At 44.7% G+C, this 57,671-nt stretch carries 60 protein-coding genes, 2 tRNA genes, 3 rRNA genes, 1 other RNA gene, 1 pseudogene and 1 riboswitch (2 of these 68 running past the window's edge); of the genes and pseudogenes, 24 read left to right on the plus strand and 43 right to left on the minus strand.

Annotated elements, in window-relative coordinates:
• From QUE24_RS15785 to rsmI, 10 genes are all read right to left on the minus strand, one after another.
• Positions 1-24, minus strand: the 5' portion of a protein-coding gene (locus QUE24_RS15785; protein ID WP_350226604.1) for a Mur ligase family protein. The gene continues 405 nt to the left of window position 1, outside the view; only the first 24 of its 429 coding nucleotides appear in the window; it begins with the start codon at positions 22-24; its stop codon lies off the left edge, out of view.
• A gap of 8 nt (positions 25-32) precedes the next feature.
• On the minus strand, positions 33-1,115 hold the full coding sequence (gene mraY / locus QUE24_RS04660) for a phospho-N-acetylmuramoyl-pentapeptide-transferase (RefSeq protein ID WP_286305480.1): 1,083 nt from the start codon (positions 1,113-1,115) through the stop codon (positions 33-35).
• Positions 1,115-2,467, minus strand: coding sequence for a UDP-N-acetylmuramoyl-tripeptide--D-alanyl-D-alanine ligase (locus tag QUE24_RS04665; RefSeq protein ID WP_286305481.1), 1,353 nt, complete (start codon positions 2,465-2,467; stop codon positions 1,115-1,117). The genes mraY and QUE24_RS04665 overlap by 1 nt, the downstream gene beginning before the upstream one ends.
• On the minus strand, positions 2,467-4,011 hold the full coding sequence (locus QUE24_RS04670; RefSeq protein ID WP_286305482.1) for a UDP-N-acetylmuramoyl-L-alanyl-D-glutamate--2,6-diaminopimelate ligase: 1,545 nt from the start codon (positions 4,009-4,011) through the stop codon (positions 2,467-2,469). The genes QUE24_RS04665 and QUE24_RS04670 overlap by 1 nt, the downstream gene beginning before the upstream one ends.
• Positions 4,008-5,711, minus strand: coding sequence for a peptidoglycan D,D-transpeptidase FtsI family protein (locus QUE24_RS04675; protein ID WP_286305483.1), 1,704 nt, complete (start codon positions 5,709-5,711; stop codon positions 4,008-4,010). Before QUE24_RS04675 ends, QUE24_RS04670 begins: the two co-directional genes overlap by 4 nt.
• Positions 5,708-6,001, minus strand: coding sequence for a cell division protein FtsL (gene ftsL, locus QUE24_RS04680; RefSeq protein WP_286305484.1), 294 nt, complete (start codon positions 5,999-6,001; stop codon positions 5,708-5,710). Before ftsL ends, QUE24_RS04675 begins: the two co-directional genes overlap by 4 nt.
• Positions 5,998-6,936, minus strand: a complete 939-nt coding sequence (gene rsmH, locus QUE24_RS04685; protein ID WP_286305485.1) for a 16S rRNA (cytosine(1402)-N(4))-methyltransferase RsmH — start codon at positions 6,934-6,936, stop codon at positions 5,998-6,000. Before rsmH ends, ftsL begins: the two co-directional genes overlap by 4 nt.
• Before the next feature lie 9 nt (positions 6,937-6,945).
• Positions 6,946-7,398, minus strand: coding sequence for a division/cell wall cluster transcriptional repressor MraZ (mraZ, locus tag QUE24_RS04690; protein WP_286305486.1), 453 nt, complete (start codon positions 7,396-7,398; stop codon positions 6,946-6,948).
• 309 nt (positions 7,399-7,707) lie between these two features.
• Positions 7,708-8,062, minus strand: an RNA gene (gene rnpB, locus QUE24_RS04695) — RNase P RNA component class A.
• Between the two features lie 21 nt (positions 8,063-8,083).
• Positions 8,084-8,935 carry a 16S rRNA (cytidine(1402)-2'-O)-methyltransferase gene (rsmI, locus tag QUE24_RS04700; RefSeq protein WP_286305487.1) on the minus strand — a complete coding sequence of 284 codons (852 nt, stop codon included), beginning with the start codon at positions 8,933-8,935 and terminating at the stop codon, positions 8,084-8,086.
• A gap of 90 nt (positions 8,936-9,025) precedes the next feature.
• Between rsmI and QUE24_RS04705 the strand changes: the two genes are divergently transcribed.
• The 3 genes from QUE24_RS04705 to QUE24_RS04715 are packed head-to-tail and all read left to right on the plus strand — an operon-like array spanning position 9,026 to position 11,872.
• A complete protein-coding gene (locus tag QUE24_RS04705; protein WP_286305488.1) occupies positions 9,026-10,879 on the plus strand; it encodes a penicillin-binding protein activator in 1,854 nt (617 codons plus the stop codon).
• Between the two features lie 2 nt (positions 10,880-10,881).
• Positions 10,882-11,241 carry a YraN family protein gene (locus QUE24_RS04710; RefSeq protein ID WP_286305489.1) on the plus strand — a complete coding sequence of 120 codons (360 nt, stop codon included), beginning with the start codon at positions 10,882-10,884 and terminating at the stop codon, positions 11,239-11,241.
• A 43-nt stretch (positions 11,242-11,284) separates the two neighbouring features.
• The gene (locus QUE24_RS04715) at positions 11,285-11,872 is read left to right on the plus strand and encodes a BON domain-containing protein (protein ID WP_286305490.1); all 588 of its coding nucleotides are present in this window, start codon (positions 11,285-11,287) and stop codon (positions 11,870-11,872) included.
• A 48-nt stretch (positions 11,873-11,920) separates the two neighbouring features.
• On the opposite strand, the gene hemJ is transcribed toward QUE24_RS04715, so the two are convergent.
• Positions 11,921-12,346 carry a protoporphyrinogen oxidase HemJ gene (gene hemJ, locus QUE24_RS04720; RefSeq protein ID WP_286305491.1) on the minus strand — a complete coding sequence of 142 codons (426 nt, stop codon included), beginning with the start codon at positions 12,344-12,346 and terminating at the stop codon, positions 11,921-11,923.
• A gap of 57 nt (positions 12,347-12,403) precedes the next feature.
• Here hemJ and QUE24_RS04725 point away from each other — a divergent pair, with 57 nt between their 5' ends.
• Positions 12,404-12,787, plus strand: coding sequence for a PilZ domain-containing protein (locus tag QUE24_RS04725; protein WP_286305492.1), 384 nt, complete (start codon positions 12,404-12,406; stop codon positions 12,785-12,787).
• Here QUE24_RS04725 and radA read toward each other — a convergent pair.
• The 9 genes from radA to QUE24_RS04770 form a co-directional block, all read right to left on the minus strand.
• The gene (gene radA / locus QUE24_RS04730) at positions 12,784-14,178 is read right to left on the minus strand and encodes a DNA repair protein RadA (protein ID WP_286305493.1); all 1,395 of its coding nucleotides are present in this window, start codon (positions 14,176-14,178) and stop codon (positions 12,784-12,786) included. The two genes, QUE24_RS04725 and radA, sit on opposite strands and share 4 nt — an antisense overlap.
• Entirely contained in the window at positions 14,171-15,256 is a 1,086-nt protein-coding gene (alr, locus tag QUE24_RS04735) for an alanine racemase (RefSeq protein ID WP_286305494.1), read from the minus strand. The genes radA and alr overlap by 8 nt, the downstream gene beginning before the upstream one ends.
• A gap of 2 nt (positions 15,257-15,258) precedes the next feature.
• Positions 15,259-16,680, minus strand: coding sequence for a replicative DNA helicase (dnaB, locus tag QUE24_RS04740; protein WP_286305495.1), 1,422 nt, complete (start codon positions 16,678-16,680; stop codon positions 15,259-15,261).
• Positions 16,681-16,782: 102 nt separating this feature from the next.
• Positions 16,783-17,331 carry a 50S ribosomal protein L9 gene (rplI, locus tag QUE24_RS04745; protein WP_343749465.1) on the minus strand — a complete coding sequence of 183 codons (549 nt, stop codon included), beginning with the start codon at positions 17,329-17,331 and terminating at the stop codon, positions 16,783-16,785.
• A gap of 36 nt (positions 17,332-17,367) precedes the next feature.
• Entirely contained in the window at positions 17,368-18,294 is a 927-nt protein-coding gene (locus QUE24_RS04750) for a YybS family protein (RefSeq protein ID WP_286305496.1), read from the minus strand.
• A gap of 33 nt (positions 18,295-18,327) precedes the next feature.
• Positions 18,328-18,555, minus strand: a complete 228-nt coding sequence (gene rpsR, locus QUE24_RS04755; RefSeq protein WP_007146026.1) for a 30S ribosomal protein S18 — start codon at positions 18,553-18,555, stop codon at positions 18,328-18,330.
• Between the two features lie 30 nt (positions 18,556-18,585).
• Positions 18,586-18,924: a 30S ribosomal protein S6 gene (gene rpsF, locus QUE24_RS04760; protein WP_286305497.1), complete on the minus strand. Its 339-nt coding sequence runs from the start codon at positions 18,922-18,924 to the stop codon at positions 18,586-18,588.
• 116 nt (positions 18,925-19,040) lie between these two features.
• Positions 19,041-19,781 (minus strand): 23S rRNA (guanosine(2251)-2'-O)-methyltransferase RlmB, encoded by a 741-nt coding sequence (rlmB, locus tag QUE24_RS04765; RefSeq protein WP_286306071.1) that lies wholly within the window; start codon positions 19,779-19,781, stop codon positions 19,041-19,043.
• Positions 19,782-19,806: 25 nt separating this feature from the next.
• The gene (locus QUE24_RS04770; protein WP_286305498.1) at positions 19,807-20,481 is read right to left on the minus strand and encodes a YiaD family glycine zipper/OmpA-like lipoprotein; all 675 of its coding nucleotides are present in this window, start codon (positions 20,479-20,481) and stop codon (positions 19,807-19,809) included.
• Between the two features lie 94 nt (positions 20,482-20,575).
• Between QUE24_RS04770 and moaB the strand changes: the two genes are divergently transcribed.
• The 6 genes from moaB (at position 20,576) to QUE24_RS04800 (ending at position 24,372) form a co-directional block, all read left to right on the plus strand.
• On the plus strand, positions 20,576-21,091 hold the full coding sequence (gene moaB, locus QUE24_RS04775) for a molybdenum cofactor biosynthesis protein B (RefSeq protein WP_286305499.1): 516 nt from the start codon (positions 20,576-20,578) through the stop codon (positions 21,089-21,091).
• Positions 21,091-21,342: a glutaredoxin family protein gene (locus QUE24_RS04780; RefSeq protein ID WP_286305500.1), complete on the plus strand. Its 252-nt coding sequence runs from the start codon at positions 21,091-21,093 to the stop codon at positions 21,340-21,342. The genes moaB and QUE24_RS04780 overlap by 1 nt, the downstream gene beginning before the upstream one ends.
• 51 nt (positions 21,343-21,393) lie before the next feature.
• Positions 21,394-22,281 (plus strand): alpha/beta fold hydrolase, encoded by an 888-nt coding sequence (locus QUE24_RS04785; RefSeq protein WP_286305501.1) that lies wholly within the window; start codon positions 21,394-21,396, stop codon positions 22,279-22,281.
• 43 nt (positions 22,282-22,324) lie between these two features.
• Entirely contained in the window at positions 22,325-23,116 is a 792-nt protein-coding gene (gene rnd, locus QUE24_RS04790) for a ribonuclease D (RefSeq protein ID WP_286305502.1), read from the plus strand.
• Between the two features lie 86 nt (positions 23,117-23,202).
• Positions 23,203-23,469 (plus strand): hypothetical protein, encoded by a 267-nt coding sequence (locus QUE24_RS04795; protein ID WP_286305503.1) that lies wholly within the window; start codon positions 23,203-23,205, stop codon positions 23,467-23,469.
• A gap of 3 nt (positions 23,470-23,472) precedes the next feature.
• Positions 23,473-24,372 (plus strand): carbohydrate kinase family protein, encoded by a 900-nt coding sequence (locus QUE24_RS04800; RefSeq protein WP_286305504.1) that lies wholly within the window; start codon positions 23,473-23,475, stop codon positions 24,370-24,372.
• A gap of 25 nt (positions 24,373-24,397) precedes the next feature.
• Here QUE24_RS04800 and QUE24_RS04805 read toward each other — a convergent pair whose 3' ends face one another.
• The 6 genes from QUE24_RS04805 to QUE24_RS04830 all read right to left on the minus strand — a co-directional run bounded on the left by QUE24_RS04805 (position 24,398) and on the right by QUE24_RS04830 (position 29,619).
• Entirely contained in the window at positions 24,398-24,883 is a 486-nt protein-coding gene (locus tag QUE24_RS04805) for a phosphatidylglycerophosphatase A family protein (RefSeq protein WP_286305505.1), read from the minus strand.
• Positions 24,867-25,835, minus strand: a complete 969-nt coding sequence (gene thiL / locus QUE24_RS04810; RefSeq protein ID WP_286305506.1) for a thiamine-phosphate kinase — start codon at positions 25,833-25,835, stop codon at positions 24,867-24,869. Before thiL ends, QUE24_RS04805 begins: the two co-directional genes overlap by 17 nt.
• A 54-nt stretch (positions 25,836-25,889) precedes the next feature.
• Entirely contained in the window at positions 25,890-26,342 is a 453-nt protein-coding gene (gene nusB / locus QUE24_RS04815; RefSeq protein ID WP_286305507.1) for a transcription antitermination factor NusB, read from the minus strand.
• A gap of 270 nt (positions 26,343-26,612) precedes the next feature.
• On the minus strand, positions 26,613-27,482 hold the full coding sequence (locus tag QUE24_RS04820; protein ID WP_286305508.1) for a symmetrical bis(5'-nucleosyl)-tetraphosphatase: 870 nt from the start codon (positions 27,480-27,482) through the stop codon (positions 26,613-26,615).
• Positions 27,483-27,500: 18 nt separating this feature from the next.
• Entirely contained in the window at positions 27,501-27,980 is a 480-nt protein-coding gene (locus tag QUE24_RS04825; protein WP_286305509.1) for a DUF934 domain-containing protein, read from the minus strand.
• The gene (locus QUE24_RS04830) at positions 27,967-29,619 is read right to left on the minus strand and encodes a nitrite/sulfite reductase (protein ID WP_286305510.1); all 1,653 of its coding nucleotides are present in this window, start codon (positions 29,617-29,619) and stop codon (positions 27,967-27,969) included. Before QUE24_RS04830 ends, QUE24_RS04825 begins: the two co-directional genes overlap by 14 nt.
• A gap of 316 nt (positions 29,620-29,935) precedes the next feature.
• On the opposite strand from QUE24_RS04830, the gene QUE24_RS04835 reads away from it, so the two are divergent.
• Both QUE24_RS04835 and QUE24_RS04840 read left to right on the plus strand, forming a co-directional pair.
• Entirely contained in the window at positions 29,936-30,379 is a 444-nt protein-coding gene (locus tag QUE24_RS04835) for a DUF3465 domain-containing protein (RefSeq protein WP_286305511.1), read from the plus strand.
• Positions 30,379-30,915, plus strand: coding sequence for a DNA-deoxyinosine glycosylase (locus QUE24_RS04840; RefSeq protein ID WP_286305512.1), 537 nt, complete (start codon positions 30,379-30,381; stop codon positions 30,913-30,915). The genes QUE24_RS04835 and QUE24_RS04840 overlap by 1 nt, the downstream gene beginning before the upstream one ends.
• 40 nt (positions 30,916-30,955) lie before the next feature.
• On the opposite strand, the gene QUE24_RS04845 is transcribed toward QUE24_RS04840, so the two are convergent.
• The 7 genes from QUE24_RS04845 to QUE24_RS04875 form a co-directional block, all read right to left on the minus strand.
• Positions 30,956-32,404, minus strand: a complete 1,449-nt coding sequence (locus tag QUE24_RS04845; protein WP_286305513.1) for a catalase — start codon at positions 32,402-32,404, stop codon at positions 30,956-30,958.
• Positions 32,405-32,632: 228 nt separating this feature from the next.
• Positions 32,633-34,078 (minus strand): sulfate adenylyltransferase subunit CysN, encoded by a 1,446-nt coding sequence (cysN, locus tag QUE24_RS04850; protein ID WP_286305514.1) that lies wholly within the window; start codon positions 34,076-34,078, stop codon positions 32,633-32,635.
• Positions 34,079-34,981 (minus strand): sulfate adenylyltransferase subunit CysD, encoded by a 903-nt coding sequence (gene cysD / locus QUE24_RS04855; RefSeq protein ID WP_286305515.1) that lies wholly within the window; start codon positions 34,979-34,981, stop codon positions 34,079-34,081.
• Between the two features lie 12 nt (positions 34,982-34,993).
• Entirely contained in the window at positions 34,994-35,200 is a 207-nt protein-coding gene (locus QUE24_RS04860; protein ID WP_350226605.1) for a phosphoadenosine phosphosulfate reductase domain-containing protein, read from the minus strand.
• The gene (locus tag QUE24_RS04865; RefSeq protein WP_286305516.1) at positions 35,197-35,691 is read right to left on the minus strand and encodes a phosphoadenylyl-sulfate reductase; all 495 of its coding nucleotides are present in this window, start codon (positions 35,689-35,691) and stop codon (positions 35,197-35,199) included. The genes QUE24_RS04860 and QUE24_RS04865 overlap by 4 nt, the downstream gene beginning before the upstream one ends.
• On the minus strand, positions 35,688-35,918 hold the full coding sequence (locus tag QUE24_RS04870; RefSeq protein WP_283649004.1) for a sulfurtransferase TusA family protein: 231 nt from the start codon (positions 35,916-35,918) through the stop codon (positions 35,688-35,690). Before QUE24_RS04870 ends, QUE24_RS04865 begins: the two co-directional genes overlap by 4 nt.
• Positions 35,906-36,706, minus strand: a complete 801-nt coding sequence (locus QUE24_RS04875; RefSeq protein WP_286305518.1) for a sulfite exporter TauE/SafE family protein — start codon at positions 36,704-36,706, stop codon at positions 35,906-35,908. The genes QUE24_RS04870 and QUE24_RS04875 overlap by 13 nt, the downstream gene beginning before the upstream one ends.
• A 104-nt stretch (positions 36,707-36,810) precedes the next feature.
• On the opposite strand from QUE24_RS04875, the gene cysB reads away from it, so the two are divergent.
• The 8 genes from cysB to QUE24_RS04915 all read left to right on the plus strand — a co-directional run bounded on the left by cysB (position 36,811) and on the right by QUE24_RS04915 (position 42,765).
• A complete protein-coding gene (gene cysB, locus QUE24_RS04880; RefSeq protein WP_286305519.1) occupies positions 36,811-37,737 on the plus strand; it encodes an HTH-type transcriptional regulator CysB in 927 nt (308 codons plus the stop codon).
• A 93-nt stretch (positions 37,738-37,830) separates the two neighbouring features.
• On the plus strand, positions 37,831-38,400 hold the full coding sequence (locus tag QUE24_RS04885; protein ID WP_286305520.1) for an SRPBCC family protein: 570 nt from the start codon (positions 37,831-37,833) through the stop codon (positions 38,398-38,400).
• 91 nt (positions 38,401-38,491) lie between these two features.
• Positions 38,492-38,806: a hypothetical protein gene (locus tag QUE24_RS04890; RefSeq protein WP_286305521.1), complete on the plus strand. Its 315-nt coding sequence runs from the start codon at positions 38,492-38,494 to the stop codon at positions 38,804-38,806.
• Between the two features lie 73 nt (positions 38,807-38,879).
• Positions 38,880-38,983, plus strand: a riboswitch (TPP riboswitch).
• Between the two features lie 66 nt (positions 38,984-39,049).
• Positions 39,050-40,522 carry a TonB-dependent receptor gene (locus QUE24_RS04895; RefSeq protein WP_286305522.1) on the plus strand — a complete coding sequence of 491 codons (1,473 nt, stop codon included), beginning with the start codon at positions 39,050-39,052 and terminating at the stop codon, positions 40,520-40,522.
• Positions 40,474-41,169, plus strand: a complete 696-nt coding sequence (locus tag QUE24_RS04900; protein ID WP_286306073.1) for a TonB-dependent receptor domain-containing protein — start codon at positions 40,474-40,476, stop codon at positions 41,167-41,169. Before QUE24_RS04895 ends, QUE24_RS04900 begins: the two co-directional genes overlap by 49 nt.
• Before the next feature lie 51 nt (positions 41,170-41,220).
• A complete protein-coding gene (locus tag QUE24_RS04905; protein WP_286305523.1) occupies positions 41,221-41,478 on the plus strand; it encodes a YkoF family thiamine/hydroxymethylpyrimidine-binding protein in 258 nt (85 codons plus the stop codon).
• A 12-nt stretch (positions 41,479-41,490) separates the two neighbouring features.
• Positions 41,491-42,102 (plus strand): nicotinamide riboside transporter PnuC, encoded by a 612-nt coding sequence (gene pnuC, locus QUE24_RS04910; RefSeq protein ID WP_286305524.1) that lies wholly within the window; start codon positions 41,491-41,493, stop codon positions 42,100-42,102.
• Positions 42,103-42,765 (plus strand): HAD family hydrolase, encoded by a 663-nt coding sequence (locus QUE24_RS04915; RefSeq protein WP_286305525.1) that lies wholly within the window; start codon positions 42,103-42,105, stop codon positions 42,763-42,765.
• Here QUE24_RS04915 and QUE24_RS04920 read toward each other — a convergent pair.
• From QUE24_RS04920 to mtnA, 3 genes are read right to left on the minus strand one after another with little or no spacing between them, the layout of a single operon-like run.
• Positions 42,758-43,666, minus strand: coding sequence for a hypothetical protein (locus QUE24_RS04920; RefSeq protein ID WP_286305526.1), 909 nt, complete (start codon positions 43,664-43,666; stop codon positions 42,758-42,760). The genes QUE24_RS04915 and QUE24_RS04920 overlap by 8 nt on opposite strands.
• A 14-nt stretch (positions 43,667-43,680) precedes the next feature.
• Complete coding sequence (locus QUE24_RS04925) at positions 43,681-44,355, minus strand: SDR family oxidoreductase (RefSeq protein WP_286305527.1); 675 nt, start codon at positions 44,353-44,355, stop codon at positions 43,681-43,683.
• Positions 44,355-45,410 (minus strand): S-methyl-5-thioribose-1-phosphate isomerase, encoded by a 1,056-nt coding sequence (gene mtnA, locus QUE24_RS04930; protein ID WP_286305528.1) that lies wholly within the window; start codon positions 45,408-45,410, stop codon positions 44,355-44,357. The genes QUE24_RS04925 and mtnA overlap by 1 nt, the downstream gene beginning before the upstream one ends.
• Before the next feature lie 102 nt (positions 45,411-45,512).
• Between mtnA and QUE24_RS04935 the strand changes: the two genes are divergently transcribed.
• The 4 genes from QUE24_RS04935 to hpnC are packed head-to-tail and all read left to right on the plus strand — an operon-like array spanning position 45,513 to position 49,083.
• Positions 45,513-46,835, plus strand: coding sequence for a TRZ/ATZ family hydrolase (locus tag QUE24_RS04935; RefSeq protein ID WP_286305529.1), 1,323 nt, complete (start codon positions 45,513-45,515; stop codon positions 46,833-46,835).
• Positions 46,832-47,539, plus strand: coding sequence for a bifunctional 2-polyprenyl-6-hydroxyphenol methylase/3-demethylubiquinol 3-O-methyltransferase UbiG (ubiG, locus tag QUE24_RS04940; RefSeq protein ID WP_286305530.1), 708 nt, complete (start codon positions 46,832-46,834; stop codon positions 47,537-47,539). The genes QUE24_RS04935 and ubiG overlap by 4 nt, the downstream gene beginning before the upstream one ends.
• Position 47,540: 1 nt before the next feature.
• Complete coding sequence (locus QUE24_RS04945; RefSeq protein WP_286305531.1) at positions 47,541-48,194, plus strand: HAD family hydrolase; 654 nt, start codon at positions 47,541-47,543, stop codon at positions 48,192-48,194.
• A gap of 10 nt (positions 48,195-48,204) precedes the next feature.
• Positions 48,205-49,083, plus strand: a complete 879-nt coding sequence (gene hpnC, locus QUE24_RS04950) for a squalene synthase HpnC (RefSeq protein ID WP_286305532.1) — start codon at positions 48,205-48,207, stop codon at positions 49,081-49,083.
• Between the two features lie 8 nt (positions 49,084-49,091).
• Here hpnC and QUE24_RS15790 read toward each other — a convergent pair.
• The 7 genes and pseudogenes from QUE24_RS15790 to rplQ form a co-directional block, all read right to left on the minus strand.
• Positions 49,092-51,432: pseudogene (locus QUE24_RS15790) on the minus strand (fatty acid cis/trans isomerase).
• Positions 51,433-52,039: 607 nt separating this feature from the next.
• A 5S ribosomal RNA gene (rrf, locus tag QUE24_RS04970) occupies positions 52,040-52,154 on the minus strand.
• A 96-nt stretch (positions 52,155-52,250) separates the two neighbouring features.
• A 23S ribosomal RNA gene (locus QUE24_RS04975) occupies positions 52,251-55,145 on the minus strand.
• 203 nt (positions 55,146-55,348) lie between these two features.
• Positions 55,349-55,424: transfer RNA gene (locus tag QUE24_RS04980), tRNA-Ala, on the minus strand.
• A 128-nt stretch (positions 55,425-55,552) separates the two neighbouring features.
• Positions 55,553-55,629: transfer RNA gene (locus QUE24_RS04985), tRNA-Ile, on the minus strand.
• A 60-nt stretch (positions 55,630-55,689) separates the two neighbouring features.
• A 16S ribosomal RNA gene (locus tag QUE24_RS04990) occupies positions 55,690-57,225 on the minus strand.
• The 16S, 23S and 5S rRNA genes sit together here with 2 tRNA genes alongside, the layout of an rRNA operon.
• 404 nt (positions 57,226-57,629) lie before the next feature.
• Positions 57,630-57,671: the final stretch of a 50S ribosomal protein L17 gene (rplQ, locus tag QUE24_RS04995; RefSeq protein WP_286305534.1), read on the minus strand. It continues 342 nt past the right edge of the window; only the last 42 of its 384 coding nucleotides appear in the window; its start codon lies beyond the right edge, outside the window; the stop codon is at positions 57,630-57,632.

A 57,671-nucleotide genomic window follows, 5' to 3' on the forward strand; every position in this document is an offset into this window, starting at 1 on the left:
ATTTTTATGTGAAAGACTATTCATGCCGTATGTCATCGTATTTTCAACGTTGCTAGACCAATCAATACCAGAAAGACTGTCACAATCCAGAACCGGACGATGATCCGTGGTTCTGGCCAGCCTTTGAGCTCATAATGATGGTGAATCGGTGCCATAAGAAATACACGTTTACCGCGCAGCTTGTATGAGCCCACTTGAATCATGACCGACAGTGTTTCAATCACAAACACGCCTCCCATGATCAGTAAAACCAACTCTTGTCTGACTAATACGGCTACTGTACCCAGTGCGGCACCCAGTGCCAGGGCACCCACATCCCCCATAAAGACTTGTGCGGGATAGGTATTGAACCAAAGAAAACCGAGTCCAGCTCCCACCATAGCCGCACAGAAAACAACGAGTTCGCCGGCACTTGGAATAAAGGGAATTTGTAAATAGCTTGCAAACTCAAAGTGTCCAGCGACATAACTGAATAAGCCTAATGCAGCCGCGACCATCACCGTAGGCATAATGGCTAGGCCGTCCAGGCCATCGGTCAAATTCACTGCATTGCTGCTACCCACAATCACCAAATAAGTCAGCAGCATGTACCAACCACCCAAAGGAATCACAATCTCTTTAAAAAACGGCACGATCAATTGCGTTTCAGCCGGCACAGTGACCGTCATAAATAAAAAGATAGCTGCTCCGGCACCAAAGACAGATTGCCAAAAATATTTATATCGGCTCAGCAAACCACGAGGGTCTTGACGAACTAATTTGATGTAGTCATCTACAAATCCAATCAGCCCAAAAGCTAATGTAATAATCAAAACTACCCAGACATAACGGTTGGTCAGGTCAGCCCAAAGTAGTGTGCTGACAGCAATTGCCACCAATATCAGAGCGCCACCCATGGTGGGTGTGCCTTTCTTGCTGAAATGAGATTCTGGACCATCTTGTCTGACAACCTGACCAATCTGTCTAAAACTCAAATGACGGATCATGGTCGGTCCGATAATCAATGCAATACCCAAGGCCGTCATGACCCCAAGAATGGCTCTCAGTGTCAGGTACTGAAACACGTTAAAGCCACTGTAGTATTGGCTCATATAATCACTCAATAACAGCAGCATTACTGTGCCTCCGAGGCTAGCGCATCGGCTAATTTATCCAATTGCATAAAACGTGATCCTTTAATCAAACAGGTCACATCTGCTGTTAAGGTGTTTTGCAAAAGCTGTTGCAATGTTTGTATGTCCTCAAAATGAATGGCGTTATCACCAAACTCAGCAGCTGCGAGCTGGCTCTTCTCTCCCACCGTAAATAGCGATGTCACGCCTGCGGCTTTTGCTTGTAAGCCCATGCTCTGATGAATGGCATCACACTCACCACCTAACTCACCAAAATCTCCCAGAACCAACCAACGAGGTTCATCAAAACCAGACAAGGTTTCCAATGCCCGCAGGTAGGAGCCGGGATTAGCGTTGTAGGTATCGTCAATCAAGCGACTCCCTGACAAACCTTTACGCATTTGTAAGCGGTGAGGTACGGCTTGTAGTGTGTTCAGCCCGCGAACCATTGCATCAACAGGAATATTCAGCGCCACACATATGGCTATGGCCGCCAACGCGTTGTTCACATTATGTAAGCCGGGCAAAGGTATAGTCATATGGTGGTTAATACCATCAATATGAACAAGGAAATGACTTGCCGCAGGCTCTGGCTGGATATAGTCGGCGAAGATATCCACTTTTGTTTGCAATCCAAAACGGATAGTTTTTCTACCCGCAATCAAGGGTTGCCATATCGATTCGTATGGCATATCGGCATTTACCACTGCAATGCCGTTCTTTTTCAATCCTTGATAAATACTGCCTTTTTCTTTAGCTATACTCTCTTCGCTACCTAAACCTTCGATATGGGCAGACGCAATATTATTAATCACTGAAACATCGGGTGATACGATACTCATCAGATAAGCAATTTCGCCCGGATGGTTTGTGCCCATCTCAATCACCGCATAGTCATCCGATTTGTCAATACGACAAATGGTTAAAGGCACGCCCAGATCGTTATTTAAATTGCCTTGTGTTGCAGTGACTGTGCCCACTTCAGACAAAATAGCTTTGACCATTTCTTTTAGGCTGGTTTTACCATTACTGCCAGTGATGGCGATAACTTTTGCATGGCATTCTGCTAACCAGGCTTTTGCAATTTGTCCAAAAGCTATTCGAACATCATCTACCTTGATCTGTGGTAATTCATCATCTTGATATTCACTAACTAATGCCGCGACAGCACCATTTTCTCTGGCTTTTGCTAAGTAGGTATGACCATCGACATGTTCCCCTTTAAAGGCAATGAATAAATCACCTGGTGTCACTTTACGTGAATCAATGACAGCACCTGTTACCACAACATCAGCAACGTCATTCTGGGCTGAGACAATCTCAGCAATCTGTGTAAGCGTTAGCTGAAGCCCCATCAATGACCTCCCACCACGTTTTTTATGCCCGTTGAGTATGAGTCGAACACGGCTTTAACCACAGCCGCATCACTAAACGGATAGCGAACATGATTGATTTCCTGATAGGACTCATGCCCCTTACCTGCAATCAGCACAATATCTTCTTGCTTGGCATGATTGATGGCATAGCTAATAGCTAGCTTACGATCGAGTTCAACGCGAATTTTCTGCGGTTCATCACACCCCGCCAGGATATCTTCAATAATCAGCAGATGGTCTTCGGTGCGAGGATTATCATCCGTAATAATGACCTGATTAGCTTCTCTTTCTGCGACTTTACCCATAAGTGGGCGCTTACCACGGTCTCTATCCCCGCCACATCCAAATACACACCAGAGCTGCCCCGTTTTGGGTAAGTGAACTTGCAAGGTCTTCAGTGCCTGATGTAATGCGTCAGGTGTGTGAGCATAGTCGATGACCACTGTGGATTGACCCGGCTGAGTATATGTTTGCATGCGCCCACTTACTGCCTGACATTGATTAATAGCTTCAGCGCATTGTTGTTGGTCTAGTCCCAGTGCTGTAAGCACACCTATCGCAGCCAGTATATTGTCAACATTGAACTCACCCAGTACTGGCAAGCTTACAGGCAGTTTATTTGCATTAACCTGCGCTTCAAAGGACACACCATCTGCTTTGTATGCGATCTGCTCTGCACGAATATTCACCTGATTTTGTGCACCGCCGTATGTCAGTAAGTTCACACCAGATTTCAGTTTCGAGATGACATCTGTACCAAAGGCATCATCTGCATTAATCACGGCGTATTCCACACTCTCCATATCAAACAAGCGTTTTTTTGCTGCAGCGTAGTTGGCCATGGTTTTGTGATAATCAAGGTGATCCCGGCTGAGGTTGGTCAGCACGGCCACATTGATATCAACACTATTTAATCGGCCTTGGGCTAGGGCGTGGGATGAAGCCTCCAATGCCACGTATTCACAGCCTTCACGCTTAAACTTCGCCAACAGCTTCTGCATGGTAACGGGGTCAGGCGTTGTCATCCCGGTCATTTCCAGATCACACAAACGCCCTGCTCCCATGGTGCCAATCACACCACATGGTTTGTTTATTGACTCCAATGCTTGGGCGATAAATTGACTGACTGAGGTCTTACCATTGGTCCCGGTGACAGCAATCACAGTCATGCCCTTGGACGGGTGGTCGTAAAAACGTGCCGCTATAAATCCAGCTTTTTCAGCTAGATTTTCAACTGAGTAAGCCATAACCACTGCTTCAGTGAGCATTTGAAGCTCAGTCTCAGTTAAGGGTTGTTGCTCATCAATCAGGACAGCAAAAATATCCTTTTCCAATGCTTGTCGAAGGTGCTTTTCTCTATCCAACGTATTTTTAGCTAAAGCCAGAAACAGACCACCGGCAGCAACCCGTCGGCTGTCCATACTGATATCGCTCAATGTACATTCTTGTAAGGTGGATTTATCCACAACAAGATCACTGAGTAATGCCATCAACGACTGAGATTTTACAATTGAAGTCATCATTTGTGAGCCACCTGCATCTGGGTCATCGGTAAATCGTCAGGGGCAATATTCAACAAGCGCATTGCACCCGCCATCACTTCTGCAAACACAGGCGCAGCAACTGCGCCACCGTAATATTCACCTTGTGGCTCATCAATCATCACGACCATAGCTAAACGTGGAGCTGATGCGGGGATGATGCCAGCAAAGACAGATTGATAACGATCATCAGCATAACCACCGCTGATCGCTTTTTTCGCGGTTCCGGTTTTTCCAGCTACATGATAATTCGCCACAGCAGCACGTGTGGCGGTTCCGCCTGGTTCAATGACCTTCACCATCATCTGCACGACATCACGCATGATGTCTGCTGAGAATTCTCGTCGTCCTTTTGGCACTTTATCTGTTTTAATGAAGGTGACAGGTTTGAGAATGCCACCATCAGCTAAAACGGTGTAGGCTCTGGCAAGTTGCATCGCACTGGTCGATAAACCGTAACCATATCCCATGGTGGCGATATCCAATGTGCGCCATGACTGAGGATCCGGCATGGTTCCCATCGCCTCACCTGGAAAATAAGCACCCGTTGCCTCGCCCAAGCCGAAACTGGCAAAGTCATGCCACAGTTCAGCAGGATCAAGAGCCAACGCAATCTTACTGGCACCGACATTACTTGATTTCTGGATAAGGGTCGTCAAGTCGATTTCACCATAGTCTCTGAAATCTTTTATGGGGTGGCCACTTACTCGATAATAGCCAGGGTGTGTATTAATGATGGTGCTTTGATCAAACTCACCCGATTTAATACCACTGACGACCGTAAATGGCTTGACCGTTGAGCCCGGTTCAAACAAATCAGTAACAGCGCGGTTTCTGAGATCACTTGGTTTGAGGCCGGCTCTATTGTTTGGGTTATATGAGGGCTGATTAGCCATCGCCAGCACTTCACCCGTACGCGTATCAAGAATGACAGCAGTACCTGATTTTGCCTGATGTTCAGCAACGGTTTTCTTCAAGGCTTGGTAAGTTAAATATTGCAGTCTGAGATCAATGCTCAACTGCACATTTTCGCCGGATTTAGCCGGACGAATCAGCTCACCACCTTCAACGTAGTTACCACGGCTGTCACGCACCATACGCTTCAATCCAGGGCGACCAGTCAGCACTGCATCGTAAGTCAGCTCAAGTCCTTCCTGACCGATATCATCAATATTGGTAAAACCCACAATATGTGAAGCAACTTCACCAGCTGGATAATAACGTTTGTATTCACGTTGAAGCGCCACACCCTGTATGCCCAGCGCTTTTACTTTTGCTGATAATTCCGGTGTGATACGACGTTTCAGATACACAAATTCTCGGGACTGATTCTCTTCAATCTTATTTTTAATTTTTTGGACGGATAAACCCAGTAACTGTGCCAGTTGTGGTATGCGGGGATCACTCGCTAATACATCCTGAGGATTTAACCAGACAGAATGTACAGGTGTACTTATTGCCAATGGTTCACCATGGCGATCCACAATCATGCCGCGATGAGCAACGATAGGCACTTGACGAAGATGGCGGGCATCACCTTGATGACGCAAAAACTCAGGATTTAAGACCTGGATATCAGCCAAACGCCAGCATAATCCAGCCACCATCAATACGAACATGATGCGAACCAGGTTGAGGCGCCAAGCGCCAACTTGTTGCACTTTCTGACCGCGCTGCTTCATGGTTTTATCACCACTGTCATATCAGATTTAGGCACAGTCATATCCAGACGTCGTTTCGCTTCTTGCTCTACACGACTTGGGCTTGCCCAAGTGCTTTCTTCCAACAATAAACGTCCCCACTCTTCGTTCAGAGCATCACGTTGTTTTTCTAATTGTTGCAGTTGCACAAATTCATTTCGGCTCATGTGTTTTGTGTAAATCACAGACACAGCAGAAACCAAAACGACAAAAGCCATTACGAATAATGGCGTATCAATCTTGATGGTTTCTAACAGTGCTTTTAAATTCATGCCAGCTTCTCCGCTATACGAAGCACGGCACTACGAGCGCGTGGATTGAGTTTGATTTCTTCTTCTGATGCTTTGATAGCTTTGCCAATCACTTTCAGACGAGGATTTAATTGATCTACAGTGACGGGGAAATGAGACGGCAGATCATCACCACGGGCTTCATCGCGGAAAAACCGTTTCACAATGCGATCTTCGAGTGAGTGAAAACTAATCACCGCCAAACGACCACCCACGGCTAATACATCCAAAGCCTGCTCTAAAGCCGTTGTGAGTTCTTCCAGCTCATTGTTGATAAAAATTCGAATAGCCTGAAATGTTCTGGTAGCTGGATGCTTGAACTTGTCGCGTGATGGACTGGCTTTATCCACTAAATCGGCTAACTGTTTAGTCGTTGTAATAGGATGTTCATCACGTGTTTCCACAATCGCTCTGGCAATACGTTTGCCATAACGTTCTTCACCCAGCGTTTTTATCACATCAGCAATTTCATCCATATCAGCTGTTGCTAACCACTCTGCTGCACTTAAACCCGCTTCAGGATTCATTCGCATATCAAGTGGTCCATCTTTCATAAAGCTGAACCCACGATCAGCATCGTCTAACTGTGGTGATGACACACCAATGTCCATCAAGATTCCATCGACATTGCCTTGCCAGAGACGAGCATGAACCGCTGTATTGAGTTCTGAGAAATTGCCATGTTCTATTGAAAAACGGGGATCTTTTGCAGCCAGAGCCTGACCTGTTTTGATCGCTTGAGGATCACGATCCAAACCCAATAAGCGGCCATTGTCAGACAACAACGCAAGAATGGCACGGCTGTGTCCGCCGCGACCAAAGGTAGCATCAAGATATTTACCATCTGCCTTCACTGACAAGCCCTGTATGGTCTCGCTTAACAAGACTGGCAGATGTTCCGAGTCGTTCTCAGTCATAATTCCGCCTTATATCGACAGGCTTTCTAGTTCAGCCGGTAAAATCTCGCCAAAATCTTCTTCTAAACATTCATCCATGAGTTCATTCCAAGTTTGTTCATTCCACAACTCAAACTTGTTACCTTGACCAATCATCACCATGTTTTTATCAAGGCCTGCAAACTCACGTAATTTAGCGGGTAATAAAATACGGCCATTGCCATCCATTTCACATTCAGTGGCATAACCGAGAAGCATTCTTTTTAATCGACGTACTTGAGGATTCAAACTGGGTAATGCGGAAAGTTTTTCTTCAACAATTTCCCATTCAGGTAATGGGTACAACTGCAAACAATGATCAGAATGATCGATGGTGATGACTAATCGGCCTTCACAACAGACGTCAAGATGCTTGCGGAACTTGGCTGGAACAGCCATCCGTCCTTTTGCATCAAGATTGAAAGTTGCCACGCCTCGAAACACTGGTCATCCTCAAAAAACACGATCCACTAAGATCCACTTTCCCCCACTTGTCGACACTATAGGAGTGCAAATGTCCGAAGTCAAGCCTGTGAATAAACAAAATCCTCTTTTTATGACAATGACTTAGAGACTTTTCATAAAAGTGGGAGAAAATGACTGGAGGTGTTTATCAAGGAGGTCTTTCTTATCAAAAAACTGGCATGTGAAGTTAAAGTAAATTCTAGATTACGTATCTAAAAGACAAAAAAATAACTGCTCAGACAGAAAAATTGACTCTGTCTGCAGCAGTTATTTCGATGATGACATGTTAGGTTGAGACGACCGATAAGCCGGGTTCTGTCGAGGACAATCATTCATCTGGGACTGATGTCGCCATCAGCCTCAAGCAACCTACCCAGGAACAGTACGGGTCGCACATGTCTGCCGAAACAGACGTTCCTCTATTTGGTCTTGCTCCAGGTGGGGTTTACCATGCCACTTCTGTTACCAGAAGCGCGGTGCGCTCTTACCGCACCCTTTCACCCTTACCGAATTGCTTCGGCGGTATACTCTCTGTTGCACTGGCCGTGGGCTCACGCCCCCAGGTGTTACCTGGCACCTTACCCTTTGGAGCCCGGACTTTCCTCACCGATATCACTATCAGTGCGATTGCCAAGTCGTCTCAGTGCGCTATTCTACCTAAAGGCTAAGTTTTCTGCTGTAATTTCAACGCCAGCTGATAGGCTTCATTTTTACTGCCACCAGTGATGTTAGCCACCATCGCTGCCGCTTTTTTGACCGGGAGCTCAGTCAGCAGAATTTGTAGTAGCCGACTGATCTCTTGCTCATCTGCCGTGGTCTCACTCTGACTGCCCTCTATTAATAAAACGCACTCACCACGCTGCTGGTTATCATCCGCTTTTACCCATGCCAGAAGCTCGATTAACGATCGCGTTTCAATAGTCTCGTGAAGTTTCGTTAACTCCCGTGCCAGACAAGCGCGTCGTTGTTCACCAAAAATAAGCACCGCTTCCTCTAGTGCCGACACCAGACGACGTGGACTTTCATAGAATATTAAGGTCCTTGTATCGGACTTAAGCGATTCCATAAACTGTTTACGAGCTGACGATTTAGCAGGCAAAAATCCTTCAAAGCTGAACCGGTCAGAAGCAAGGCCTGACGCAGACAAGGCCGTAATTAAGGCACAACATCCAGGAATGGGAGTAACGCGAATTCCCGCTTCTCTTACCGTCGTCACCAAGCGATAGCCAGGGTCACTGATTAACGGCGTTCCCGCGTCACTGATTAAGGCGACCGACTCACCTCCTAGTAATCGTTGACAGAGAGCATCACTGCGTTGCTGCTCATTATGCTCATGCAAGGATATACTGGGTGTTTGGATGGCATAATGCTGTAACAGATATTTGCTATGCCGTGTATCTTCAGCAGCAATGACATCAACACTTTTCAATACCTCAATCGCTCTTGCTGAAAAATCGTTTAAATTACCGATGGGTGTAGCGACAATGAATAATTGACCTGCTTGGCTCTCGCTCACAGTGTTTCCTTAATCTTAAATACAGTGTGGTCGTAATATACGCGAACAGGTAAGATGATGCCTCCTATGACTAAATTATAGAATGACCTTATGTCCCTGAAACGCAGCTTCTGGTTATCCGCCATTATCCTCCTGAGCTTGACGGCTTGTCAGCCAGTGCAATCACCTATCAGCATGACAAAGCCCGCACAAATTGAAACGCTCTCTTCAGAACTTTCGGGACAATACCGGGAAGCGGCCGAGGAATACGCTCAACTTGCTCTAACAAATGATGGCGCAGAACAAGCGGCCTACCAATTGAAAGCGGCTCAAATGTATTGGCAGTCTGGACAAGTTGAGCAAAGCCAACAATCACTTGAACAGATCAAACTTAGCTTACTCCACCCATCTCGACGCTATGAAGCAGCAATTCTGGGTGCCAATATTGCTCTCTTTAACAGTGATGGCGAGCGAGCCCTAAAAGCACTCAGCAATGTTCAGGAAAAAGACTTAGCCGCTCAGAACCTGAAAAGTGTGCTTAAGCTCCAGGCTGATGCCTATACTCTGACCGGAAACTGGTTAGAAAAAGCTAATACACATCTGAAACTGGAAAAAATCCTGACGGATGCCGACGCGTTAAAGAACAATCGAGAAGCTTTATGGCAGGCATTAATGCAAATGACACCGCAAGCCCTGGACCTATTCAATCCCGGCTATCCACCCGCTGAAGATAGTGGTTGGTTTGCACTGGCCTATAATATAAAAGCGTACCAAGATAACCCGGAAGTGCTGGCTGTCGCACTCGAAGACTGGAAAAGAAGTTATCCCAACCATCCAGCCGATCCTGCGCTTTACCAAAAAACATTAGCCTCCGGCACGCATATACCAAAAGACATCAATAATATTGCTGTTTTATTACCCCATTCTGGTCCATTTGTTGAGGCTGCAAAAATTATCAAGGATGCCATCATTGCGGCACAATATGTCAGCGGCTCAACAGCACAGTTACACTTCTACGACATCGAGACTGATGCCATCAGCGGGCAAAATAATGTGCTAACTCAATATGACGCCGCCGTAGCTGAAGGCGCCAGTGTCGTCATTGGACCTTTACAAAAATCATCAGTAGAAACATTAGCCACCCACCCAGACCTGAGCGTTCCGGTGCTGGCTTTAAATCGCACAGATGATGAGCAGACCTACAAAAATTTGTATCAGTTTGGCCTGGCACCAGAAGATGAAGCCGTCGCTGTTGCCACTTACGCGAAACAATTAGGTTACAAACGCAGCATCGTGCTCGCTCCATCCAATGATTGGGGACAACGCATTACCTCAGCCTTCACTACGCAATGGCGTAAAGAAGGAGGCAGTACATTGATCGTCTCGAACTACAATGAGGCTGAAAATGATTTCAGGGATACACTCATTCCTCTGATGGGCTTGAATGAGAGCGAGCAGCGTTATAAATCCCTTCAGGGCACGCTGGGTCGCTCACTCGACTTTGAACCACGTCGACGTGAAGGTGTGGATTTTTTATTTTTAGTCGCACGCCCACTCAAGGCTCGACAGTTAGTACCTCAGCTCAAATATCACCGCTCTGGTCAATTACCACTGTTGGCTACCTCACATGTGTACAGTGGTCAGGCCGATCCACAACAAAATATTGATTTAAATGATTTGGTCATCAGTGATATTCCTTGGGTATTTGAGGAGTTAGCGAGTGAAGATCCGGTTTACCAATCATTGAAAAATCAGTCGCCAGAGAACTTTACCAGCGCAATACGACTCTATGCTCTTGGCGTTGATGCGTACAAATTGATACCTCAACTCAATACGCTGAGCCGTGATCCAACAAGTTCGATGGAAGGCGCTACTGGCAGCTTATCCATCAATGCACTAGGACACGTCACGCGCAAAATGCGGTGGGGAAAATTTGAACAAGGTGAGCTAAAGCTTATTAAATAATTATGTTTGCCAGGGATAAAGGCCAACAAATAGAACAACAGGTTTCACGGTATCTACAAAAGCAGGGGTTGCGTTTAATCGAACAAAACTACCAATGCCGTGGAGGTGAAATCGATTTAATTATGAAAGAAAAGAATACCTTGGTTTTTGTCGAGGTTCGATTTCGAAAAAATGCACGTTTTGGTTCAGCACTGGAGAGCGTGAACAGGCAAAAGCAGGCAAAAATTATCCTAACAGCCCAACATTACATCCAAACAACAGCCTCATCTGCAGAGCAGTTTAGATTTGATGTTGTTGCCGTAAGGCCAGCTGACTCCTCTTTACAGATTGAATGGGTGAAGAACGCTTTTCAACTTATTTAACTTATAACGATATAAGTACAAGGTTATTACAAGGAAAATCATTATGAACAAACTCAAAAAAGCAGCTTGGTTAGGCTTAGTCATACCTGCCGCTACGTTGTTTCTTCAAGCCTGTGTACCCGTCGTGGCAACAGGTGCGGCTACAGGCGCATCGGTTGCGTATGATCGCCGCACTACGGGGAGTGTAATTGATGATCAAGGCATCGAATTTAAAGCGTCTTACGCCATTTATAACAACAAAGAAATATACAATCAGAGTCATATAAATGTGACCAGCTACAATGGTGTTGTTCTGTTGACGGGCGAAACCCCGAGCGAATCATTGAAGCAAAAAGTGACGGCAGAAGTGAAAGCGATTCCAAAAGTAAGACGCATTCATAACGAATTGGCGATTGCTGCGCCAAGCGCCTTACCATCACGTAGCAGTGATGCCTGGATTACATCAAAAATCAAAGCGAAAATGACCACTGATGAAAACACCGATCCTTTCCACGTTAAAGTTGTGACGGAACGCGGCGTAGTTTATCTGATGGGAATGGTTAGCCATGCTGAAGCAGACCAAGCAGTGAATATTGTAAGAAACTCTGCTGGTGTTCAACGTGTGGTTAAGATATTTGAATACACAGATTAAACTGATTCGAGCAGTCAAAAAAAGGGCTCTTTACGAGCCCTTTTTTTATCAGAATGGTTTAACCACAACCAGAATGACAATAGCGATCAATGCTAGAACAGGTAGCTCATTAAACCAGCGGTAATAGGTATGGCTACGCTCATTTTTATCTGCAGCAAACTTTCTCACCATTGAGCCACAGATTCCATGATAAGCAAATAGCAGTAATACCAAAGTCAGTTTGGCATGCAACCAGCCCATTGATGCAATTTGGTCGAGTGGATAATAACTGACAAGCCAGATACCAAATATGAGAGTCAAAAGTGCGCTGGGCGTCATAATGCCACGGTAAAGTTTTCGCTCCATAATCTTAAAGCGGTCTTTACCAGCTTGATCCTCTGTCATTGCATGGTACACAAATAAACGTGGCAAATAGAACATTGCCGAAAACCATGTCACCACAAAAATAATATGAAGTGCCTTTACCCAAAGCATGGAGTATTCCTCTTACAAAAACAATGATAGTATCAGTTTATAAATAAGGGGGTAGTTATGACCGATTCAACCGCTCAGGATAGACGCCGATTCAGCCGTATACCATTTGATGCTGTCGCCCATATCAATACCGAAAATGGCGATTTGTTTCTTAATTGCCAAATCATTGATATTTCATTAAAAGGTCTTTTAGTTCATAAACCAGGACAATGGCAATCTGCGATTGGTGATAAATGCCGTTTAGATTTATTGCTGGATAACGCACAAGTCATTATCGAAATGGAGACCGTTGTTGCCCATATTGATGATGAGCAGATAGGCTTTGATTGTGAACATATTGGTTTGGATAGCATTACTCATTTGAAACGTTTGATAGAGCTCAATCTGGGTGATGAAGCCATCCTGCATCGTGAATTATCAGCCTTGATAGATGAACATTAAGACGTCATATCCCGAAGAATGCTAATCACTTCTGAAAGATGCTTGACTGCATGAACTTTCATTCCTTTTAAGCCTTTTCTTGGTGCATTCGCTGCCGGAACAACAGCATGAGTAAAACCGTGCTTATTCGCATCTTTGATACGTTCTTCACCAGCTTGCACTGGGCGAATTTCACCCGTCAGGCCAACCTCACCAAACAACACCCAGTCTCTCGGTAAAGGCTTGTTTCTTAAGCTAGAAATAATCGCCGCTAAGACCGCTAAATCTGCGCCTGTTTCACTCAGTTTTACGCCACCAACAACATTAATAAACACATCCTGATCATGACAAGTAATGCCACCATGCCGATGCAAAATAGCCAACAACATGGCTAAGCGATTTTGCTCAAGCCCTACTGTCACCCGCCTCGGATTTCCAAGCGGACTGCTATCTACTAAGGCTTGTACTTCAACGAGCATTGGCCGACTACCTTCTCGTATCACTGTGACAATACTGCCTGGTACCGACTCATCACCCCGAGACAGGAAAATGGCCGACGGGTTACTCACTTCTTTGAGTCCCAGTTCCGTCATACCAAATACACCGAGCTCATTGACTGCACCAAAACGATTTTTTACGGCACGGAGAATTCGAAATCGCGTTGAGGTGTCTCCTTCAAAATACAGTACCGTGTCGACCATGTGCTCAAGTACCCGAGGTCCGGCTAATGCACCTTGTTTTGTCACGTGACCAACGAGAATCATTGTCGTACCACTAGATTTCGCAAACCGAACCAGCTGTGCAGCACTTTCACGCACCTGTGCCACAGTTCCAGGTGCCGACTGTAATAACTCGGTGAACACGGTTTGAATAGAATCAATCACCATCACCTGAGGTTTACGGTTTTTAGCTACCTGAATCATCTGTTCTGCATGGGTTTCAGCTAATAGATCGACCGGTGCCTGCTCTAACTGTAAACGCTCAGCACGTAGCCTGATTTGCTGTAGGGATTCTTCGCCACTGATATAGAGAGGACTGATACCACTGCTGTCAGCCATAGTCGCCATGGCTTGCAATAATAGTGTCGACTTACCAATCCCGGGATCACCACCAATTAAGACGACTGAACCGGTGACTAATCCACCACCGAGCACACGATCAAGTTCTGGTAAACCTGTAGTCCAACGTACAGCCTGTTCTGATGTGACGTCTCCCAGCGCCTGCACTTCACTTTTTTGCTCACCAGCATAGCCAGAATGCTTACTGATTGTGGCTTGTGCGGTTGAAGACGCACTGGAATAAATCTCTTCTTCCAGACTATTCCACGCTCCACAGTCAGAGCATCGTCCCGCCCATTGTGGTGTTTGCGCGCCACACTCTTTGCAAACATAGACCTTTTTGACTTTAGCCATCTTTCACATCCCTGTTAACGCGTTTACTCAAGACAGTGACGAGTTCATAAGGAATGGTGCCAGCATAGTTGGCAATCTCTTCCACCATCAACTCTGAACGTCCCCATAACAACACTTCATCACCGACATTTGCCTGAATACAATCCGTCAGATTGATACAAATCGTATCCATGGAAATACGTCCAATCACCGGACAGCGTTGACCTTGAATAACCACTTCAGACTGGTTAGACAAATGACGACTATAACCATCACCATATCCAATACTGGCGATACCAATGCGGGAAGGTTGCTTCGCCGTCCAGTCGCCACCATAACCAACCTGTTCACCTGTATTGAGGTCATAAGTTGAAATCAACCGTGTGGTTAACTGCATCACTGGCAGTAAGCCATGTTCAGCAGACGTCGTTTCTGCAAATGGAGAAATACCATACAACATTAAACCGGGACGAACCCAGTCCAAGTGTGACTCGGGATAAGCTAACACTGCAGCAGAATTAGACAAACACACTGGCAAGCCCGTTTTTTCTTTCAGACTGAGCATGTGTTCAAGTTGATGTTGATTACGGATGTCACCAACAAGATCAGAGTTTGCAAAATGACTCATCAAGCCGAGCTCATGGTTCATATTGCCTGACGCATGTAAACCACTGATGATTGCCTCAACCTGTTCGGGTCGAATACCAAGACGATGCATACCACTATCAACCATAATCCAGTTAAATTTTAATGGCTGACTCAATGTTATAGAGTTCAATACATCGACTTGGGAGCTTAAATGTATCACTGGCGATAAACTTAGTTGTGCTGCAAGCTGAAAATCATCAGCCGTATTTACACCTTCAAGAATAACTATTGGAAGTGTCACACCTTGCTGTCGAAGTGATACAGCTTCTGAAAGTCTGGCAACAGCAAAGGCATCACTCTGCTTGAGCGCTTCTGCTACAGTAATGACGCCATGTCCATACGCATCAGCTTTGATAACAGACATCACCTTACTGTTTGCAGCCGATTGCTTCGCGCGTGCAAGGTTATGCTGTAAAGCTGGAACAGAAATAGTTGCCGAGGGGAAAGTCAATGCTACTCCTCGCCGTAGCTCGGGTAATTATCCTGATCATCGTAGTAACTTGGGGCAAAATTCTCAAAGCGTGTGTATTTGCCCTGGAATGTCAGCGCCACGGTACCGATTGGGCCATTACGCTGTTTACCAATAATAATTTCGGCCTTACCTTTATCAGGCGAATCCGAATTGTAAACTTCATCACGATAAATGAAGACAATAAGATCGGCATCCTGCTCGATCGCACCAGACTCACGTAAATCCGACATGACTGGACGTTTATTCGGACGTTGCTCCAGGCTTCGGTTCAACTGTGATAAAGCAATTACCGGTACTTCAAGCTCTTTACCTAAGGCTTTCAAAGACCGTGATATTTCAGAAATCTCGGTTGCCCTGTTTTCAGTCGCTTTACCAGCATTACCTTGCATTAATTGCAGATAGTCAATCACGATTAGACTCAAACCATGCTCACGTTTGAGACGTCTGGCTCGTGCACGCAACTCAGTCGGACTCAATGCCGGGGTATCATCAATGAACAGAGGGGCTTCATTCAACAGGGCAATGGCGGATGTCAAACGCGGCCAATCATCGTCATTTAGCTTACCGGTACGTAATCGATGCTGGTCAATTCTGCCCAGAGAAGACAACATACGCATGGCCAATGCATCAGCAGGCATCTCCATACTGAACACCGCTACTGGCTGTTTACTATGTATCGCCCCATTTTCGGCAATATTCATGGCGAAGGTAGTTTTACCCATCGATGGTCGGCCGGCCACAATCACCAAATCCGCTGGTTGCAAACCTGAGGTTTGTTCATCAAAGTCAAGGAATCCGGTCGGAAGACCGGTGATTGCACTATCTTGCTCAAATAAGCTATCAATTCTATCAACAACCTTACTCAAGACATCTTTCACCTGAATAAAGCCGCCACCACGTTTTGCGCCTTTTTCGGCTATTTCAAACACATGACGCTCAGCAATATCGAGCATGTCTTCTTTGCTCATGCCTTCAGGCTTAAACGCCATATTGGCAATACTGTTACCGACTTTGATTAATTGGCGAAGAATAGCGCGTTCGCGCACGATTTCAGCATACGCGGCAATATTGGCAGCACTTGGGGTATTACGAGCTAGCATGCCAAGGTAAGCGAGTTCACCGACCTGATCTAGCTCACCACGTTTATCATGCCACTCAGCCAGTGTAATCACATCAACCGGTTGTGACTGCTCCATTAACTGTGCAATTGCCCGGTAGATTAACTGATGGTCATGACGATAGAAATCTTGCTCAACAAGAAGATCCGCCACTTGTTCCCAGGCAGAGTTATCGAGCATTAATCCGCCAAGCACTGACTGCTCAGCTTCGATTGAATGAGGCGGCACTTTCAGTGCTTCTGTGGCAGAATCCTTAAATGAATCAAAATAATTTAAGTCTTCCACAGTGTTAATAGCCTCTATTTAACTAAGAAACAATTCTCATAGATGAGATGATCACAATAAAAAATGGAGGCCGGGCAGTACACTCAGCCTCCATACTTTTTATTACGCTTCTTCTTGAGCTTTAGCAATAGCTTCAGCTTCTTCCAAAGCTGCTTCTCTTGCTTTTTTCGCTTCTTCCGCTTCTGCTTTTGCTTGCAGTTCAGCTTCTGAGCTTACATTGACTTTAACCACTTCAACCACATCTGCATGCAATTGAATGTCAATGTTGTATTCGCCTGTATGACGTAATGGACCTGTCGGCAAACGAACTTCATTACGGTCAATATCCGCACCAGCAGCATTTAATGCATCAGCAATATCTGCAGCGGTAATTGAACCGAATAATTTACCCTCAACACCAGCGTTAGCCATGATATCCAGAGAACCGGCAGCCACTAATTTTGCTTTACGCGCTTCAGCTTCAGCTAATACTTTTGCTGCTGCTGCTTCGAGATCTGCACGACGTGCTTCAAACTTTTCTCTGTTTTGCTTAGTTGCAGGTAACGCTTTACCTTTAGGTACTAAGAAGTTACGTCCGAAACCAGACTTAACACTCACTTCATCGCCCAGATTACCAAGCTTTTGAACTTTTTCTAGCAATATAACTTGCATCGTTCTACCCTCATACGCAATCAGATGATTGCTTATTCAAATACCCGTACCACTCTTTTCAGAGCGAGCACGTAAATTAAACCACTGATCTATTACACCAAGACTGGCTAGTATCATTACCATTTGTGGCAACATAATCACAAGCAAAACATAGATTGTAATCAACCACGCTTTACTTTTTTGTTTTATCGTCACAATAGCATGCACGATAGCCAATCCCTGAATACCAAACACCACCAGCATCACAGGCAAGCAATCCATTAGCCAAGGCACATAACGACCAAAAGTAGTTAATGCCATAGCCATGAGTACTGCTGTAAAAACAGCAGGTGCTTTACCTAAGCGCAACTGTTTAAACTCTGTGCCAAAGGCACCTGGATTATAGAGCTGAGACTGCCAAGCCCGACCGATAATAATGCCTAAAATTGCATTCAGACAGACTCCTGCCGCGACTAATCCCGTCATCAACCCCGATAACCGTATGCTTACTTGTTCAGTCTGCGCAGCATTTAACTGCCAGCTGGGCTGTTGACTTAAATTGTCAATAAAGGGCCTCAACATTTGCTGCCACCATGAGGCGGTATCAGGGATAAACACATGCATCAATAGTACAACTAAAATGCCCAGTCCACTTGCCGTCAACAGTGACAGCGCAAATGAACGTGTGTAACCCAGAACCAGTGTTACCAGATAAACAGGTAACCAACTGGTCAGCAAGACTAAACCTGCAACCCATAATTGCCCGACCAAAAATCCAGCCAAAAGAGCAAACACAGCCAGTGTTGCCAAGATGACCCTCACACCTTCGCGTGGGCCCATTCTCAGTGTTGTTAACGAAATCACCCCACTCGATAAATAATTCAGAGGAGGAAAGATAATCGCTAACGCAGACAATACCGCTGTCGTTGCCGCCGCTTTCCAGCGGCCCTGCATGGCATAGGAGGCAATAGCTTTAAACAGCATAGCTGATATGTTTAGTTGCTTAGATCAAGACAATTATTTATGCATGTCGCAGTATGGCAACAATGCTAGGAAACGCGCACGCTTCACACAAGTTGAAAGCTGACGCTGGTAGCGTGCTTTAGTACCTGTGATACGGCTTGGTACGATTTTTCCGGTTTCAGTGATGTAGTTTTTTAACAAATTTACATCTTTATAATCGATTTGTTTAATGCCTTCGGCAGTAAAGCGACAAAATTTTCTACGTCTAAAAAAACGTGCCATTATAAATTCTCCTAAAAGTCTGCAGCAGTATTAAGCTGATTTTTTCTCGTCTTCTTTTTGCATCATAGGTGAAGCTTCAGTTACGGCTTCTTCCATGTTGACAACAAGATGACGAATAACAGCGTCGTTGAAACGGAATGCAGTTGTCACTTCATTCAGTTGTTCAACACCACATTCAACATTCATAAGAACATAATGCGCTTTGTGTACTTTATTGATTGGATAAGCAAGTTGACGGCGACCCCAATCTTCTAAACGATGGATTTGACCACCTTCGCTTGTCAGTGTTTGGGTATAGCGCTCGATCATGCCAGGCACTTGTTCACTCTGATCAGGGTGGACCAGAAACACAATTTCGTAATGTCTCATTTGAGCTCCTCACGGTTTAAACAGCTTTATGGTCTTAGCCACAAAGCAAGGAGTTTTGCTTCTCTGAAAAATCAGAATTAAAGCAATCGAACATTTTACTTGAATTCAGATACTTATCACAAGCCACGTTGACGAAATGCTTCGAATAAACAGACACCAGCTGCCACTGAGACATTGAGACTTTCCGCTTCACCCTGCATAGGAATAAAGACCACCTCATCGCAGTTTTCACGAGTTAGGCGACGAATTCCCTTACCTTCCGCGCCAAGCACAATGGCCAGAGGTCCTGTCAGTTTGGTTTGATAAAGACTGGTTTCACTCTCGCCTGAAGTCCCTATAAGCCACACCCCTCTTTGCTGAAGCTCTTGCATCAACCGCGCAATATTGGTGACCTGAACAAAAGGTAAGCGCTCAGCTGATCCACTAGAAATTTTTATCGCGGTTGCTGTTAAACCAGATGCGCGGTCTTTAGGTGCAATAACTGCATGCGCACCCGAGGCTTCGGCTGTACGTAGACAGGCTCCGAGATTATGTGGATCTTGCACACCATCAAGAATCAGCAACAATGGTGGTTCATCGAGATTTTCGAGTAAGTCGAATAAACCTTTTTCATCGAGACTTTCTAAAGGTCGACACTTCGCCACGCAGCCCTGATGTTGCACATCCGGTGCGAGTTTTTCGAGTGTTTCACGTTCTGAATGATGAACAACAACTCCTTGTTCCTGCGCTGCATTCAGAACATTCTCAACACGACTATCGTGACGTTCGGCAGCAAGCCATATTTCCTTAACTCGGCTGACAGGCACGTCAAGTGCGGCCTGCACAGCGTGCAGGCCAAAGATGATATCCGGATCAATCGGGGCGTGATGTGCCGTTTTATTTTTACGGCGTTTGATAGGCTTCAGACTCTTGTCCTTCAATAACGGGTTTAACGAATAGTTCAACACGACGATTTAATTGCCGTCCTGCTTCCGTGTCATTTGTTGCTCGCGGCTCACTTTCGCCCTTGCCGATAGCAAATAAACGATCAGATGACACGCCTTCCGCTGATAAATAATCAACAACAGACTGCGCTCTTCGCTCTGATAGTTTCATATTGTAACTTTCTGAACCGACGCTGTCTGTATGGCCCACGACATGAATAATGGTATTTGGATATCGCTGTAAGATGTCCGCCACTTTATTCAATGTCGGCGTAAATGCTGACTTCAATGATGCACTGTCAAAATCAAATGAGACTTCGCTAGAAATATCAATTTTGAGGGTTTCGTTTTCTAATTGCTGGATTTTCAACTCATTGCGAGCTTGCTCATCAGCTAATGCTGCTTCCATTTCCTTCTGCTGTTTATCCATGTAATAACCCACACCGCCACCAGCTAATGCACCCACGGCAGCACCTGCTAACACACCACCTGTACCGTCATCTACCGCATAGCCTAATAATGCACCTGCGGCAGCACCTACAGCGGCACCTGTTTTTGTTTTTTGATTAGGGTCATTGGCAGCACAACCACTGAGAGTTGCCGCTATGAGTGAGGCCAATACAATTTTTTTCATCTCATTTTCTCCTAGAGAATTTTATGGATTTCTAGACCGTAGACCGGTTGCTGATTATACTTGTTCCGATAGTTTCAATCTTTACAGGTAGCAAATGGGTACTGAATTTATTCCTATCAATATCGCTATTTTGACAATATCTGATACACGAACGAAAGACAATGATGCCTCTGGTGACGTGTTGCAGGATAAGGCCACTGCCGATGGCCATAATGTCAGCTACAGAGATATCGTGGCCGATGATACTTATCGCATAAGAGCTGTTATTTCGCAGTGGTTAGTTAATGATGATATCGACGCCATCATCACGACAGGCGGCACCGGCCTTACAGGACGAGATGGTACGCCAGAGGCCGTGAAAGTTTTGTTTGATAAAGAGATTGAAGGCTTTGGTGAATTATTTCGTGCACGTTCGTATGATGTTATCAAAACATCTACAGTACAGAGTCGAGCTATTGCCGGTTTAGCTAATGGGAAATTTATTTTTTGCCTGCCTGGCTCCAAAGGGGCCTGCATAACAGGCTGGGATGAGATTCTCCACGATCAGTTAAATGCCAGCCATAAACCATGTAACTTTATCGACCTGATACCTCGTCTATTAGAAAAATAATGATAGTCATCCAATACACAACGGCTGGATGTCATTTATGTGAACAAGCTTTAGCGCTGCTGGAAGAAACATCCAAAATAAATGATATCAACATCAAGCTTGTTGAAATTGGTGATGATGATAATTTGGTCAACCAGTTCGGTGTGCATATACCTGTTGTCGAGTTTCCTGATCAGCAACGACTATACTGGCCGTTTGATCTGACTGAGCTTAACCAGAAAATTCAAGAACAATCATCTTCTTACACGTAAACTTCACATCGATAAAATTAAGCTCAGATAAGATTATTATCGGAGCTGATAATGCCAGTGAAACTCATAACCATCGTGTTCGTCCTCAGTGCTTTGTTGACCAATATGGCGACTGCAGGTCAATATCCAAAAGCACCGGGTGTTCGTTATGATGTCGGTGGATATAAACTGCACATGCTCTGTAAAGGCAAAGGCGTTCCCACTGTTCTTATCGATACCGGATTGGGAGACGACTCAACTGCCTGGTTCGATATTCAAAACGATATGGCCAAAACCACTCAAACCTGTGTTTACGATAGAGCAGGCTACGGCTGGAGTGATACAGGCCCTCAACCTCGCACCAGTGTAAGAATCGCTAATGAGTTAGAGCTCTTGGTCAACAAAGCTAATCTGCAAGGTCCGTTTATCCTGGTTGGCCATTCATTTGGTGGATATAATATGCGGGTGTTTGCAGCCAATAATCCTGACAACGTTAGTGGTATAGTGCTTGTCGATGCCTCTCATGAAAACCAATACGAACAACTCAATATTAAATTGCCGCAAAACTACGACCGAAAGAGAAACATCATCATCCTGCCAAAACCATCCAGTGATCTGCTCACGGCTGAGCAGTCGATGCTGAAAGAACGAGCCATAAATGCAGCACGAACCGAAATTTCCTCACTTTACCAAAGTGCGTTGCAAGTCAAGCATCTCGAGCATCTGCCAGATGTGCCTTTGGTTGTCATCAGTCGCGGTCAAAGCGAATGGCAAGGCCAAAAGGATGGTGAAAGTCGCGAAAAGATCTGGGTCCACCTGCAACAGGAGTTATGGAAGTTAACGCCTCACAGCCAGCACCTGTTTGCGTTTCAGAGTGGCCATGATATTCACCTTCATCAACCTGACATTATCACAAGTGCGATTGTCGATATGGTATCAACCAGTCAAGTTATGCATTGAAGAGCAAACTGGCTATACTGTGTTCCTTTTCTAAAGACACAGCATGACAATTCAGTTTGTAAATACACAAGCCGGTCTTGAAACACTCTGCCAACAGCTAGCCGACAGTGACTGGCTTGCCGTTGATACCGAATTCCATCGCGAAAAGACCTACTTTCCACAACTATGCTTAATCCAAGTGGCGAACCATGATGTTATCGCCTGTGTGGATCCACTAGCAATTGAAGACCTCTCACCGTTAATGGCATTATTTTACTCTGATGACATGACCATTGTTTTTCATGCGGCAAGACAGGATTTAGAATTATTTTTCTTGATGCAGAATGCACTTCCACCAAAAGTGTTTGATACACAACTCGCGGCAACGGTTCTCGGCTATGGTGATCAAATTGGTTATGGCAATTTGGTTAAACAATGTCTAGGCATTGAACTTGATAAAGGTCAAGCCAGAACAGACTGGCGACAACGGCCTCTTTCTGATGCCCAAGTCGAGTATGCCGCTGATGATGTTCGCTATCTTCGACAAGTTTATTTACAACTCCTTGATGAACTTAACAGAACAGGTCGTGTGGAGTGGTTAAGTGATGACTTTGCGGCATTAACTGCAATAGAAACCTATCAGGAAGATCCACAACAAAGCTGGCTAAGGGTGAAAGGTGCTGGCAGATTAAAAAGTCAGCAACTTGTCATACTGCAAGAACTTGGCGCTTGGCGTGAGAAACGGGCCATTGAGCTTGATTTACCTCGTCGCTGGATTTTGAAAGATGATGTGATGCTCGACTTAGCTCGCTTCGCGCCAATGACGCTCGAGGCAATGAAAAAATTCGTGGCCTAGAAGCGCGTGATATAGACCGGTATGGCAACACCATCATCAAAGTCATCACCGCAGCAAAAGATATTCCGAAAGAAAAGTGGCCTGTATTGAAACGACCTTCAGCGCTTAGTAATCAGCAAGAAGCACTGATTGATGCGTTGATGGCATTATTAAGAAAAAGTTGTGATGAACAATCCATCACCCCTTCTGCAGTGGCCACACGTAAAGATATTGAATCATTGGTGCGGGGCCAGGATTGTGCTTTATTACATGGCTGGCGCTATAAAATTATTGGGCATACCTTGCATGCATTCATGCGAGGAAAAATCAGTATTCAGGCCCACCCTACCCATCTAGAAATAAAGGAAAGTTAAGTTATGTCAGTGCTTATTTGTGGCTCATTCGCTTTCGACAATATTATGGTTTTTCCTGATAAGTTTAAAAACCACATATTGCCGGACAAAGTGCACATGTTAAATGTGGCCTTTCTGGTGCCAGAGTTACGTCGTGAGTTTGGTGGCTGTGCCGGTAATATTGCCTATAACCTGAAACTACTTGGTGACAATCCCGTGCCAATGGGTACGGTAGGAACTGACTTTGCGCCATATGCAGAATGGATGGATGCGAAAAATATTAACCGTGATCATGTCCATGTTAAACAAGGTCATTACACGGCTCAGGCATTTATCACAACTGACCAGGATGACAATCAGATTACAGCCTTCCACCCAGGTGCGATGAACTTGGCTCACGAAACGCCCATTAGTGAAGCAAAAGATATCAAACTGGCTATTATTGCCCCTGATGGTCGTGACGGCATGATCCAACATGCTGAACAATTAAAAGCCGCTGGAATCCCATTTATCTTCGATCCAGGTCAAGGCTTACCGATGTTTAATGGTGATGAATTAATGGCCTTTGCAGAACAAGCCAGTTATATTGCGCTTAATGATTATGAAGCGCAGTTATTCATGGACCGCACGGGACTGCCAGAAGAAGAAATCGCTCGTCATGTTGAAGCATTGATTATCACTCGTGGTGCTGAGGGGTCATATATCTACAGTGAAGGTAAGCGAATAGAGATTGCCTGCCAGAAAGCTGCTCAGGTGGTTGATCCAACAGGTTGTGGAGATGCATATCGTGCTGGTCTATTACACGGCATTTTGCATGGAAAAGACTGGGAAGAAACAGGCAGAATTGCTTCGACACTAGGCGCCTTAAAAATCGCTCATCATGGTACACAAAACCACCAGATTGATGCCGCCTCTATTCTATAAAGCAGCAATATTGATGATCGTCGGGTTAGAAAAAGTACGCTATCAGCTGAAGTACCAGCAAAGCATATAACCCGGCGATAACATCATCTAGCATCACTCCAAAACCACCATGTAGTTTTTTATCAGCCAGACTCACTGGCCAGGGTTTCAAAATATCAAACAGCCGAAACAGCACAAAACCCAAAACAATCCATAACCAGCCACTGGGCGCGGCGAGCATGGTAATTAAATATCCCACGATCTCATCCCACACAATGGCAGAAGGATCATCTTGCTGTAACCAGTCGACCGTTTTTTGACAAAACCAGACGCCAAGAACGAAGAGCAACGCGGTCAATAGAAGATAGCTAATAATAGGTAACGGTTGCATCAGGTAAAAAACCGGAATAGCGGCTAGCGTACCAAAGGTACCCGGTGCCTTTGGAGCCAAGCCAGAACCAAACCCATACGCTAAAAATGCCGTTGGTCTTTTTAATAATTGTGTGAAGGTGACTTTAGACAAAATGGTCATACCCTTTGCTTGTGATATCTAACACTGATGGTTGTCCCTGTTCATCTAAGAGAACAATTTTTTGTTCTTCCGTAATTTCACCAATCTGTTGAATATCTAAATTTAGTGTTTCAAGTGCCTGGACGTGCTCTGCAGGAACCGTAAAACAAAGTTCATAATCATCTCCGGAATTCAACGCTAATTGCCAAGCCTTGGCTTTATCCAGTTTCTGTAGGCTAGATGATAATGGTATTTTGCCTAGGTAAATTCTTGCGCCCTTGCCACTGGCTTCAAGAATATGGCCAAGATCAGCTAATACCCCATCAGAAATATCAATGGCAGCATTTACAAACGGCTGAATTTCTCGGGAGATGTTTACTTGAGGTATGGGCTGCTCCAGCCGTTTATTTAAAAAAGACCAATCTTTCTCAGATAACTCCTCAGGCTGCCATGATGCTAAACGTTTCTGCAAAGCAGCTCCCGCATCACCAAGCGTACCAGTGACATAGATTTTATCGGATGATTTAGCATGATTACGCTGAAGCTGAGCCCCTTTTTTCACCAGACCATGCACTTGAATGCTAATAGTCAACGGACCTTTTGTGGTGTCACCGCCAACAAGCTGAATATTATGTTGGTCGGCTAACTCGGCCATGCCTGACGCAAAGGCTGATAACCACTTTTCATCAAGTGAAGGTATCGTTAATGCTAATGTAAACCAGGCTGGTGTAGCGCCCATGGCGGCCAGATCGCTTAACCCCACCGCCAATGATTTATGGCCTAGCGTGTGAGGATCTACATCCGGGAAAAAATGAATACCGGAAACAAGCGTATCAATTGAAATAGCTATATCGCTATCCGCAGGACATGACAACACAGCACAATCATCACCAATATCCACAATCACGTCTTGACGTTTTTGTGTTGCATCAGCAAAAAACTGTTGTATCAGTGAAAACTCAGTTAAAGCCACACAGAAAACCTTTTAATCATCAGGCAAGCATCGTCGACACCTGCCCAGTATGACTTATTTCTTTTGACGTGCAGCTTTCGCTGCTTGGTGCTCATGAGAGCGTAATCGAGCGCCCATCTTATCTAAGACGCCGTTGACGTATTTATGACCTTGCTCACCACCGAAAGACTTGGCTAATTCGACCGCTTCATTCAGCACGACACGGTATGGTATTTCTGGTAGATGCATAAATTCAAATACGGCGAGACGAAGCACGGAGACTTCTACCGGATCAATCTTTGCCAAATCACGGTCGATGACTTGTGTCAGTTCTTCATCAATTTCATTTTGATATTTGATCGTGCCGTCGACCAATGTCACAAAATATTTTTTATCAATTTTGTCAGCATATTCTGCAGTGACAAACTCAAGTGTGTCTTTTTGTGGTGCTTCACCATTGACTTGAGCTTGATAGAGCGCTTGTACAGCAGCTCGGCGTGCTTTTGTTCTGGGTAATCCAGTGGCCATTTATTTGCCAGCCTCAATTTGTTTTATAGACTTAACCATTATCATCACTCCCATGGCTGCTTAAGACCGTTATATCCAAACAGGTTGAACTGTTTCGGTCAGTTTTCGATCAAATTTCTAATAGCTGTATTGCAACTGCCAGCGGTTATTCCCCCACACCGTGTTAAAACAGCGATGTAGATAGTGACATGACTATTATTTTACAAGCCTGAATTTAATCAATATGAAATATATTGTACTCATTTTCCGTCAATCATGGCGAACCATAACTCACAACCAGCGTTTACGTTTTTTGTCTGACTTTTTTGGAAAAGGTAAACCACCAGCATCTGCTTCAACCGTTACCCATTCATAAGGTTCTTGATCAATCCGCACCGCTGTCAATGTTTCGCCCCACACGGCGCCACTGTCCAATGAAAACACATTACCGTAACGACCAACGCCCAGAGTAGACCAGTGCCCAAACACGACTCTGTCGTTGGCCGTCATTCTATTGGGCATTTCAAACCAGGGACGTTGGTGTAATGGTTTATCTTCAGGCGCCCCTTTGAACTTAAGTGCAATTCGACCATCTTCATGGCAGTAACGCAGACGGGTAAAGCAATTGGTGATAAAACGAAGTCGATCCCAGCCTTTCAGCTCAGGCGTCCATCGTTTAGGTTTATTACCATACATATGCTGAAAGAAATCACGCCAATTATCCCCGCTTAAAACCGCTTCGACTTCTTCGGATCGTTGCTGTGATTCTTGCACTGACCACTCTGCAGGTATTCCTGCATGTACCATACTGAAATCTAGGATGGGATCGTGATAAAACAAAGATTGTTGTCTTAACCAGGTAATGAGCTCTTCTCTGTCAGGAGCAGAGAGAACTTGCTCAATCGTATCCAAATGATGTTGATATTCAACGACACCGGCAGCATTAGCCAGTAAATGTAGATCGTGGTTGCCTAATACGGATATACAACTATTACCTAACTGCTTTGCTAACCTTAATACTTCTGCTGACTTAGGGCCTCGATTCACCAAATCACCAGCCAGCCAAATTTGATCAAGGGCTGGATCGAACTGAACTCGATCCAGCATTTTTACTAACTCATCGTAACAACCTTGAACATCACCTATTGCATATACAGCCATACAGACGTGTGCCTGTGTCTAACGACGGCGATAAAGTGGTTCAGGACGAAGTACAGTTGCCTGGTAACTTTCGCTGAAGTCATCAAAAGCCTTCAAGGCTTTGTCAATACGGTTGGGATTGGCAAGCTCAAAGCTGTTAATTCCACACTGTGACATATAGAACAACTGGTCATATAACACATCACCTTGAGCACGTATCTCAGCTTTAAAGCCATAACGTTCACGTAGCAGTCTCGCAAATGAGTAACAACGCCCATCAGTAAATGCTGGAAACACCAGAACGATCAATGAGAAATGAATTAAATCTGGCACCACTTCTTCCAGAGGATCATCACCGCTCAGACGAAGGCCTAATTCACCTTCATGTTTCACCAGTGTTTCATGTTGTTCCTGCCACCGGGCTAAAGAAACGGTAATATTGCCAGCAATCAGATCTGAATCATCATCCAGATGTGTCCAATTATCTTCGATGATTTCACGATCTTTAATTATCTGCATATACACGCTCCTTAAATGGATCAATACCTAAACGACGAACTGTGGCCAGGAATGACTCATCTTCATGGCGTAAATCGACATAGGCATCTAATAAATGACCAACGGTGTCGACTACGTCCTCTTTAGGTATCGCCTTACCTAGACGCTCTCCAAGAGAGGCATCTGCCTCAGAGCTACCGCCAAGTGTGAATTGGTACCATTCTTCACCTTTCTTATCGACACCCAGAATACCGATGTGACCTACACTCTGGTGAGCACAACCGTTCATGCAGCCTGAAAACTTGATCTTGATATCACCTAAGTCATAAAGATAGTCAAGATCACCAAACCGTTCCGCAATCTGTTTAGACAGAGGAATAGACTTAGCATTAGCCAGACCACAATAATCCAGACCAGGACAGCAAATAATATCGGTTAATGTATTCACATTTGGTGTAGCCAGGTTGTCAGCCTCAAGTCTTAACCATAGGGCATATAAATCAGCCTGCTTCACATCCGCAAACACCAGGTTTTGAGTGTGCGTTGAACGCACTTCACCTAAGCTGAACTCATCAGCCAGATCAGCAATGACGTCAAGCTGATCAGAGGTCACATCACCCGGCGCAACACCTGGCGCTTTAAGTGATACATAAACCGCACGATAACCGGGCTGTTTATGAGCAAACGTATTCTGTTTCGCCCAGCGTGCAAAAGCATTATCTTCAGCCAAGGCTTTATCAAAACTGTCATCCGCTGCTGCATCAGCATCGTATTCAGGCTCTGTGAAATACGCTTTCACACGATCAATTTCTTTTTGATCTAAAACGAGTTGATCACGAATTTGTACCCATTCAGCTTCAACCAGTTCACGGATATGATTGATACCGTGCTCACGAACCGTGATTTTAATACGTGCTTTGTATTTGTTATCACGACGACCCAGGCGGTTATAAACACGCAGAATCGCTTCCAGATAGGAGAGCAAATCCTTTTTCTCAAGGAAAGGTCTGATTTGTTGACCAATGATTGGCGTACGACCTAAACCACCACCGACAAGCACTTCAAAACCGACTTCACCTTCGTGATTTTTAACCAGATGTAAGCCGATATCATGCAATTTAGTGGCTGCACGGTCTTCTTCAGAACCAATAACGGCAATTTTGAACTTACGTGGTAGATAGGCAAACTCAGGGTGGAAGGTTGACCATTGGCGAATAATTTCAGCCCACGGGCGTGGATCTTCTATTTCATTGGCATTGATACCTGCAAACTGATCAGAGGTCGTATTACGAATGCAGTTACCACTACTTTGAATAGCGTGCATTTGTACAGTGGCCAGTTCAGCAAGAATATCTGGCACATCCTCTAACTTCGGCCAGTTCATTTGGAAATTCTGGCGCGTCGTGAAATGCACAAACCCTTTATCGTAACGGCGTGAAACGTCTGCAATTTTACGAACTTGTTGTGAAGACATCAGTCCATAAGGAATGGCAACACGTAACATGGGTGCATGTATTTGGATATACAGCCCGTTCATCAGTCGTAAAGGACGGAACTGTTCTTCAGTCAGCTCACCCGCCAAGAAACGACGTGTTTGATCACGGTACTGCTCTACCCGCTGCTCAACCATCGTTTGATCATACTTATCGTATTGATACATTTAAGCTCTCTAAACTCTAAATACCGGACCCGCTATTATAACCGCCGCGGTATATAACAGGAAATTATAAATACCAATATCTATATTGATAAATTCATTAATACCGCGTCATTACTATCATTTAATGCAACCATGAAATATACGGTTATTGTGTGGCATTGTTGATGACTTTTTCATTGTGCGCGTCATTTTCAGTATTCCATTAGATTTCATCTTGAGACTTCTAGTCAGATGCTTAAGTGTTATCAGAGTGGGCTCTTTGTCATTGATAAAAATCGTTATACTGACGCATTTATCGCTAAACAGGGTTCTTGGCATGTCTAAAGCAAGCCGACAAAAACAGCGTTTATGGCTGGTTATCGCTTTCGGTTTTTTAATTTGGGGGGCCAGTCATTATCAGCCTTACCAGCAAAACGTTAATAAAGTTGATACAGCATCGATATCATCACTTTATCAACAACAGAAAAGTGATGTCTTAGTCGAAGTAAAAGGGACGGTGAGTCGGATTCTATCTGATGATAATAAAGGCAGTCGTCATCAACGTTTTATCATTACCTTGCCGGATAAGCTGACGGTATTGATTGCTCATAATATCGATCTTGCACCTCGCATTGACTCTCTCAACATGGGTGATGAAGTACATATTTTTGGTGAATACGAATGGAATGACAAAGGGGGCGTCATTCACTGGACGCATCATGATCCTGCCAACAAACACCCTCATGGCTGGATTCGCCATAAAGGTCAGCTATATCAATAATGTCTGAGAATCTAACGCGCTGTTATAGCTTTCCGCCCATTGCAGCAACATCTGCAACAATCCTGATCCTCGGGTCCATGCCAGGTGCAGAATCATTGCGTCAGCAGCAATATTACGCCCACCCTCGTAATGGCTTCTGGCCAATTATGCAAAGTCTGTTTGCTATCTCGACATCATTACCGTATCAACAACGCTGCGAACAACTCACCCACCAACACATAGCGGTATGGGATGTATTAAAAGCCTGTGAAAGACCTGGCAGTCTGGATAGTAATATTGCATCAGACTCGATTGAAGCCAATGACTTTAATGCCTTTTTTCGGCAACACCCCAATATTCATTCTGTATTTTTTAATGGTGCCAAAGCTGAGCAAATTTATATTAAATCTGTTCTGCCAACATTAGATAAAATATGGCAAAAAATACCAACAGAGCGCTTGCCATCCAGCAGCCCAGCCCATGCTGCTTTGTCATTAGAAGAAAAACAAACCATATGGCTTGAACAGCTAAGTAGTGTAAAAAAGACTAAGCAATAGAAAAGGGGCGTGTTTCACGCCCCTTTCATTTCAGACTAGATTAAGCCTTTAGTGCAGCTGCTACTCTGGCAGCATAGTCCGGGTCAGCTTTTTCAAATTGAGCCAACATACGTTGCTGAATAGATGCATCACACTGTCCAAGACCACCAGCAATATTGTCTGCTAATTGCTGTTTCTGATCCTCACTCATAATACGAAACAAATTACCCGCCTGCGTGTAATGATCATCTTGACCTGTATCAAAACGATCTAACCAAGCACCAGCCTCTACGGGCATAGCGGGTTCCGCTACACTTGTATCTGGCTTAGGCGCATTATCACGATCATTAGGGAAGTAGTTAGCCCCACTCGTCTGATGATGATTACCGCCAGCAGGACTTAACCCCGCCATCGCCCCATCACGCTGATAATGATTAACCGGACATTTTGCCGCATTAACAGGTAACTGATTGTAGTTCACGCCAACCCGATAACGGTGGGCATCCTGATAAGCTAACAGCCGTCCCTGCAACATTTTGTCAGGTGATGAGCTGATACCGGGTACAAAGTTACTCGGAGCAAAAGCGGCTTGCTCTGTTTCAGCAAAATAATTGTCTACATTGCGGTTAAGCTCCAGTTGCCCGACCTCAACCAGAGGAAATTCATCATGTGGCCATACTTTGGTTAAATCAAACGGATTGATCTCAGCATCACGTGCTTGTTGCTCCGTCATAATCTGTATTTTGGCTGTCCAGCTCGGGAAATCACCGCGATCAATAGCTTCCACTAAATCCTGCTGTGCTCCATGAGGATCAGCCACTGCAGCTTCCTCGGCTCTCAGTGTTTTGATGCCTTGATTAGTTTTAAAGTGCCATTTAAACCAAAACCGTTCGCCCTTATCATTCCAGAAACTATAGGTATGTGAGCTATAACCATTCATATTGCGGTATGAAGCAGGAATCCCGCGGTCAGACATCAAAATAGTCACCTGATGTAATGCTTGTGGGTAATTAGCCCAAAACTCATAAGCCATTCTTGGGTCAGGCACATTAGTACGCGGATTCTTTTTTTGTGAATGAATAAAGTCTGGAAACTTACTCGGATCACGGAGGAAAAACACCGGCGTATTATTGCCTACCATGTCGTAATTGCCCTGCTTAGTATAAAACTTCACAGCGAAACCTCGTGGGTCACGGGCATAATCATGTGAGTCCTGGCCACCACCTACGGTTGAGAAGCGAACAAAGACCTCTGTTCTCTTACCTTCATTCTGTAAGAAATCCGCAATAGTGAGATCTTTTAAGCTTTTTGTGAGGGTAAAGGTTCCGTAAGCCCCGGTACCACGTGCATGGACCACGCGTTCAGGAATTCTCTCACGGTTGAAGTGAGCCAATTTTTCGAAGGTGTAGTGATTGTCATAAGTCAAAGGTCCTCTTGGTCCGACACTGATACTATTATCATCATCAGCGACTGGGGCGCCGGCAGATGTCGTTAAAATTGTTTTGGTCATCGTTCTATCCTTTCTGCTGCAAATCATGTTAGGCAAATCAATTGCACACAACAGAGTCTATGGATTTTCAATAGATTTGTATAATTGTTTATTATTTAATTATTGATTGATAAAATCGATTTATATAATTAATGACACGTCAGTCTAAAACTCATTTCACTGTTGCTTAGACATAAAAAAAGCCAGTCAGCAAATACTGACTGGCTTTCTTGAACCACTTTTTGTGAATTATTTGAGAAGTTGACTCAAATCTTTCGCATCCCAATGAGGGAAATGTTTACGAATGAGTGCATTCAACTCCATTTCAAAGGCAGAGAATTCACCCTCAGCGACCACTTCGTGATTACTTGATACTGCATCTGTAATCATGCCAGCACCAATCGTGACATTGGTCAGGCGATCAATAATGATAAAGGCCCCTGTAGTCCGGTTGCGTTTATATGAATCAAACACAACGGGCTTGTTTAATGAAAACTCACATAAGCCTATTTCATTCAGTTTCAATTCACTGGCTTTAGTGTGCTCAAGTGTGTTGACATCAATTTGATAATCAATGCCCGTTAACGCACCACCCGCATCATTGACACCCACTTTGATGCTGTATTGCTTGTTTGGCAGCAAGGGTTGTTCTGTCATCCACACGACCATCGCTTTAAACTGGCTTGAGACATGTGGTTGGTGATGATTGCTATGCACAAGCATGTCACCACGACTGACATCGATTTCATTTTCTAATGTGACGGTGATCGCTTCGCCAGGCACGGCATGATCCAAGTCACCATCGTAAGTGACAAGCGCCTTCACTTTACTCTCTTTACCCGATGGCAATACGGTGATGTCATCACCCGGTTTTAAGATACCCGATGCCAAAGTACCGCAGTAACCACGGAAGTTCAGATTAGGACGATTCACAAACTGAACCGGGAAACGCATATCATCGAAGTTCGGATCTTTATCTACATCGACGGTTTCCAGGATTTCCATCAGGGTTTGCCCTTGATACCAACCCATTTTCTCACTGCGATTAACCACGTTATCGCCCACCAACGCTGACATAGGCACAAAGTGAATATCTTCCAGTTCTAATTCTCGTGAGAATTCAGTGTAATCATGGCGAATATTATCAAACACTTCCTGACTATAATCCATCAGATCCATTTTATTGATAGCCACAACTACGTGTTTAATGCCTAATAAAGAGGCAATAAAACTGTGTCTGCGAGTTTGTGTTTGTACGCCATAACGGGCATCAATCAGGATAATCGCTAACTGACAACTGGATGCACCTGTCGCCATGTTACGTGTGTACTGCTCATGTCCTGGTGTATCGGCAATGATGAACTTACGTTTCGTCGTAGAGAAATAACGGTAAGCCACATCGATTGTGATTCCCTGCTCGCGCTCGGCTTGCAAACCATCAACCAACAACGCTAAGTCAACCTGTTCGCCGGTAGTACCAGACTTGGCACTGTCACGCGTCACGGCTTCCAATTGATCTTCGTAGATCATTTTCGAGTCATGCAGAAGGCGGCCTATCAGCGTACTTTTACCATCGTCCACGTTACCGCAAGTTAAAAATCGCAACATTTCTTTATTTTCATGCTGCTTCAGATACGCTTCGATGTCTGTGGCAATCAGGCTATCTGATTGATATGAACTTGATTCAGTAGTCATCTAGAAGTAACCCTCTTGTTTTTTCTTCTCCATAGAACCCGCTTGATCGTGATCGATAGCGCGGCCTTGACGTTCAGATGTCGTTGTCAGCAACATTTCCTGGATGATTTCAGGCAAAGTATCTGCAGACGATTTCACGGCACCTGTTAGTGGGTAACAACCCAAGGTACGGAAACGGACTTTTTCCATGCGCGGCTCTTGGCCTTCAGGTATACGCATACGATCGTCATCGACCATGATGGTCAAGCCGTTGTAGTCAACAACCGGACGTTCTGCTGCATAATAAAGTGGCACAATTGGAATCTGTTCCAGATAAATGTATTGCCAGATATCAAGCTCAGTCCAGTTGGATAATGGGAAGACACGGATGCTTTCGCCTTTATTCACTTTACTGTTATAGATGTTCCAGAGTTCCGGTCGCTGTGCTTTTGGATCCCAGCGATGGTTCTTATCGCGGAAAGAATACACACGTTCTTTTGCACGCGATTTTTCTTCGTCACGACGAGCTCCACCAAAAGCGGCATCAAAACCGTATTTCGTCAACGCCTCTTTCAAGGCATCGGTTTTCATAATATCCGTATAGCGAGGGTGATCGAATGGGTTGATACCGGCTTCTTTGCCTTCTTGGTTGGTATGTACAATCAGTTCGAGACCCAGCTCTTTAGCCTTTTCATCACGAAACTTGATCATTTCCTTAAATTTCCAAGTGGTATCGATATGCATCAATGGAAATGGGGGTTTACCAGGCGCAAAAGCTTTCATAGCCAAGTGCAACATGACGGCGGAGTCTTTACCAATCGAATACAGCATTACTGGATTCTCAAACTCTGCTGCCACCTCACGCATAATATGGATGCTTTCAGCCTCCAATTGCTTTAAGTGTGTTAATTGTTTTTCAGTCATTATCTTTCTCGGTTAGTTAGATTTGACATGCAAGCCGCATTCTTTATTTTCAGGATCTTCCCACCACCAGCGTCCGGCACGAATATCTTCGCCCATGGTGATGGCTCGTGTACAAGGCGCACAACCAATACTGGCGTACCCCTCATCGTGTAAGCTGTTATAAGGCACGTCGTAAGCTCTCAAATACGCCCAAACGTTACCATTCGACCAATCGGTCAATGGACTAAACTTTGTAATCCGTGATCATCATCCCACTCTGATACAGGCAGTTCTGATCGTGTTACAGATTGTGAACGACGCATACCCGTTATCCAGGCTTTTTTGCCAGATAGAGCTCTGTTTAACGGCACGACCTTTCTAATACCACAACATTGTTTTCTTAATTCGACACTATCGTAAAAGGCGTTTGGTCCATTATGAGTCACAAACGACTCAACATCCGCCGTGTTAGGGAAATACACCTCTACTTTTTTATCGTAGTGGCTGTTTAATGTTTGCATGAGCTCGTAGGTTTCTTTGGGCAAACGGCCAGTATCCAGAGTGAATATGTCGATGCCTGGCGCATGCTTACAGATTAAATCCATCAGAACCATATCTTCTGCACCAAAGCTGGTCGCCAGCGTTGCAGGCAAATAGTTCTGCTCAATGTCTTTTAACACTGCAATCACAGCATCAATTTTGGCGGCTAAAGCCGGTTTTATTTCACTCATTGTTTTCTTCTCACACGAATTGTTGTGGTTAATCCCTCTGAAGAGGTGATCGCACACTCCTGTCCATCCTGAGACAGACTATTAAATACTTCATCAACCGCATCCCCCGTATTGACAAGCAAATCTACCGATTCCTCTATGGCAATGTGTTTTAATGCTTCACGGGCTTTGATGTAATGCATAGGACAGCCAAACAGGGTCAAATCCACCAACGTTATATCAGACATTTTATGCCCACCAATACCAGTATTACCGCTAATAATGGACGCATTACCTGGTCTGAAATACGCACCCCAAGATGGGTGCCGATAAAAATGCCAGGTAATGAGCCGGCTAATAAATACATCAATAATGTCCAGTCTACTGTACCGACAGCTGAATGCCCGAGCCCTGCAACAAAGGTAAGTGGCACAGCGTGAGCAATATCTGTAGCGACAATTTCTACCCCTCTCAGACGGGGATACAAAAACAATAGAATGACAGCACCAAGCGCACCCGCTCCTACAGATGATAATGTCACCATGACACCTAAAAGCGCACCTGTTATGACCGTAATCATTGCTTTGTTTAGTTCGTTTTCACGAATATCGTAAAGCACACTCACAACGGGGTGGTTTTCCTTGGAGCGTAATAATCTTCCTAAAGGTGCTTTTAATAATAAAGCACTGGATGTCAGGATCAGTGCTACGCCGAGCACTTTAGTAATCAATTCATTATGATTGCCATCATGCATCCCCGTGGCATTCATAAACCATAGAGTAGCTAATGTTGCTGGAATACTCCCCGCAGCGAGGCGCCAGACCACATACCACTTTACGACCCCGTGTCGCCAATAAGACCAAATACCACCGGCTTTGGTGATAGCAGCAAATAATAAATCCGTACCAACCGCAATAGCAGGTTGTATATGAAAGATAAAAATGAGGATGGGCGTCATTAAAGACCCGCCTCCTACACCGGTCATGCCGACCATGATGCCGACAAACAGTCCAGCAAGAAGAAAGCCCCATTCCATCTGTTTTACGCCTTGTATGTTACGAAAATGCTGACAAGTTTACCAAAGGAGAATATTCTATCAATGAATATTATTTACTATCTTTATAAGAAAAACATATATAGATGAAAATTCAGCAATTAAAGTATGTACGTGAAATTGTACGTAGAGGCCTCAGTATCTCGTCAGCAGCGAATGCATTACATGCATCACAACCCGGTGTCAGCAATCAGGTGCAGCAGTTGGAAGAGGAGCTGGGTTTACAAATCTTCGAGCGTCACGGCAAACGCTTGACTGGCATTACGCCTATTGGTCAATCAGTTATCGAGATGGCAGAGCGCGTTTTGCAGGATGTGGAAAATATCCGTCAGTTAGTGGCAGACAGTAAAACAGAACAATCTGGCACCTTGTCTATAGGCACCACACATACTCAAGCTCGTTATGCCCTACCTAGTGCGATAAAAAAGTTCTCTGAACGCTACCCTAATATACATTTGAACATGGTGCAGGGGACGCCGACTGAGGTAGGTGAAATGGCGGCTACCGGAAAGGTTGATCTGGCAATAGCCACGGAAGGCCTGGCTCAATTCGAGTCACTCGCTATTTTGCCATGTTATGAATGGAATCGTTGCGTTGTTGTTCCGCCAGAACACCCCTTATTATCAGTGAAAAAATTGCGACTGGAAGATATCGCCCAATATGAAATTCTGACTTATGTGATGGGTTTTACCGGTCGCGCCAAACAGGATCAGACTTTTATTGAAAAAGGTCTTCATCCCAATGTCATTTTCACTGCTACCGATGCAGATGTGATTAAAACCTATGTCGAGCTGGAGATGGGTATTGGCATTATCGCCAGTATGGCATTTGATCCGGATAAAGACTCCCCGCTTCAGGCATTGGATGCCAAACACCTATTTCCACCGAGCGTTACACATATGGGTATTCGCAAAGGCAGCTATCTTAGAAGCTATATGTACGCCTTTATCGAGTTCTTTGCTTCACACCTCAATCGAGCAGCGGTGGATAAAGCCATTAACCATCAAGGATAAATTCACATTCCCTCAAGGCAAACACCATGCTAACTTAGCACCTTGCTGTAAACAGCAATCAAAATAACTTAAGAGAAATATCAGGATAATAGAATGAAAAAATGGTTAAATTTAATAGTTGTTTCACTGGCGTTTTTGCCTGCACTTGTGTTTGCACACGGTGCGCCTCGCCTCCAAGTTGAAGAGAGCATTGTCATCAATGCTGACCCAGCGACTGTCTGGAAAGCCATCAACGATTTCGGTAAAGCAGAAGCCTGGATTCCCGTTGTTGAATCAACAGAATCTGAGGGTGGTAATGCACCAGGAGCGACTCGCACTCTCACATTAAAAGGTGGCGCCACGATTTCTGAAAAGCTCAAAAAGTATGATGATGAAAAAATGAGCTTTATGTATCAAATTACCGATATCAGTAGTGCTGGAGAAGTTGATGACCATGGTGAAATGCATGAAGTACCAGCGTTTCCTGTGAGCAAATATAAATCATGGGTCAGTGTTGAAGCGACTGATGGTGGTTCAAAAGTCACTTGGTTAGGTAAGTTTTTCCGCGCTTATCACGGTAATGGACACCCACCCAAAGAGCTTGATGACGATACGGCCAAGAAAGCTGTAACGGGTTTATATCAATCCACACTTGCTGACTTGAAAACTAAGTTAGAAAAATAAGTAGATAAAGAAAAAGGCATCTTCGGATGCCTTTTTTGTATGCGCTGCATTCTCTAAACTATGCTGATCCAGACTAAAAAAGATAACAGCCGTGAATGCCTCCATTGAAAAGATCAAATCGCTACTTCAGCAAACCCTAGCAGAGCTTCCTCCCTCTCAACACCATCTGATTGATGAAGTGTTCAAAGAATTATCCACTCTCAGTCAGACTCTGTCTGGCTCTCAGAGCGATGAGCCTCAGCCTACCATCGATAAAACTACGGGTTGTTATCAATTTGAAGGGAATAACGGCTTTTATTGTCCTCACTGCTTTGATAATCAACAACGCAAAGTGTCGACACAACGAATCAATAGCAAACTCCGGATTTGTACCGATTGCCGTAGTAGTTTGAAACGTCTGAATTAAATACCACTGAAGCTGGTAATAATTGCTGCACTCTTTTAAAATAATGCTATCTCACTAGCAGCAATTGTGATGTGAATTTGCCTCGGGGTGGCGAAAGCCTGAGATGCTTCTCATAAAGCGGACCCGACGAACCTGATCCAGTTAATACTGGCGTAGGGACAGGCTGAAATAGATCTTTCTCTACACCGAATTGGTGTCTCTCGATTTATTCCCCTGTCCTTTTTGATTCAAAAAAGGATAACCATGAAAGCAAAAACACTGGCTATAGCCATAACAACGGCTATGACATCTCCCATGATATGGGCTGAAGTGACGCCTGCTGACTTACCCTCCATGATCGTGAGTGCTGACTTTCGTCCGAACGATGCTCATGACACTCCGGTGAGTTTAACCACGATTGATAAAGACACTATTGATTCTCGTGGTGCTCAGCATATCGAAGATGTGCTCAATCTCGCGCCTAATGTCAATGTCTCCAGCGGTGCATCACGAGGACAATATTTCCAAATTCGTGGCATTGGTGAACGTAGTGAATTCCAAGCACCGCTTAATCCGTCTGTTGGTTTATACATAGATGGCATAGATTTTAGTCGCAGTGGCGGTGCGGCTACCTTATTTGATATTGAATCTGTTGAGGTATTACGCGGTCCACAAGGCACCCGTTATGGTGCAAATGGCATGGCTGGCACCATCAACTTAAAAAGCACTGAGCCAACGAATGATTTGAAGATGAAGTTTGAATCAACTCTGGCGACCTACAATACCCATGCAGAAGGCATTGCTGTTGGTGGACCGTTAATTGAGAATACCTTACTAGGACGTTTTTCTGTCCACAGCTACAAATCAGATGGCTTCATGGATAACGATTTTTTAGGTAGAGATAATACTCAAAATCGAGATGAAATTACGGCTAGAGGTCACCTTAAATGGCTTGCTACAGATGACCTAACTATCGATCTTAATGTATTACACTTAAACATTGATAATGGCTACGATGCTTTCACACTTGATAACAGCCGTAACAGCTTGTCAGACCAACCTGGCAAAGATGCTCAAAATACCAATGCCTTTGCTTTAAAGGCCGATTATCGTGCGAATGATAAAGTACAACTCCAATCAAACCTCAGTTATTCAAAATCTAATCTAGAGTACAGCTATGATGACGACTGGTCTTATAAATCACAATTTGATGCAGGACTCGATCCATACAGTGGCTTTGATCAGTATAAACGTAAACGTGAAAATACAGCCTTAGAGTTCAGAGCATTATCTAATGAGAATGGACGAATCTTTGCTGACACTACTGACTGGACATTAGGTGTCTATGTATCAAAACAACGTCAAAATCTGGATCGCACATATTACGAAAATGTTCTTACAAGCGATGCCGTTACCGGATATGTGACAAAAAACAGTTATGAAACTGTTAATACAGCACTGTATGGTCAATTAGATACAGCACTCACCGACAAACTTACGTTGATAAGTGGTCTCAGAGCAGAATATTGGGAAGCTGACTATAAGGATTCAGCAGGTCTTTCCGATGAGCCCGATGATTTGATGTTTGGAGGCAAGCTAGGGCTTGAATATGCTATCAATGAAGATCATATGGCCTTTACAACCTTATCTCGTGGCTACAAAGCGGGGGAATCAACGTTGAACCTAGAATTAGTGATGACTTACGCTCTTTTGATACAGAGTCATTATGGAATCTAGAAGCTGGCTTAAAGTCATTCTGGCTAGACGGTGACTTAATAACATCTTTGACAGCTTTTTATACACGCCGAAGTAATGCTCAAATAAAAAACTCAATCAGTGTACCTAAAACATCTGGACCTGGAACCGATTTTGTTGACTATTTTGTGAATGCTGAAAAAGTTAGGAATATAGGTCTTGAAGCTGAGTTAGATTGGTTTATTAATGAAAAATATCGTGTTATTGCATCATTGGGTCTCCTAGATGCAAAACTGGAAGATTATGAAAACCCTGAATTATTAGAAGAGGGTATCAAATTGAGTGGCAGAAGAATCGCACACGCCCCTGCCTATCAATTTAATCTGGGAGGAGAGTATTACTTTGCCCCAGGCTGGACTTTTAAAGCCAATATGGAAGGAAAGGATGAGTTTTATTACTCAAACAGCCACAATGCAAAATCGCACTCTTATGTTCTCTACAATGCCAGCATCGAATACAAAAAGGATGAGTGGAAAGTCACATTATGGGGACGTAACTTGTTCGATAAAGACTACTATACGCGAGGTTTTTACTTTGGTATCGACCCGTCAAAATCTTATGCTGAAGAAACCTACACTCAATACGGTGATCCACGTGTCGTAGGCTTAACATTAAGTTACGACTATTAATATCTAAAGAGGGCTTTAAAGCCCTCTTTTTTACGAATTAAGGAAGAAGATATGCGCGTCTCAGTTGATATCAGTTTATACCCTCTGACTGAACAATTTGTCGAACCGATTCTGGCTTTCATCAAAAAGCTGGAAGATAACCCAAAACTAAATATTTCACGGAATAACCTAAGCACACAAATCTTTGGTGAATACCGTGATGTGATGGATGCCATGGATAGTGAAATTGAAGCGGTGTTTGAACAATTACCGCACAGTGTGTTTGTGTTGAAAATGATCGGAAACGATCGTTACCACGTAGAAGATTAAACGAGTTCTCTGATGATAGATGCCGCAATCAATGGTCTGCTGGCCTTATCCGCTTGGGAAGTGACCGCCGCATTACTCGGTATGGCTTATGTCATTCTGGCGGCGCGTGAATCACAGTGGTGCTGGCCAATGGCGTTTATCAGTACACTCATCTACACCGTGTTATTTTGGGAGGGTCAGCTTCCCATGCAAGCCCTGCTCAACTTCTATTACATGGGTATGGCGATTTATGGCTTCGTTTTATGGCGACAACATCAGCAAAACAATGATGAGTTAGTCATTCATAGCTGGTCATTGAATGCCAATTTGCAATTCATCGTAGCAGGCGTCGTGATTAGCTTTTTAGTAGCTTATTACCTGGATATCAACCAAGCATCGCAGCGTCCTTACCTGGATGCTGGCATCACCGTATTTTCTGTGATGAATACCTGGTTGATGGCCAGAAAAGTCCTGCAAAACTGGTTTTATTGGATCATTATTGATGCTGCTTCCGTCGTGTTGTATTACCAGACGGGTTATTATGCAACGGTTGTCTTGTTCTCAATCTACACTGTGCTTGCTACCGTTGGTTTCGCCAACTGGATCAAGTTATATCGTCAACATCCACTAACTCAGACTCACTAAATGCAAGCGGTTATTTTTGATATGGATGGGCTGCTGATTGATTCAGAGCCGTTTTGGAAGCAAGCTGAGAAACGTGTATTTTCAGCCATTGGTGTTGAAATCACCGATGCACTGTCTGCCAAAACAATGGGCATGACCACACGTGAAGCCACTGAGTTCTGGCTTGAACATGCAGGCTTGTCGCTCAGTCAGGATTCGATGGAACAAGTCGAAAATGATGTGATCGATGAAGTCGCCTCATTAACAGCTAGCCAAGGTCAGGCTCTACCCGGTGTACATAACTTGCTGGAACAACTCAAACAACACAGACTTAAAATTGGTCTGGCAACTAATGCTCCGGCACGTCTCGTTCCCGTCGTATTAGAACGGCTAGATATCACGGCATTTTTTGATAATTACGTCGCCGATGATGATGTTGAACAGGGCAAACCCCATCCTGCCATTTATCAACTAGCGCTACAGCGCATCAACGCAAAAGCAGATCATACCCTCGCATTTGAAGACTCTGTCACGGGTATGACAGCAGCGATCGGCGCAGGTATCCGTACTGTTGTTGTACCTTCAGCAGCCAATTATCACTTACCACACTATGATGCCGCCGTATTAAAGCTGGAAAGCCTGAATGGTCTGGCACTCAAAGAGCTGCACGATTTATTTAGCTAACATGATCGCTAAGTAAATCAAACAACGGTGGCTGCTCCAACCATTGCTTCAGCTTGCTCTCACCCAAGACATTCATCAAAAATAACAATACGCGGTAACTCAGACGACAAGCTGAAAGGTCAGGAATGGGTTGATACTGTGTGTATATTTCGACAAAAAGCTTGGCATGTTGTGGGCTGAGTAAATATTCCAGTAACACCCACTCGAGTTCACGCGGCGCTCTGACAAAGGCATCTAAATCCAAGACGGCTATGGTCCCATCATCACACTGACGCAGTTGATCCCAGCGAAAGTCTGGCATGATCGGCACAAACTGCTCTGGTGACAGTGTTCGACATTGTCCATAACTCATTTTTAGTATGTCAGCTGGGATCGGAATACCATTGCGATCTGATAATAACTGAATGGTCTGTTCCAGCCTTATAGGCCAATCATTTGCACTAAATATGGGCTTTTCAATGCTGCCCCATTTTGTAGATAGGTGTTGATGTAATTTGCCCCAGTGATGGGCAAGCTGAGTTACAGTAGTGTTATCGATCTGATTTGCACTCAGATCCACACCTTCAAGATAACGAACCAAGACATAATGCCCAGCCTGTTCAGCTACCACCTCAGGAACGGCAAACCAGCCCTCGCGTTGCAGAAACTGACTGATAGATTGCGTGCGCCCTAAAGAGTTTGGAAAGTCGAGCTGAAACAGATGGTTTATTCCCAGCCAAAACATGGAGTCTTGCACTCGTTGCTGATGGCAGACCTTTAAGATCATCTTGCCATCCGCGGTGTCACACTGCGACAGCTGATGGGTACTATCAGGAAATTGTGCATCCAAGGGTAATGCCGGTGCATGTAACACCGGCAGACTTTCTTGCTGCTGTCGGCTCAGTTCAGGGTAGGAATACATCTAACAACACAACTTTACCAAGGCAATATTTCACCATTCGTGTGCCAGAAGGTGCCACTGGTTTCGAGTGATAATTCTTCCATACGTTGGATAAGTCCTGCTGCTGATTCATCGGGATCAATCAAACCACCATGGCCGGTCATATCAGTACGTACCCAGCCTGGATGTAAAATAGCTAAAGCAATGCCCTTGGGTTTCAAGTCAACCGACAGAGATTTCCCGGCAGCGTTCACGGCTGATTTAGACATGCGGTAGGCATAACTTCCGCCAGAATCATTATCATCAATCGAGCCCATACGGCTAGTAATAATGCCGACTTTACTACCCTGACCCAAGTGCTTAAGAAGTGCTTGAGTGGTCAGTAAGGGGCCAAGACTATTCACACGATACATTCTGACAAAGTCATCAATCGCCTCTTCATCTATTTGCCCAAGCCCAATCCCACCGGCAATACCGGCATTATTGATAAGCCAATCTATTTTTCTACTTCCTAATGACTCAGCCAGTTTAGCCAAGCTTTTCGGCTGACTCACTTCCACATCCTCAATGACTTCTACATTTAAGGCGTTTAATTCAGATGAAGCTTTGCGGCAGGTTGCAATAACATGCATCCCTTTTTCTTTAAGCTGACGGCAGAGTTCCAATCCAATCCCGCGGTTACTTCCGGTCACTAGTGCTGTTTGCGTCATTATTTGCCCTCCTTTTTTAGTTGCTGCATTTTTTCTTTTGATGGATTACTGACCACGCCCTCTTCCGTCACAATGGCATCAATTAACGATGCTGGCGTGACATCAAATGCCGGATTCGAAACAGGCACCTCTACCGGCGCAATGACATGCCCACCTATTTCTGAGACTTCAGAACTCATGCGTTGTTCAATCGGAATCAGGCTACCGTTTTCGAGCAACCAGTCAATTGTTGTCGTTGGGGCGACCACCATCACTTTCACACCATGATATTTCGCTAAAACAGCTAATGAATACGTACCAATTTTATTCGCCGTATCACCGTTTGAGGCAATTCTATCAGCACCAACAATAACCCAGTCCAAGCGGCCACTAGCCATCAATGCGCCAGCAGCCACATCAGCTTGCAAGGTCATCGGAATGCCTTCTTGCATGAGCTCCCATGCCGTTAACCGACTACCTTGCAACCATGGCCGAGTTTCATCGACATAGACATGCTCAATTTTGCCATCCAAGAAGCCCTGACGAATAACGCCTAATGCTGTGCCAAAACCCGCCGTGGCAAGAGCCCCCGCATTACAGTGCGTTAACACGATACTGTCATTATCCAGCAAATCAGCACCATACTGCCCCATGGTTCTATTTGCTTTAATGTCTTCTTGCTGTATGCGATCAGCCAGCGCCAGCAAAACTGGTTCAGGTGATTCATATTTAGACAATGAAGCGCAGGCTTGTTTCATACGCTCAATCGCCCAAGATAAATTCACCGCCGTTGGCCTTGAGCTTGTTAGTCTTTTTAGTGCAGGTTCCACAGCTTCTTTCCAGTTTTCACCAGCACTGAACCAGGCTTCTCTTGCCGCTAACACCACAGCATAAGCCGCAGTGACACCAATAGCCGGCGCCCCCCGCACCACCATTAATTTAATGGCTTCTGCCACGGCATCAGAATCATGGTAAGTCAACCACTTCTCGGTATGGGGTAATACACGCTGATCAAGCAAATGGAGTTGTTCATCACGCCATAAGATGGGTTCAATTGTCTGTAATAATCTGGTCAAAACAAGCTCCTGTCATGCTTGATGAATCTTTGTTGTGATTAGTTTGTCATGATAAATGTTTAGAATAGGTTTTCATTCAGCTCAACGGTATAATCGAAGTCTATGGAAAATGTCGATCTGATCATCAATGCACGCTGGGTAGTTCCAGTAACAAAAGACCAAACCGTGTTAGAAAACCACGCCATCATTGTCAAGGATGCACGTATTGTAGCGCTTCTGCCACAAGAACAGGCAAAACAGCTTTATTCTGCAAATGTTATCCATGATCTCAGTGAGCATTGTTTAATTCCCGGTTTAATCAATAACCATGCGCATACACCCATGTCATTGTTTAGAGGCTTAGCGGACGACTTACCGTTGATGACCTGGCTCAATGATCATATCTGGCCGGCAGAAAATGCCTATGTAAGTGATGCCTTTGTTGAAGCAGGTAGTGCACTTGCCATCGCAGAGATGATACGTGGAGGCACGACCTATTTTAATGATATGTATTTTTTCCCTGATGCCACGGCTAGAATCGTGGATAAATCAGGTATTCGCGCCAGTCTGGGCATTGTTGTCATTGAGTTTCCTACAAACTGGGCCAGCTCGGTAGAAGAGTATTTGCATAAGGGGCATCAACTACACGATCACTATCGTCACCACCCTCGAATCAACACCATTTATTCGCCGCATGCGCCTTACACTGTGGCAAACAAAACTCTGGAACAGATCATTACCAATGCCGAAGAAATGGATATGCCCATCAGTATGCATATTCATGAGACTGCCGATGAAGTTGCCCACAGTTTAAAGGAATATGGCGTAAGGCCGCTCGAGCGTTTGCAACACATCGGACTACTTTCTCCAAGGCTGCTTGCTGTTCATATGACACAACTGACCTCCGATGAAATAAAGTGGTGCGCCGAAGCGGGTGTTCACATCGCTCATTGCCCTGAATCAAATTTAAAACTGGCTAGTGGGTTTTGTCCGGTAGCTGAGCTGCATAAAAATGACATCAATGTCACGATTGGAACAGATGGTGCAGCATCTAATAACGATCTAGATATGTTTGCAGAAATGCGACAAACCGCTTTATTGGCTAAAGCCGTGGCGGGTGATGCGGCAGCCGTACCAGCACACACGGCCTTAGAAATGGCGACCATAAATGCGGCAAAATCATTGGGAATGGAGCAAGAAATTGGCTCACTCGAAGTAGGCAAACAAGCTGATATCGTTGCTGTTCAGTTATCAGATATCGAAACACAGCCGGTTTATGATGTGGTATCTCAGCTGGTGTATGCCAGCAGCCGTGATAAAGTCACTGATGTCTGGGTGGCTGGTAAACAATTACTAAACTCACGCCAACTTCTGACATTGAATGAAACAAAAGTTATTCAAGACGCCCAACAGTGGGCAATCAAAATAGGATCACAGGGTCAATGAGCCAAACTCAAGCAAATGTCGACTTAAATGAAGTAGCAAAATTTGATGCTTTAGCATCAAGTTGGTGGGACCTGGAAGGTCAATCAAAACCGTTGCATGATCTGAATCCAATTCGTTTAGCTTACATTGCAAAACGAACAACATTGTCAGATGCCAATGTTATTGACGTGGGCTGCGGTGGCGGTATTCTTTCTGAAGCCTTGGCAAAAAGTGGAGCCAATGTGACCGGTATCGACATGGGTGAAATGCCATTGAATATAGCAAAGCTACATGCCTTAGAAGCTGGTCTGACCATCAATTATCAACAGATCACAGCTGAAGAAATGGCTAGCCAGCAGCCTGAGCATTATGATGTCGTCACCTGTCTTGAAATGCTGGAGCATGTCCCAGATCCAGCCTCTATTATTCAAGCATGTGCCGATATGGTGAAACCAGGTGGTGATGTCTTCTTTTCGACATTAAACCGTCACCCTAAGGCCTATCTTCTGGCTGTACTGGGTGCAGAATACGTTATGAAAATGTTGCCAAAAGGCACTCATGACTACAAACGCTTTATTCGTCCAGCTGAATTATCTGCTTGGTGCCGACAAGCTGGGCTCAAGGCCAAAGATATCACTGGAATGAATTACAATCCTCTGACTCGACAGTTTAGTCTTGGCAGCGACGTAAAGGTCAACTACCTCATCCACTGCAAAAAAATCTAATATGCCAAAATACGATGCTGTGTTTTTTGACCTGGATGGCACACTGGTCGATACCGCCCCAGATTTAGCTTATGCACTTAATCAGGTACTAGCTGAACATCAAGCCCCCTCGCTCTCACTGGAAACCATCCGTCCAGTCGCGAGTGATGGAAGTCCAGGACTAATTAAGCTCGCTTTTGGCCTAACACCTGACGCTCCTGAATATCAGGCAATACAAGCACGATTTATTGAACTATATCGTTTGCATATCACTCGTGAATCCAAGCTCTTTAATGGTCTGGACAAGGTTCTTCAAACAATTGAAAAGAGTGGTTCAAAATGGGGAGTGATTACGAACAAACCTGCATTTCTCACCGCCCCTTTGATGCAAGCATTAAGCCTGAGTGAGCGGGCAAGTTGTATCGTGAGTGGAGATACCACAGCCCATAGCAAACCTCACCCAGATCCGATGCTATTTGCATGTAATGTCGCTAAGGTTAAGCCTGAAAACTGCTTATATATCGGTGATGCTGAGCGCGATATTGAGGCAGGCAATGTTGTGAATATGGACACGCTCATCGCCCATTATGGCTACTTAAAAAGTACTGATCGACCTGAAAGCTGGCAGGCCAAAGGCACGATTTATAAACCGGAAGAAATCCTGAATTGGATTTAACTCTCACGTTATGGCATCGAATAAAGACTTGGTTGCAGCGTATGATTTTTGCTTAACACTTGCAAAATCTCACTACGAGAATTTCCCAGTCGCCTCAGTTTTGCTTCCCAAGCGCCTAAGAAAACCCATTGCTGTTATTTATGCTTTTGCACGCACTGCAGATGATTTTGCTGACGAAGGGCAATTTAACAGAGCTGAGCGGATAGCAAATCTACAAAGCTACCACAAGAATCTGACTGATATAGAGCATAGAAAATATACCGGCACTGATCCAATCTTCATCGCGCTTGATGATGTCATCACGCAGTTTCAGTTACCCATCTATTTATTTAATGACTTGCTGTCAGCTTTTATGCAGGACGTTGTCAAAAAACGCTATCAAACGATGGAAGACGTTTTGGATTACTGTCAACGCTCTGCTAACCCAGTTGGTCGTTTATTACTGCATTTGAATGGTCAGCCCACTCAACAGCAGCTGAGTGAATCTGACGCAATTTGCACATCTTTGCAGTTAATTAATTTTTATCAGGATATTCTGCAAGATAAAGTAGAGAACGACAGGATATATATCCCTCAACAAATGCTTGCCGAAGCAGGACTGACCGAGGATGACATTACTTCCACAAATAGCCGTAAATTAGCTCCCCTGCTTCGTCATCTATTTCAACAAACCATGGATACCATGAATGAAGGTGTTGAGCTTGGTAATGCTATTCAGGGACGATTGGGCTGGGAAATCAGAGCAATGACGTTGGGAGGAATAGAAACATTAAACATATTAATGGCTCAAAATGATGACAACATTTTCAGCCGACCAAGGTTGACACGCACAACACAACTTAAAGTTTTATTGTTTAGCCTGTCAAAAAACTATTTGAAACGTCACTAAGATCTTATTTACAGATTCTCATAGCGGTTTGCATCGAACACACCGGCATCAATTGGCTTTTGCTCACGTTGCCATTGAGTGAAATCATGGAATATTTGCCAAAACTTTGGATGTGTTCTACGCACGCCCCAATTCTCAACTAAGGCATCAAATGCTTCTTCAGATTTCGCTTCCATTAACGATTTCTCAAAGACTTCCAATTCATCTGTTTCAATATCAAAGATAAAATTAGGATAACTACCAGCAATACCAGGATAGACCGTTAGACTGTCTTTTTCAGGCTTATAGCGTAATGACTCACCAAAAAGAAAGGCCACATTACTGTGGTAACGATTTCGAATTAAAGAATATACCGTTCTTTCATCACCATGCTTCACTCGTATAAAAGTCAGTTCAGGTAAGAACTGAAGCCCCGACTTCTCTTGGAATGAAGAATTCGTTAATCGACTTAACCTTGAATCAGCCTTTTGTTTCCAATCTGTCTGAGACACCCTGAAGCAATGCTGATTTTGACAACGATTGATAGGATCATTTCCAGCCGCGTTCACCTGACTAAACTGCGTCAATAGTCTATTAGCCAGTTCGTTTTTAATATCATCAGAGGAAAATGTCTCTTCCGTTCTGATATCAATATCAAGCGGCGCGTATGTGAAGTAAGTCTTTACCACCCCCATTCCCCGATACCAATCATTTAAGACTGATTTGCGTTTGTCTCGTGGTAATAGTCGAAGAAAGTTATGCTCTGCCCCGTTACGGATTAGATCAAAGTAAAGCCGTGTTTGAAGCTGATGAGCTACATTGCCAAACAAATCAAAATTAACAACTAATTCATAATATGTTCGTTCAAACAGAGGAAAATCCATCCACCAAAGTGTTTGAGGAACCTGCCCGACCATGCCCCTTACAACACTGGCATTATCAAAGTGTCTGAACACAGTTAAAAAAGCATTGGTATTATTCCCGCCTCCATCCCAAATCGCTTTAGTCGAAGTCCAGTTTAACGGTGCATCTTGATAATGATGATCTCGTAAAGATAAATAGGCATTTCGTTTATCTTTATATTTATCCCAGTTTTCTTTCGTTTCTGTCAGATTATCATCTTGTCCAGGCAAGCCAAGGAGTGGTTCAACTTTTTTCTGTATTTAGGATCTGTGATGAAAAGATCATTGGCTGGATCTTGATACATGACCCAAAACTGATCACGAATGACATCTGTTGCTATTTGACCGCGACATACAGGACCGCGGATAAAAGTACGTGTGAAATATTCAGCGTGATCAAGTAAGAATTGATAGCGTGCTTTTGCTGGTATAGCTGAAAAAGTAACAAAGGGATTAGCTCGAGCTTCGTAGTCGTAGCCAGGTAATATATCGACATCCCATTTATCAGTGAAAAAAGTTTTTCTATATGCTTCTTAAGTTTGTCATCAAACAAAAGTGTTATATGCCGTTTATGAACGGTAATACCTTTGACTAATCGCAGTCGATAGTAGATCGGATGTTCAGGCTCAGAGTTCGGTAGACGCGTTTTTACGATAGAAATTGGTTCACCAGGCGGTGAATAGGATCTGACCAGTTCAAAGAAATGTGTGTTGTCTTGCTTATCATCAAAGTAGAGATGAGCTAAAAATAAATGCTCATATAACCACCGACTAACCAGTTTACGTTGATTTGATGTTTGATTAAGATACGATTCCCATTCTTCTATGGACGAAATCTCATTTTTATTTAACTCAACCTGATCCTCAGAAACCTTGGCACCTTGATATAACCATCCGCTGATTGTTGAAAACTCATCATCTGTCAAACCTGATACAGCAAAGGGCATGCCTGTGAGAGGATAACTTTTTTCATACTCAGAAATGGTATCGACGGTAGGGCATTGGTTTTCACGACGAATACTAATATCAAGTTCTTCTGGTAATTTACTATTGTCTTTAAATTGATGAGTTTTACCCAAAGCTAGCATTCGATATAACAATGACGCCTGAGCATTTTGACCAGAAAGTATTGAATAGAAACCTGCGTTACGCCATTCTTCTTCTGAATTGGCGTCTGTAAACAGCCTTGTCGGAACAATAGGCTCTTGCCTTGTTCCGTCATAAGCATTTAATTTTGTTGCACCACGTAGGAACCCCTCTGTTGATTCCATTTTCAATTGACAGGGCGCATCAAAACAGCCGTGACAAACGACGCATTTTTCCTCAATGATTGGTTTAATATCAGAAGCGTAATCAACATCTGTTGCGAGTGGAAGGGGAAGAGTACTATTGAATTCTAGCTCTTGGCTATCGTCTGAGCATGCTGTTATTAAGCAGGCGATAAAAAAGTAAATCAGTGTTTTGTACATCAATCGCCTTGCTTGATTTCAATATTATAAAAAGCCTATTTTACTTCAATTTAGTGACAGACTGGTTAATGACTAGGATGTATTTTGGCTATATAGAAGATATAACAGACACTATTATTATTTCTAAGCTTTGTTTGAATAATAAATTCATAAACTCAAACATGATGCTTTGTTAACAACAACATAGAACAAACCGCTTCATTTCTACCAATTAAATTACTGACTTCAGCTTACTCACAGTTTCATAAGAAGCTTTAGAACTGAGGAATGAGCCGTTATGATGCAATTTCGATATGGCTGGGTAAGGTGTATAGAAATCTACAATCTACAAAAAAGCGCCCATGTTAAAGGTGCTCTTTACTGATCTATTAAAGCCTGGCCATTATTTACACGGATGTCGTGTATACCGATAACGTAGGAGCCGTTATCGGTGACCTACTTTGATGAAGTGTCTCCCTGCACTTCACCCTTCGGGCAGCTATCGCTGTCCATTTTTGTTCCTGACAAAAATGTCACATGGGGTGTTGCCATGTTCAGGTGAGGTCAATGCAAAACTATCAGATATAAAAAAAGCCCATCCGATTGGATGGGCTTGTTTTATATTAAAGCCTGGCAGTGACCTACTTTCACATGGGAACTCCCACACTATCATCGGCGCTAAGTCGTTTCACTTCTGAGTTCGGGATGGGATCAGGTGGGGCCAACTCGCTATGGCCGCCAGGCATAACTGGCATAGTCAGTTCTAAACTGACTCTCGGAAATCGGTAACAAGATATTGCGTAAAGAGGTCGCAACTCCCCAAGTTCCCTTGGGGTTATATGGTCAAGCCTCACGGGCAATTAGTACTGGTTAGCTCCATACATTACTGCACTTCCACACCCAGCCTATCAACGTGGTAGTCTTCCACGGCCCTTCAGGGGATTAAATCCCAGTGAGAACTTATCTTGAGGGGGCTTCCCGCTTAGATGCTTTCAGCGGTTATCCCGTCCGTACATAGCTACCGGGCAATGCTGTTGGCACAACAACCCGAACACCAGGGGTACGTCCACTCCGGTCCTCTCGTACTAGGAGCAGCTCCTCTCAATTCTCAAACGCCCACGGCAGATAGGGACCGAACTGTCTCACGACGTTCTAAACCCAGCTCGCGTACCACTTTAAATGGCGAACAGCCATACCCTTGGGACCGGCTACAGCCCCAGGATGTGATGAGCCGACATCGAGGTGCCAAACACCGCCGTCGATGTGAACTCTTGGGCGGTATCAGCCTGTTATCCCCGGAGTACCTTTTATCCGTTGAGCGATGGCCCTTCCATTCAGAACCACCGGATCACTATGACCTACTTTCGTACCTGCTCGACGTGTCTGTCTCGCAGTCAAGCACACTTTTGCCATTGCACTAACCGCATGATGTCCGACCATGCTTAGTGTACCTTCGTGCTCCTCCGTTACAATTTGGGAGGAGACCGCCCCAGTCAAACTACCCACCATACACTGTCCCTCGCCCAGATAATGGGCGTAGGTTAGAACTCCAAACATACCAGGGTGGTATTTCAAGGTTGACTCCACGATAACTAGCGTCATCGCTTCAACGTCTCCCACCTATCCTACACAAGTAGGTTCAAAGTTCAGTGCAAAGCTGTAGTAAAGGTTCACGGGGTCTTTCCGTCTAGCCGCGGGTATACGGCATCTTAACCGCAATTTCAATTTCACTGAGTCTCTGGTGGAGACAGTGTGGCCATCGTTACGCCATTCGTGCAGGTCGGAACTTACCCGACAAGGAATTTCGCTACCTTAGGACCGTTATAGTTACGGCCGCCGTTTACTGGGGCTTCGATCAAATGCTTCGCCTAAACTAACATCATCAATTAACCTTCCAGCACCGGGCAGGCGTCACACCCTATACGTCCTCTTTCGAGTTTGCAGAGTGCTGTGTTTTTAATAAACAGTCGCAGCCACCTGGTCATTGCAACCCCCTTCAGCTCCGTGAGCAAGTCACTTCACCTAACAGGGGCACACCTTCTCCCGAAGTTACGGTGCTATTTTGCCTAGTTCCTTCACCAGAGTTCTCTCAAGCGCCTTAGAATTCTCATCCCATCCACCTGTGTCGGTTTGGGGTACGGTTCGTTATTACCTGAAGCTTAGAGACTTTTCCTGGAAGCTGGGTATCAATCACTTCGCGCCTAATGGCACTCGTCGTCCTGTCTCAGCTAAGCCAAACGGATTTTCCTATTCAGCACGCCTACGCAGTTAAACCAACATATCCAACAGTTGGCTGACCTAACCTTCTCCGTCATCCCATCGCAGTAATAACAAGTACAGGAATATTAACCTGTTTCCCATCGATTACGCATTTCTGCCTCACCTTAGGGGCCGACTCACCCTGCTCCGATTAACGTTGAGCAGGAAACCTTGGATTTTCGGCGAGGGGGCCTCTCACCCCCTTTATCGTTACTCATGTCAGCATTCGCACTTGTGATATCTCCAGCATGCTTCTCAACACACCTTCACAGACTTACACAACGCTCCTCTACCATGCGTGTAAACACGCATCCATAGCTTCGGTATATGGCTTAAGCCCCGGTACATCTTCCGCGCAGGCCGACTCGACTAGTGAGCTATTACGCTTTCTTTAAAGGGTGGCTGCTTCTAAGCCAACCTCCTAGCTGTCTGGGCCTTCCCACATCGTTTTCCACTGAGCCATAATTTTGGGACCTTAGCTGATGGTCTGGGTTGTTTCCCTTTTGACGACGGACGTTATCACCCGCCGTCTGTCTCCCGTAATTGCACTTCTCGGTATTCGGAGTTTGCATGGGGTTGGTAAGTCGGGATGACCCCCTAGCCCAAACAGTGCTCTACCCCCGAGAGTGAGATACGAGGCGCTACCTAAATAGCTTTCGAGGAGAACCAGCTATCTCCTGGCTTGATTAGCCTTTCACTCCGATCCACAGTTCATCTCCGCATTTTTCAACATACGTGAGTTCGGACCTCCAGTTAGTGTTACCCAACCTTCATCCTGACCATGGATAGATCGCCAGGTTTCGGGTCTAATCCATGCAACTAGTCGCCCTATTAAGACTCGGTTTCCCTGCGCCTCCCCTATTCGGTTAAGCTCGCTACATAAATTAAGTCGCTGACCCATTATACAAAAGGTACGCAGTCACAGAACAAGTCTGCTCCTACTGCTTGTACGCACACGGTTTCAGGTTCTATTTCACTCCCCTCAACGGGGTTCTTTTCGCCTTTCCCTCACGGTACTGGTTCACTATCGGTCGATAAGGAGTATTTAGCCTTGGAGGATGGTCCCCCCATGTTCAGACAAGGTTTCTCGTGCCCCGCCCTACTTGTCGCAAGCCTAGTACCAATAACGCATTTTCGTGTACGGGGCTATCACCCTGTATCGCTATCCTTTCCAGAATGTTCCACTAATACGTTAAATATCACTTGCAGGCTACTTCCCGTTCGCTCGCCGCTACTAGGGAAATCTCGGTTGATTTCTTTTCCTCCGGCTACTTAGATGTTTCAGTTCGCCGGGTTCGCCTCCTTAAGCTATGTATTCACTTAAGGATACTTACCATAGGTAAGTGGGTTGCCCCATTCGGAGATCGTTGGGTCACAGCTCGTTTATCAACTCGCCAACGCTTATCGCAGATTTCTACGTCCTTCTTCGCCTCTTATCGCCAAGGCATCCACCATGTGCGCTTATTCACTTGACCATATAACCCCAAATTAACTTGACGTTATATGTCTATCTTATTGCGACATAAGTTTTTCTTTACTTAGAATGTCACGCTGTATCACTACAGTATTTCATTCTGCCTTGTTACTTCTTTCCGTTTTGTTAAAGAGCAGTGTATAAACACTGAGTAACTTACTTATCAAATAAGCTATCCAGTATGTATCACGTAAAGAGAAATAGTGGTGGAGCTACGCGGGATCGAACCGCGGACCTCCTGCGTGCAAGGCAGGCGCTCTCCCAGCTGAGCTATAGCCCCAGTATTCTGAGACGTCCATGGGTACCACATCACCCCAATCAAAGGGCTTTTTCTCAAATTGGATTTTTAAGCTGGTGACGTTTGCTTGTGCAAATGAGCCAGTTTATAAAATTCAATAGGAGGAAAAGTGGTGGGTCTGGGTGGATTTGAACCACCGACCTCACCCTTATCAGGGGTGCGCTCTAACCAACTGAGCTACAGACCCAGATATTTCTCTTTCAGCATCAAGTAATTTGTGTAGGCACTTACGCCGGTCACCTTTATAAAAGGAGGTGATCCAGCCCCAGGTTCCCCTAGGGCTACCTTGTTACGACTTCACCCCAGTCATTGACCACAAAGTGGTAAGCGACCTCCCGAAGGTTAGTCTACCTACTTCTTTTGCAGCCAACTCCCATGGTGTGACGGGCGGTGTGTACAAGGCCCGGGAACGTATTCACCGCGGCATTCTGATCCGCGATTACTAGCGATTCCGACTTCACGCAGTCGAGTTGCAGACTGCGATCCGGACTACGACTAGCTTTATGGGATTAGCATACTCTCGCGAGTTAGCAACCCTTTGTACTAGCCATTGTAGCACGTGTGTAGCCCTGGCCATAAGGGCCATGATGACTTGACGTCATCCCCACCTTCCTCCGGTTTGTCACCGGCAGTCTCCTTAGAGTGCCCAACTAAATGATGGCAACTAAGGACAGGGGTTGCGCTCGTTGCGGGACTTAACCCAACATCTCACGACACGAGCTGACGACAGCCATGCAGCACCTGTGTTAGCGTTCCCGAAGGCACCAATCCATCTCTGGAAAGTTCGCTACATGTCAAGGCCAGGTAAGGTTCTTCGCGTTGCATCGAATTAAACCACATGCTCCACCGCTTGTGCGGGCCCCCGTCAATTCATTTGAGTTTTAGTCTTGCGACCGTACTCCCCAGGCGGTCAACTTATCGCGTTAGCTTCGATACACAAAGAATAAATTCTCCATACACCTAGTTGACATCGTTTAGGGCGTGGACTACCAGGGTATCTAATCCTGTTTGCTACCCACGCTTTCGCACCTCAGCGTCAGTAATGGCCCAGTGAGTCGCCTTCGCCACTGATGTTCCTTCAGATCTCTACGCATTTCACCGCTACACCTGAAATTCCACTCACCTCTACCACACTCTAGCCATCCAGTATCAAATGCAATTCCCAGGTTGAGCCCGGGGATTTCACATCTGACTTAAATAACCGCCTACGCGCGCTTTACGCCCAGTAATTCCGATTAACGCTTGCACCCTCCGTATTACCGCGGCTGCTGGCACGGAGTTAGCCGGTGCTTCTTCTATAGGTAACGTCACAGTTGCAAGGTATTAACTTACAACCTTTCCTCCCTATTGAAAGTGCTTTACAACCCGAAGGCCTTCTTCACACACGCGGCATTGCTGGATCAGGGTTGCCCCCATTGTCCAATATTCCCCACTGCTGCCTCCCGTAGGAGTCTGGGCCGTGTCTCAGTCCCAGTGTGGCTGATCATCCTCTCAGACCAGCTACAGATCGTCGCCTTGGTAGGCCTTTACCCCACCAACTAGCTAATCTGATATAGGTTCATCTAATAGCACGAGGTCCGAAGAGCCCCCGCTTTCCTCCGTAGAGCGTATGCGGTATTAGCAGCCGTTTCCGGCTGTTGTCCCCCACTACTAGGCAGATCCCTATACATTACTCACCCGTCCGCCACTAATCCGTCTAGCAAGCTAGACTTCATCGTTCGACTTGCATGTGTTAGGCATGCCGCCAGCGTTCAATCTGAGCCATGATCAAACTCTTCAGTTTAATTTTTGGCGTAGCTTTTAAAAAAACTACAAAACTCATTTTGACGTTAGCATGTAAATACTAAGCGTCAGATCTTCTAGTGACCTAACGTAAGCACCCACACAAATTACTTGATACCAGTTTGTTAAAGAGCGCTTTGTCGCCGATGTTCGCTGCAACAAAGAAGCGAGAATTATACAGCTCTCTGCCTGACTGTCAACTTAATTTTTACGTTTTTGTTACGGCGTAAACTTTAAATCATTTGCCGATTGACTTAGCCCCGAAAGGCTCCCTCATCAGCAAGAGGAGCGCATATTACGCGAAGCCTTTAATGTATGCAAGCGCTTTTTTTAAATTAATGCTTACATAAACAGAAAAGCCGGCATAAAGCCGGCTTTTCTATTATTTCTTAAATCAGCTAATGCTTATTCAGCAGCTTCTGACTCTTGAATATCTCTGTCTACTAG

It is taken from the genome of Methylophaga marina (genome assembly GCF_030296755.1).
Lineage (GTDB): Bacteria > Pseudomonadota > Gammaproteobacteria > Nitrosococcales > Methylophagaceae > Methylophaga > Methylophaga marina.

Coding starts and splice junctions, on each gene's coding strand:
- cysN (WP_286305514.1), bottom strand. CDS start 34,078: ATGACTACTGAATCAAGTTCATATCAATCAGATAGCCTGATTGCCACA.
- rpsR (WP_007146026.1), bottom strand. CDS start 18,555: ATGGCACGTTTTTTTAGACGTAGAAAATTTTGTCGCTTTACTGCCGAA.
- nusB (WP_286305507.1), bottom strand. CDS start 26,342: ATGGCCACTGGATTACCCAGAACAAAAGCACGCCGAGCTGCTGTACAA.
- QUE24_RS04840 (WP_286305512.1), top strand. CDS start 30,379: ATGTCTGAGAATCTAACGCGCTGTTATAGCTTTCCGCCCATTGCAGCA.
- rpsF (WP_286305497.1), bottom strand. CDS start 18,924: ATGAGACATTACGAAATTGTGTTTCTGGTCCACCCTGATCAGAGTGAA.
- QUE24_RS04920 (WP_286305526.1), bottom strand. CDS start 43,666: ATGTATTCCTACCCTGAACTGAGCCGACAGCAGCAAGAAAGTCTGCCG.
- radA (WP_286305493.1), bottom strand. CDS start 14,178: ATGGCTAAAGTCAAAAAGGTCTATGTTTGCAAAGAGTGTGGCGCGCAA.
- QUE24_RS04805 (WP_286305505.1), bottom strand. CDS start 24,883: ATGACCATTTTGTCTAAAGTCACCTTCACACAATTATTAAAAAGACCA.
- QUE24_RS04875 (WP_286305518.1), bottom strand. CDS start 36,706: ATGGAATGGGGCTTTCTTCTTGCTGGACTGTTTGTCGGCATCATGGTC.
- QUE24_RS04665 (WP_286305481.1), bottom strand. CDS start 2,467: ATGGGGCTTCAGCTAACGCTTACACAGATTGCTGAGATTGTCTCAGCC.
- QUE24_RS04835 (WP_286305511.1), top strand. CDS start 29,936: ATGTCTAAAGCAAGCCGACAAAAACAGCGTTTATGGCTGGTTATCGCT.
- QUE24_RS04820 (WP_286305508.1), bottom strand. CDS start 27,482: ATGGCTGTATATGCAATAGGTGATGTTCAAGGTTGTTACGATGAGTTA.
- QUE24_RS04750 (WP_286305496.1), bottom strand. CDS start 18,294: ATGCTGTTTAAAGCTATTGCCTCCTATGCCATGCAGGGCCGCTGGAAA.
- QUE24_RS04905 (WP_286305523.1), top strand. CDS start 41,221: ATGCGCGTCTCAGTTGATATCAGTTTATACCCTCTGACTGAACAATTT.
- mraY (WP_286305480.1), bottom strand. CDS start 1,115: ATGCTGCTGTTATTGAGTGATTATATGAGCCAATACTACAGTGGCTTT.
- QUE24_RS04670 (WP_286305482.1), bottom strand. CDS start 4,011: ATGATGACTTCAATTGTAAAATCTCAGTCGTTGATGGCATTACTCAGT.
- QUE24_RS04785 (WP_286305501.1), top strand. CDS start 21,394: ATGCCAGTGAAACTCATAACCATCGTGTTCGTCCTCAGTGCTTTGTTG.
- hemJ (WP_286305491.1), bottom strand. CDS start 12,346: ATGCTTTGGGTAAAGGCACTTCATATTATTTTTGTGGTGACATGGTTT.
- QUE24_RS04725 (WP_286305492.1), top strand. CDS start 12,404: ATGACCGATTCAACCGCTCAGGATAGACGCCGATTCAGCCGTATACCA.
- cysD (WP_286305515.1), bottom strand. CDS start 34,981: ATGACTGAAAAACAATTAACACACTTAAAGCAATTGGAGGCTGAAAGC.
- QUE24_RS04800 (WP_286305504.1), top strand. CDS start 23,473: ATGTCAGTGCTTATTTGTGGCTCATTCGCTTTCGACAATATTATGGTT.
- cysB (WP_286305519.1), top strand. CDS start 36,811: ATGAAAATTCAGCAATTAAAGTATGTACGTGAAATTGTACGTAGAGGC.
- QUE24_RS04780 (WP_286305500.1), top strand. CDS start 21,091: ATGATAGTCATCCAATACACAACGGCTGGATGTCATTTATGTGAACAA.
- hpnC (WP_286305532.1), top strand. CDS start 48,205: ATGGCATCGAATAAAGACTTGGTTGCAGCGTATGATTTTTGCTTAACA.
- QUE24_RS04915 (WP_286305525.1), top strand. CDS start 42,103: ATGCAAGCGGTTATTTTTGATATGGATGGGCTGCTGATTGATTCAGAG.
- QUE24_RS04770 (WP_286305498.1), bottom strand. CDS start 20,481: ATGAAAAAAATTGTATTGGCCTCACTCATAGCGGCAACTCTCAGTGGT.
- QUE24_RS04845 (WP_286305513.1), bottom strand. CDS start 32,404: ATGACCAAAACAATTTTAACGACATCTGCCGGCGCCCCAGTCGCTGAT.
- QUE24_RS04870 (WP_283649004.1), bottom strand. CDS start 35,918: ATGTCTGATATAACGTTGGTGGATTTGACCCTGTTTGGCTGTCCTATG.
- QUE24_RS04865 (WP_286305516.1), bottom strand. CDS start 35,691: ATGAGTGAAATAAAACCGGCTTTAGCCGCCAAAATTGATGCTGTGATT.
- QUE24_RS04830 (WP_286305510.1), bottom strand. CDS start 29,619: ATGTATCAATACGATAAGTATGATCAAACGATGGTTGAGCAGCGGGTA.
- QUE24_RS04825 (WP_286305509.1), bottom strand. CDS start 27,980: ATGCAGATAATTAAAGATCGTGAAATCATCGAAGATAATTGGACACAT.
- QUE24_RS04710 (WP_286305489.1), top strand. CDS start 10,882: ATGTTTGCCAGGGATAAAGGCCAACAAATAGAACAACAGGTTTCACGG.
- ftsL (WP_286305484.1), bottom strand. CDS start 6,001: ATGAATTTAAAAGCACTGTTAGAAACCATCAAGATTGATACGCCATTA.
- rsmH (WP_286305485.1), bottom strand. CDS start 6,936: ATGACTGAGAACGACTCGGAACATCTGCCAGTCTTGTTAAGCGAGACC.
- QUE24_RS04675 (WP_286305483.1), bottom strand. CDS start 5,711: ATGAAGCAGCGCGGTCAGAAAGTGCAACAAGTTGGCGCTTGGCGCCTC.
- QUE24_RS04925 (WP_286305527.1), bottom strand. CDS start 44,355: ATGACGCAAACAGCACTAGTGACCGGAAGTAACCGCGGGATTGGATTG.
- QUE24_RS04895 (WP_286305522.1), top strand. CDS start 39,050: ATGAAAGCAAAAACACTGGCTATAGCCATAACAACGGCTATGACATCT.
- moaB (WP_286305499.1), top strand. CDS start 20,576: ATGGGTACTGAATTTATTCCTATCAATATCGCTATTTTGACAATATCT.
- QUE24_RS04705 (WP_286305488.1), top strand. CDS start 9,026: ATGTCCCTGAAACGCAGCTTCTGGTTATCCGCCATTATCCTCCTGAGC.
- QUE24_RS04945 (WP_286305531.1), top strand. CDS start 47,541: ATGCCAAAATACGATGCTGTGTTTTTTGACCTGGATGGCACACTGGTC.
- QUE24_RS04715 (WP_286305490.1), top strand. CDS start 11,285: ATGAACAAACTCAAAAAAGCAGCTTGGTTAGGCTTAGTCATACCTGCC.
- rplI (WP_343749465.1), bottom strand. CDS start 17,331: ATGCAAGTTATATTGCTAGAAAAAGTTCAAAAGCTTGGTAATCTGGGC.
- QUE24_RS04935 (WP_286305529.1), top strand. CDS start 45,513: ATGGAAAATGTCGATCTGATCATCAATGCACGCTGGGTAGTTCCAGTA.
- QUE24_RS04885 (WP_286305520.1), top strand. CDS start 37,831: ATGAAAAAATGGTTAAATTTAATAGTTGTTTCACTGGCGTTTTTGCCT.
- rnd (WP_286305502.1), top strand. CDS start 22,325: ATGACAATTCAGTTTGTAAATACACAAGCCGGTCTTGAAACACTCTGC.
- pnuC (WP_286305524.1), top strand. CDS start 41,491: ATGATAGATGCCGCAATCAATGGTCTGCTGGCCTTATCCGCTTGGGAA.
- ubiG (WP_286305530.1), top strand. CDS start 46,832: ATGAGCCAAACTCAAGCAAATGTCGACTTAAATGAAGTAGCAAAATTT.